The organism is Leucobacter sp. Ag1 (assembly GCF_000980875.1).
GTDB classification, from domain to species: Bacteria; Actinomycetota; Actinomycetes; order Actinomycetales; family Microbacteriaceae; genus Leucobacter; species Leucobacter iarius.
Genome location: NZ_LAYO01000103.1, coordinates 57,552 through 100,608 on the forward strand (window position 1 = coordinate 57,552; position 43,057 = coordinate 100,608).

Here is a 43,057-nt window from a genome sequence, read left to right on the forward strand (position 1 = left end):
GGTGAGCCGCGAGCACGGTGTCCTGCAGCGGATCGAAGGAGTCGAGATCGATCCCGAGCAGTCGGCCTCCCTGTTCGGCGAACCAGCGCACGAACGCGGGGTCGACGCCCGGGCTCTTCGGCATCCAGTCGTTGCCGGGTACCGCGCGATGCCGCAGCAGCAGGCGTTCGACGGGCTCGGCCGAGACGTCCGCGATCCGCGCGCGGATCGCGGACTCCGGCGCGAATCTGAACGGGTCGCCCGAGCGATCGACCAGCTCGGAGACGTCGAGGACCAGGCAGGATCCGATGCAGGCGTCGAGATCGATCGACGCGGCATCGGGGGCGCCCTCGAGCACGTGGGCGGGTGCATCGATGTGCGCACCGACGTGGCCGGTGCTCGTGATGGTCTGCACGGAGACGGAGTCACCCGCGGCGATCGACCAGCGCCGCTGCAGGCGGAACGGGGCGTCGCCGGGCCAGACGGCGGTCGCACCGTCGACTGCGGGGCTGAGGTCGATGATCTGCACGGCTTCCCTCCATCGCGAACGTGCGGTTTCGATCTCAGTCTGTCGAGAACGCGGGATCGGCGCCGATAATCCGGAAATCTTCCAACCTTCGGTGGATCATCCGGATAGGCTTCAGCATGACCCGCCCATCTGGAGGAGCCCGTGAACACTTTCCCGCTCACCGACACCGACCGCGCGATCCTGTCGGAGCTCGCCGCCGACGGTCGCCTGGCCTACACCGAGCTCGCCGCGCGGGTCGGGCTCCCGGTCTCGACCTGCCATGGCAGGGTCCGAGCACTCGAAGCGGCGGGCGTGATCCGCGGCTACCACGCCGAGATCGACCCCGACGTGACCGGGGCGAGCGTCCACGCCCTCATCCTGCTCCGGGTCCTCAGCCACGAGCGCAACCGAATTCCGGCGCTCGCCGAGGAACTCCGCCGGGTGCCCGGGGTGCAGCAGGTCTATCTGATCGGCGGCGATCGGGACTTCGTGCTCCACGTCGCGTGCGCGAGCGTGCCCGCGCTGCGCGATCTGATCGCGCGGCACATCGGATCGAATCCCGCGCTCGCCCAGTCCCAGACACAGATCGTCTTCGACCACTTCCGCGGCCTCAGTCCGGTCTGACCTGCTCAGAGCACGATGCGGCGCGCCCGCACCCCCTCGGGCAGTTCGGTGTGGGTGATCAGGATCGCGGCGCGGTCGTCCGGCAGCGCCCCGAGCAGGTCGGCGAGCAGCGCGTCGGCGACCTCCCGGTCGACTCCCGCCGTCGGCTCGTCGAGGATCACGACCGGGAACTCCGCGAGGATCGCCCGGGCCAGCGCGATGCGCTGCGCCTGGCCTCCCGAGACGAGCGCCCCGCGCTCGCCCACTTCCGCGTCGAGCCCACCGCGCGCACGTGCCCAGTCGCCGAGGCGCACACGATCGAGCACGGCCAGCAGCTCGTCGTCGCTCGCCTCAGGCTTCGCGAACTTGAGGTTCTGCCGGAGATCCGCGTCGAAGAGGTGCGGGGTCTGCTCGCAGAGCCCCACGGCGGCCCGCACCTCCGTCTGAACGAGGTCGCGCGCCTCCCGCCCGCGGATCGCGTACGAGCCGGAGTAGTCGAGGAACCGCACGAGCGCGGCCGCGAGCGTGCTCTTCCCCGCGCCGCTCTCGCCCGACACCACCAGCGTCTCGCCCGGGTGCAGCGCGAAGCTCACCTCGGAGAACGCGGGTCCGGCGGAGCCCGGGTGCGCGGCGGAGAGGTTGCGGACCTCGAGCAGCGGGGCACGCGGATCCGCCGCGGGAACCGCGGAACGATCGCCCGCATCATCGACGGGGATCTCGGCCGGCAGCGGAGTCTCGATCAGCTCGGCGACCCGCTCGGCGCTCGCCAGTGCGGTGCGTCGCGCCACGAACGCCGTCGGTACGAGCGCGAACACCTCGAACACCGCGGCCGGGACCACGACCGCCGCTGCGAACAGGGGGGCGGAGAGCCCCTGCCCGGTCGCCGGCGCGAGCAGCAGGAGGATCGCGATCGAGGCGATCCCGGAAGCGGCCCCGAGCACGGCCGCGCTGAGTCCGGCGGCCCGAGCCCGGCGCAGCTGCACGCGGGACAGCTCGGCCTCGGCCGCGGAGATCCGTTCCCGCTGCCGGTCCAGCGCGCCGAACGCCGCGAGGGCTTCGGCCGCGCGGAAACGCTCCAGCAGCGCGTCCAGCAGGGTCGCGCGCGCGGCGCCCAGTTCGCGATCGCTCTCGGCCGCGATCCTGGAGGACCAGCGGACCGCGAGCACACCCGCCCCCGCGAGCGCCAGGGCGAGGATCAGCGCGGCGAGCGGTGACACGATCGCGACCGCGATCAGGGAGAGACCGATGACGATGCTGCTCGTCACGATCGGCTGACGGACGCGGAGCGGAAGGTCCTGCAGCTGGTCGACGTCGTCGACGAAGGCGCCGAGAACCTCGCCCCGACGCCGATCCTCGATCGCGCCGGGGATCCTGGGGACGAGGCGCTCGTAGGCATGCACGCGGAGATCGGAGAGCTGGGTGAGCGCCGCCCGGTGGCTGGCGAGCCGCTCCGCATAGCGGAACGCGGCCCGGCCGATCGCGAGCGCGCGCACGCCCACGATCGCGAAGGTCAGATGCAGGATGGGGGGCTGCTCCCCCGCACGCACGATCAGCCACATGCTCAGCGCGAGCAGGCCGACCACGCAGGCGTCGGCGAGCACCCCGAGGGCGACCCCGGGTGCGCGCTTCGACCGCTCGGGCAGGGCCAGCGCGATGACCCGCTCGAGCGGAGTCGCATCTCGCTCGAGCGCGACGGAACGGGTCATTCGGCGTCTCCGATCCGGACCACGCGGTCCGCCGAGGCGAGCAGCGCCGCCCGGTGGCTGATGACGAGCACCGCGCGCCCGGCTTCCGCCTCGGCGCGGAGCGCTTTGGCGAGCACGGCCTCGTTCTGCGCATCGAGCGCGGAGCTCGGCTCGTCCAGGACGAGGGCGTGCGCGCCGGTCTCGTCGGCGCGGTAGAGCGCGCGGGCGACGGCGACGCGCTGCGCCTGTCCGCCCGACAGGCCGGAGCCGCCCGCGCCCAGCGGGGTCCGGGCATCGAGATCCCCGAGCCCGACCCGCCCGAGCACGCGCTCCGCACGCTCGTCGTCGATCCGGTCGGCACCGAGCGCGAGGTTCTCGGCGACGGTGCCCTGCAGCAGGTCCGGGCGCTGCCCGCTCCAGGCGATCGCACCGGAGTGCGCGGCCGACCCGGTGCTGGGTTCGAGGAACCCGAGGAGCGTCGCGACGAGGCTCGTCTTGCCGGCGCCGGACGGCCCCGCGAGCGCCACTACTTCGCCCGGTGCGACCTCGAAGCTCACCGGGCCGACGACGGCGCGGTCGCCGCGGTGCACCACGACCTCGTCGAAGCGGATCCCCCGGTGTCCGGGCCCGGGCTCGGCACGGACGTCGGCCGGGGCCCCGCTCGCGCCTCCGGTCGCAGCCGCGTCAGCGCTGCGGGAGCTCGGAGCACCAGGGCCGTCGACGATCGCGAACACGGCGCCGACCGCGGCGAGCCCCTCCGCCGAGGCGTGATAGGCCGCGCCGACCTGTCGGATGGGCGCGAAGGTCTCGGGCAGCAGGAGCAGCACGAAGAGGCCGAGCCCGAGCGGGAATCCACCGCTGACGAGCCGGGTGCCGACGGTGACCGCGACCAGCGCGATCGAGAAGGTGCCCGCAAGATCGAGCACGAAGCCCGAGAGGAAGGTGACGCGCAGGACCTGCATGGTGCGGGAGCGGTACTCGCCGGTCTCGCGCGCGATGCGCTCGCTCTGCCGCGATTCGCGACGGAAGATCTTGAGCGTGGGCAGGCCCTCGACCGCGTCGAGGAACGAGCGCGAGAGCCGGTTCAGCTGCGACCACTGGCGATCCTGCACCCGCTGGGTCGCGAGTCCGATGAGGATCATGAAGATCGGGATGACCGGGAACACCACGAGCACGGTGATCCCGCTCACCGGGTCGGCGAGCAGCACCGTGAGCACGAGGATCGGCGTCGCGCATGCCGCGAGGATCAGCTGCGGCAGGTAGCCCGAGAAGTAGCCGTCCAGCGCGTCGAGGCCGCGTCCGAGGGACACGGCGCGTTCCGCTTCGGACCGGCCGTCCGTCGCCAGAGGCGAACGGGAATCGAGCGCATCGAGCGCGGCGGTGCGGAGCTGGGACTTCGCAAGCACCGCGCCGCGCGCCGCGAGGCGATCCATCGCGAAGCCCGCGCCGGTGCGCACGACCAGCGCGACGCCGGCCGCGAGCAGCAGCATCGGCAGATCGGCGACGGATGACGAGCCCTCGGCGACGCGCCCGCCCGCCGCGCTCGCGGCCCCTCCCGGGATCCCGAGAGCGGGCAACGCGACCGCGGTGATCGCCTGCGCCAGGAACCAGCACCAGGCGACCACCGCGAGCGTGCGGACCACGCCGAGGACCGCTCCGATCGCCAGCACGCTGCGGGCGGCCCGCGCCGTCCGCAGCAGCCGGGGATCGAGTGGTTTCATCTCGGATCAGCCTAGTGGGCGGCTGCCGGGATGTGGGTCCGCGAGATGCGCTTGCGGAACACCCAGTAGGTCCAGCCCTGGTAGGCCAGCACCAGCGGCATGGTGAACACCGCGACCCAGGTCATGAGCTCGAGCGTCTTCTGCGAGCTCGCCGCGTCCGCGATCGACATGGACAGGGCGGGATCGGTGCTCGAGATCATCACGTTCGGGAAGAGCGCGGCGAAGATCGTGAGCAGCGCGAACGCGATCGTGACCGCGTTGCCGGCAAAGGCGATGCCCTCGCGGCCGCGGAGGTTCGCGATCAGGCCCACGATGAACGCCACCGCGGCCACCACGGCCAGCGCGGCGATCAGCACGACGTTCGGGTGGGCCCCGTGCATCAGCACGGTCCAGACGAGGAACGCCGCCGCCGCGACCAGGGTCACGATCCCGACCTTCGTCGCCAGTGCACGAGCCCGGGTGCGCACTTCGCCCTCGGTCTTGAGCGCGATGAACACCAGGCCGTGGGTGAAGCAGAGCAGCGTCAGCGTGACGCCGCCGAGCAGGCCGTAGGGGTTCAGCAGCGTGAGCAACGAGCCGGTGTAGATCCACCCGCCCGTCGAGAGCTCCTCGATGGGCAGCCCCTGCACCAGGTTCGCGAACGCGGTGCCCCAGAGCAGCGGCGGGAGCAGCGAGCCCCAGAAGATGAACTGGTCGAACCAGCGGGTCCACTCCCGGCCCTTGCCCTGGTGGCGGTACTCGAACGAGACGCCGCGCAGGATCAGCGCCACGAGGATCAGCAGCAGCGCCAGGTAGAAGCCCGAGAACATCGTCGAGTACCACTCGGGGAACGCCGCGAAGAGGCAGGCGCCGGCGACGATGAGCCAGGTCTCGTTCAGATCCCAGACGGGGCCGATGGTGTTGATGAGCACGCGGCGGTCGGTGTCGTCCTTGCCGAGGAACGGCAGGGCCATGCCGACGCCGAAGTCGAAGCCGTCGAGCACGAAGTACCCGATGAGCATGACGCCGACGATGAGAAACCAGATGGTGGTGAGTTCCATGATCGTGATCTCCTAATAGACCGTCTGCAGCTTCGACGCGTCGGCATCCGCGTCGTCGTCGCCGTCCGCGGACAGGTCGGGGGTACCGACCTTCGCGGCCTTCGTGATGAGCTTGAACTCGACGACCGCGAGCGAGCCGTAGACCAGTGTGAACACGATGAGCGACACCAGCACCGCCCAGCCGGGCACCCCCGGCGAAACGCCCGACGCGGTGGTCATCACCCCGAACACGAGCCAGGGCTGACGACCCATCTCGGTGAAGATCCAGCCCACGAGGGACGCGACCATCGGAATGGGGGCGGTCCAGATCGCCACGCGCCAGGCCCACGCCGGAACCTCGCGGTTCTTGCGCGTCAGCCAGAGGCCCGCGATCGAGACGAGCGTCGCGAGGCCGCCGAGGCCGATCATCCAGCGGAAGGCCCAGTAGGTCACCCAGACGATCGGCACGAAGGAGCCGTCGGTCGGGCAGGTGAGCAGCGTCGAGTCCGCTCCGCAGAACTGCTGCGTGTACTGCGCCTGCAGGTCGCGGATGCCTTCGACGCTCCCGGTGAAGTTGCCGTTCGACAGGAAGGACAGCAGGTACGGGATGCGGATCGAGAAGATCTCGTGCGCCCCGTCCGGCGTGCCCCAGCTGAAGATCGAGAACGAGGCGTCCGCGCCGGAGCCCGTGTTGTAGAAGGCTTCCGCGGCCGCCATCTTCATCGGCTGGGTCTGCGTCATCACCATGCCGAGCGAGTGCCCGGTCAGACCGACGCCCGCGAAGGCGAGGATGTTCGCCCAGAGGCCGAATCGCAGGCCCGTGCGCATGTCGTCGACGAACTGGTTGCGCTTGAGGTGCCATGCGGCGACGGCGACCATGACGCAGGCGGCGAACATGATCGACGCGAAGATCGTGTGCGGGAACTGGTGGGTGGCCACCGGGTTCAGCAGCACGGCTCCGATGTCGGTGAGCTCGGCACGGCCCTTCTCGGCGTTGATCTCGAAACCGACGGGGTTCTGCATGAACGCGTTGGCGGCGAGGATGAAGTAGGCCGAGAGCATCGTCGCGATCGACGTGAGCCAGATGGAGGCGAGGTGCAGCCCCTTGGGCAGCTTGTCCCAGCCGAAGATCCAGAGACCGATGAAGGTGGCCTCCAGGAAGAAGGCGATGAGGCCCTCCATGGCGAGGGGCGCGCCGAAGATATCGCCGACGAAGCGGGAGTAGTTCGACCAGTTCATGCCGAACTGGAACTCCTGCACGATGCCGGTGACGACGCCCATCGCGAAGTTGATGAGGAAGATCTTGCCGAACAGCTTGGTCAGGCGGAGGTACTTGGCCTTGCCCGTCCGGTACCAGCAGGTCTGCAGGATCGCAACGAGGAACGCAAGGCCGATAGTGAGCGGAACGAAGAGGAAGTGATACAGCGTGGTCAGCCCGAATTGCCATCGGGCCAGCGTGAGCGCATCGAGGAAGTCGTTCATATGACACTCCAGGGTGCGGGCGCGCACTCACTATGGAGCGCACTCCCATAGTGAGTTCCGGCTGGGGATGGTGATTCCCCGCAGAGCTACCGAACGGTGTCCGGTCACTGTCTATTTTCCGCTTCCTGGGGGTTCACTGCAAATACATCTTGACGTCGAACAACACCTGGATCAGGGATTTCTTCACGTCGAGCGACATGTCACCCGGCACCCCCGTCTCTGCCTAGGATGGACTGGTGACTGATCCCGCCATTCCCGATTCCCGGCCGAGACTCGCAGCCCGGACCGAGGACTGGGTGCACTCCCGCCGCGAGAAGCGGGCGAAGGCCCGCGGCAAGCTGCCCGCGGTGATCCCCTACATCGGCTACGGATCGACCGAGTGGGTGCGCGTGCTCGGCCGCGTGCTCTATCTGAAGCCCGCCGCGCACGAGCAGAGCCGCTTCCGATCGGACGTGGCCGAGGTCTCGCGCGTGCGCGGCTGGCGCACCTTCACGAGCCTGCACGTGCCGCACCAGCGGGTGCAGGTGCTGATCGACGGCGAACCGCACGCGGAGGTCGAGGCGGATCGCGGCGGCGTGGTCGACGCGAACGTGCGCGCGGCGCTGTCGCCGGGCTGGCACACCATCGGGCTCCGCATCGCCGACGAGGAGCCCGCCGAGGCGCCCGTCTACATCGTCGACCCCGCGGCCCGCTTCGGCGTCCTCTCGGACGTCGACGACACGATCCTGATCACCGCCCTGCCGAAGCCGCTCGTCGCCGCGTGGAACAGTTTCGTGCTCGACGAGCACGCCCGGTCGGCGACGCCCGGCATGGCCGTGATGCTCGACCACCTGATGGCGGCCCACCCCGGCTCCCCCGTCATCTATCTCTCCACCGGCGCGTGGAACGCGGCACCCGCGCTCAGCCGCTTCATGGCGCGCAACCTCTACCCCATGGGGCCGCTGCTGCTCACCGACTGGGGCCCGACCCACGATCGCTGGTTCCGCAGCGGCAAGGAGCACAAGCGCCGCGAGCTCCGCCGTCTCGCGCGCGAGTTCCCCGAGGTGAAGTGGGTGCTGTTCGGCGACGACGGCCAGCACGACGAGTCGCTCTACCACGAGTTCGCGACCGCGCACCCCGAGAACGTCGCCGCCGTCGCGATCCGGCAGCTCTCGGTCGGCGAGGCCGTACTGGCCGGCGGCCGTTCGAAGGCCCGCCTGCACCGCAGCGTGAGCGGAGTGCCCTGGATCTACGGACCCGACGGCGCCACGCTGCGCGAGGAGCTGCGCAAGCTGGGACTGCTGTGAGCGCCGGCGCCGCGGGCTTCTCGGGATCCGAGCCGCCGCAGACGCGGCAGTGGCGGCGGGCCTCGCGCAACCTCACCGGACGCTTCACCGTCAACGAACGCGCGCCGCTGCTCCAGGTTGCCAAAGCGACGGTCGCCGCGATCCTGACCTGGTTCGTCTGCCTCCTCATCTTCCCCGAGCAGCTGCCGATCTTCGGCGCGATCGCCGCGCTGCTCTGCGTGCAGGAGAGCGTCGACGCCTCGCTCACCCGGGGGATCGAGCGCGTCGTCGGCGTGCTGCTCGGCGTCTCGGTCGCGATCGGCGCGGGCAGCATCTTCGGCGCCCAGTCCTGGCTCTTCATCCTCGCCTTCGTCGTGGCCATGGCGGTCGGCTGGCTGCTCCGCATGAGCAACAGCTCGATGAACCAGATCGCCATCTCGGCGCTCCTCATGATCGCCCTCGGCGGTCTGCACCTCGGCTACGGCGTCGAGCGCCTCGTCGAGACCGCGATCGGCGCGGCGATCGGCGTCATCGTCAACGCGGCGATCGTCGCGCCCGTGCGCACCACCTCGGTCCGGTCGAAGATCAGCGAGCTGACCCTCGATGCGGCCGCAGCACTGCGGCGGCTGGCGGACGCGCTCGCCGAGCCCCGCGACGAGGCCTGGCTGGACGACATGCTCACCCGGGCCCGCACGCTGCAGCAGAAGCGCTCCGACGTGCACGCGCTGCTGCGGCGCGCACGCGAGAGCCTGCGCCTGAACCCGCGCGGACCCCGGCACCGCGAGGCCCTCGCAGCCGACGACGCGCTGTTCGAGCGGCTGCAGCCGATCGTCACGCAGGTCATCGGCATGTCGCGCGCGGTCTACGACCTGTACGATCCCGAACTCGTCGAGGACCCTTCGGTCGCCGGCATGGTCGAGGAGATGCGCCGCGCGGCGCACGACCTCGAGCTGCTCGCGCACCCGGCGGGTGAGAGCGATCCTACGGGCGACGAGACAGAGGCCGAGCCGCTCGCTCTCACGCAGCCGTACACGATCCCGCGCCCGCACCCCGTCCACTGGGTGCTCATCGGATCGCTGATGGAGGATCTGCGCCGCGTGCGCGGCCGTATCACCGGAGACCTTCCGTAGCCGCGGCCCGCGCACGGACACCCGGTCCGCTTCGGAGATACGTTTTCGATATCAGCGGCTGGCTAGGCTGCGGCCATGCCCACTCGGATACCCGCACCTCGCCTCGCTGCGATCCTCCTGGTGCTGTGCACCGGCGGCGCCCTTTCGCTTTCAGGCTGCACCGCCGAAGCAATTGCGGCTCTTGAGCATCCGAACGATGCGCCCTGCGACGAATTCATCATCGCGACTTGGGAGATCGAGTTGGGTTTCGAGGGTTCGGACGCGAGTGAGCCTCGACCGCGCCAGATTCGCCTGGAAACCGCGACGCAGCGGTCCGCGGAGGTCCGGAGGATCGCGAAACGTGCGAGCGGCGAGATCCGCGACCGAATGGACGAGACCGTCGCGGCGCTCCCCGAAGATCCAGCACTGCTCCTGCAGAACGAGCGCACTCCCGCAGTCAGTCTCTTCGTCGATGCGGTGAACCGCACCATCGACGCCTGCGCGGCCTCAGGCTTCGACCCCAGCGTCGGGCGCAAGAAGTCGCAAGAATAGGGCCCGCAGTCGAGCCCCCATTCTTACCCGGTTTCCCTGGAACGGAGAACCGCCTAGTCTGAAGGCATGGGTGCATGGGGCGTGAAGGCGTTGCAGAGCGATGAGGGCCTCGAGCTCCTCTCCGCGATCGAGGGGCTGGCCGCGGAGCGGAGCAGCGTCACCGCGGACGAGCTCGTCGCCGCGGCTCGGAACGAGGGGTTCCTCAGCGACGATCCGGGCGACGACGAGTACCTGTTCGACGTCACCGCGCTCGCGCTCTCCGAGATCCTGACCGGGGACACCGACCAGCTCGCGGATCCGGCGCTCGGCGGCGTCGCGCTCGAAGCGACCGCAGAGGGGACGCGGGTCCTGCTCGCCTGGCTGCACCGGATCCGGGACTCCGATGAGGAGGATCGGGAGTACCTCGAGCTCTGGGTGGGCGACCCGGAGCAGGCCGCCCACCTCGAGAAGACCATCGCGGCGCTCGAAGCACTGAGCTCGGGCTCGGCCCCGGCCTCCTCCTGACTGACCAGAACAGGGCCGGCCCCCTTCCGGGGGCCGGCCCTGTTCATCGCTCACGCAGCCCGGGTCGACGCCCGGGCGCGCAGCGCGCTCAGTCCTGGACCAGTGCGGCCTGGACGTCGATGTTGATGGTGACGTCGGAGCCGAGCAGCAGCCCGCCCTTCTCGAGCGGCGCGTTCCAGGTCAGGCCGAAGTCCTCGCGCTTGACCACGGTGGTGGCGGTGAAGCCGGCCTTGTAGTTGCCGTAGGCGTCCTCGCCGAAGCCGCCGAACTCGAAGGCGAAGGTGACGGGCTTGGTCACGCCGCGCATGGTGAGATCGCCGTCGACGAGGAAATCGCCACCGTCCTCGCGAGCACCGGTCGAGACGAAGCTCAGCTCGGGGTGCTCGTCGGCGAGGAAGAAGTCGCCGGTGCGCAGGTGACCGTCACGGTCCGCCTGGTTGGTGTTGACCGAGGCGACCTCGGCCGTCGCGGAGACGGTCGAATCCAGCGGGTTCTCGCCGGTCTGGAAGGTCGCGTCGAACTTCTCGAACTTGCCCTTGACCTTGCTGATGGCGAGGTGGCGGATCGAGAAGCCGACCTCCGAGTGAGTCGGGTCGATCTTCCAGGTGCCGGTGCGGTAGCCGGGGATCTGATCTGCGGTGATGGTCATGGCGTGCGCCCTCCAACGGTTGATGATTCAAGTACGAGGATCATTCTCTCACGATCCATTCAGTTGAATGCAACTGTTGCGATGAATATTCCCCGAACTCACGGTTTCTTCTCGAAACCGCGAGTCGGCGCGGCGCGATCAGCGCGGACGGCGCTTCGCGCTCGCGCGCGCCTGCTCGACCGTGCGGTCCCCCGCGGCCGCCGCTGCGGTCGGCTCGAACGACCCGTACCGCCGCTCCGCGGCGCGGGCGATCAGGAAATCGCTGATCGCCGGATTCTTCGGCAGCAGCGAGCCGTGCAGGTAGCTGCCGATCACATTGCCGGTCCGCGCACCCTCCACGCCGTCGCTCGGGTTGTTCCCCGCGCCCTGCGTCACCCGCCCGAACGGCACCGACCCCGGACCGAGCGTCGTGACGCCGCTGTGGTTCTCGTACCCGATGATCTCGCCGAACTCGTCGCTCTCGAGCACGATGTTGCCGATCATGCGCGTGTCGTCGCCGCGCGTCTCGACGTCGAGCACGCCGATCCCCACGAGCTCCTCACCCGTGTAGGTGACGAAGCGATGACCGAAGAGCTGGTAGAGCCCGCAGATCATGAGCATCGGAGTGCCGTCCTCCGCGAGCTCGCGGATCCGATCCCGCTTGTCGACGAGGTCGATCGCGACGCGCCCCTGGCCCGAGTCCTGCCCGCCTCCGCCAACCATGATGTCGATCCGGTCGGGTAGCGGGTCCCCAGGATTGATCTCGATGATGCGCGGCTCGAACCCCTGCAGGCGCGCGCGCCGGGCCAGCGAGAGCACATTGCCGCGATCCCCGTAGATGTTCATGTCCCTCGGGTAGAGGGAGACGATGACGAGCTCGCGCGGAGCCGTCCGATCCTGCTGATCCTCGTTCACCAGATCTCCTCCACATCGGTCAGGGTGGCCAGCTCCTTGCGCAGCGCGAGCATCGCCGTGTAAGTGCAGAAGATGCGTCGCGGGCGCCCGGGGGTGCGCTCCCGGAAGCCGGCAAGCGCTGCCGCGAGATCCTCCTGCACCGTGCCGACCGCGACCTCGTCGTGCTCGAGCCGCAGCGCCATGTCCCAGGCGCGCGCGCCCGAGACGGTGTCGACGCCCTCGGACGCGAGCGAGGCGAAGTCCACGTCCCACAGCCACGACATGTCGCGTCCGTCGGCGTACTGGTCGTTGATCGCGATCATGGTGCCGACGCCCTCGGGAGCGAACGAGGCGAGCGCGAGGCGGAACCCCGCAGGGTTCTTCACCAGCACCAGCTCGAGCGGCTGCCCGTCGAGCACCAGCTGCTCACCGCGACCGAACGCCGGACGCACCTCCGAGAGCGCCGAGAGCAGCGCGTCGGGGTCGGCATCGCCGAGCACCATCCGCACGGTCGAGAGCGCCGCCGCGGCGTTGAAGGTGTTGTAGAGGCCCTCGAGCTTGAGCGTCGTCGCCCGATCCTCACCGTCGATGCGGAACACCGCGGAGTGATCGCCGACCTCGACGAGGGTCACGTCGGCGGGTCCTGCGTCGGGCGTCTCGACCTCGGGGGCGTCGTCCGCGGGCGCGCCGGCGTGGAAATCGTCGTCGCTCGGGAACATCGCACGGAGATTCGGGGAGAGCCCGAACTCGCGCACGGCGACCCCCCTGCCGGACTCGGCGACGCGCGCCCCCACCGCGGCGAGCAGCGGATCCTCGCGGTTCACCACGACCCCGTCGGTGGTCGCGTCGGCGATCCGCTGCAGCAGCTTCGCGGTCGCATCGATCTCGCCGAAACGGTCGAGCTGGTCGCGCAGCACGTTGAGCAGCAGCGTGTGCCGCGGCTTCACCTTCGCGATGAAGTGCATGGCGTGGGCCTCGTCGAGCTCGAGCACCGCGATGTCCGCCGCGAGGCGCCCGCCGATCGAGCTCTCCTGCACCGCCGCCGCGACGACGCCGCGCGAGAAGTTCGAACCGGTGCGGTTCGTGAACACCCGCAGGCCCTGGGCCTCCAGGATCTCGACGATCATCTTCGTGGTGGTCGTCTTGCCGTTGGTGCCGCTCACCGCGACCACGCCGTGCGGCAGACGGCCGAGCACGCGGGCGAGATACCCGGGATCGAGCTTTTCGACGACGAGACCGGGGAGCGCGGAGCCTCCGCCGCGCAGCCGGGCGACCTGACGGACCGACTTGCCGATCACGGTCGAGAGGAAGTCACGCATGCACACCAGCGTACTGGGCGCGGGCCTGCGCAGCCGCCCGACGCCGGCCGGTGCCGGGTCGCGGATCGGATCCGGGCCGGTGCCGGCCGGGGTCAGGTCTGACAGCCGGGGCACCAGTAGAGCTTGCGGTTCGCCATCTCCTCCAGTGCGATGTTCGTGCCGCAGCGTTTGCAGGGCGTCCCCTCGAGCTTGTAGACCCAGTGCCGCTCATCGCGCTCGGTCAGCGCACGCTGGTAGGCCTCGCCCTCGAGTCCGTCGATGGTGATCATCTGCCCGACGGTGATCCCGATCTCGAGCAGGTGCGCCCAGTCGTCCCACAGCGCTTCGAGCACCGTGCGGTCGAGCGAATTCGCCGGGGTGTGCGGATCGAGCTCCGCTCGGAACAGCATCTCGGCCCGGTAGACGTTGCCGATCCCCGCGACGACCGACTGGTCCATGAGCACGAGGCCGATCGGGGTCTTCTTCTTCGCGGCCCGCTCGACGAAGCGGTCGCGCTCGCGAGGCGTGTTCGCGTTCGCCGGATCGGGCCCCAGGCGCTGGATCACGGCGTCGGCCTCAGCCGGCGTGAGTACCTCGCAGGCCGTCGGACCGCGGAGATCGGCGCACACGAGATCGTTGAGCAGGCGCACGCGCACCTGGCCGACCGGCTCCGGGGGGAACGCACCGAGCTCGTCGCTCTCGCGGTCGTGTTCGGCCATGCGCACCCGGGTGCGCCGCGGTGCGCCGATCGAGGTCACCGAGTCCTCGCCGTCGCGGTCGACGGGAGCCGCGCCGTCGGGACGGGAGTACTCCCCCGTCTGTCCCAGCTTGGAGTGCCCAGGCGTGACGCCGTGGATCTGGATGCTCGGATCGACGCGCACCGCTCCGGCGAAGTCCCAGGCTCCGTAGATGCCGAGATGGACGCGCAGCCAGTGCGGATCCTCGCCGGGAGCCCCGGCGAACTCGAGGAACATCTGCTTGCCGACGGCACGGGCATCGATCATCTCGCGACCGTCGATGATCGCCGCGCCCGGGGCGAAACGGCCCTGCGGGCTCGAGACCGCCACCGGACCGCCCACGAAGTTCGCGGCGAACTGGCGGGCGATCCGGTGTACGGAGTGTCCTTCGGGCATATCGCTTAGATCGCGTCGACCTGCTTGCCGGCGATGAGGCCGGTGCGCTCGTACTCGCCGAGCTGGCCGATGCGGCGCACGTGGCGCTCGTCGCCGGGGAACGGAGTCGCGATGAACAGGTCGATGAAGCGGATCGCGTCCTCCACCGGGTGCTGGCGCGCACCGATGGAGATCACGTTCGCGTTGTTGTGCTCGCGCGCGAGGCTCGCGGTCGATTCGTTCCAGACCAGCGCGGCGCGGATCCCCTCGACCTTGTTGGCGGCCATCTGCTCGCCGTTGCCCGAACCGCCGAACACCACGCCCAGCGCCTCGACGCCGTCGCGCTGATCGCGAGCGACGCCGACGGCGGCGTTGATGCAGAACGACGGGTAGTCGTCGAGCGCGTCGTACTCGGCGGGACCGTGATCGATCACCTCGTGCCCCTGCTCGCGCAGGTGCTGCTGCAGCTGCTGACTGAATTCGAGTCCGGCGTGGTCGGTCGCAACGTGAATACGCATGACTGCGATCCTATCGGCAGCCCGAGGGGCCGGATTCAGAACTGCGGGCCGGCGGTGCGGCCCCGCTTGAGTTCGTAGAAGCCGGGCACGCTCGCGGCCGCGTGGATGCCGTCCCACAGTCGGAGCGCCGCGTCGCCCGTGGGCGCCGGGGTCACGACCGGACCGAAGAAGGCGACGCCGTCGATCGAGATGATCGGAACGCCCACGTCGGGACCCGCGATCTCGAGCGCGTGCGCGGTGTTGGCGCGCAGCTGCGCGTCCGAGGTCTCGAGGTCGGCCTCGGCCGCGATGCGCTGCGCAGCCTCGCCCGCGATGCCGACCTCCGCGAGCGATTCGGCGACGATCGCCTCGACGTCCTCGCGCTCACCGGGGTGCACCCGCGTTCCGATGGCCGTGTAGAGCGGGCCGACGACCGACTCGCCGGCCTCGCGACGGGCCGCCTCGACCACGCGGCCGAAGCGATGGCCGCGCACGTGGTGCTCGTGGTGCGAGTCGTCGGGATTGTTCTCGTTGATGATGCGCAGGCTGATCGGGTGCCATGCGATGTCGAAGCCGCGCACGCTCGCGACCTCGCTGGCCCAGCGGCTCGTCATCCAGCACCAGGGGCAGATCGGATCGAACCAGAACTCGACGGACGTCGGTGTGTTTCCCATGTGACGATCCTAAGCTGGAGATCTGACATTTCGACGAAGGGGGCGGGGCGCCTGTTCCAGTGGATCACCGATGCCATTCAGGCGTTCGCGATGGCGACCGTCGAGTCCCCCTGGATCCTGCTCGTGGTCCTCATGCTCTGCATCGTGGACGCGGCGTTCCCGCCGGTCCCGAGCGAATCCGTCGTGATCGCGGTGGCCACCGTCGTCGCGAAGGATCACCCCGAGGCGCTGCTGTGGCTCGGCGTGATCGCGGCCGTCGGCGCGTTCACGGGCGACCAGATCGTCTTCCGCATCGGACGCAGGCTCGGTGACAGCCGACCGAAGTGGCTCTCGGGCCGCCGCGTCTCGAAAGCACTCGCCTGGGCGACGCACGCCATCGACCGCAGCGGTCCCATCCTCATCATGACCGGCCGCTTCGTGCCCGTCGGACGCACCGCCGTCAACCTCGCAGCGGGCACCACCGGCTATCCAGTCCGCAAGTTCACGATCGCCGCGGCGTTCGCCGCGGTCTTCTGGTCCGCGTACTCCATCGCCATCGGCGCCGTCTTCGGGCACGTGTTCGGCAACCATCCGCTGCTCGCGCTGGTGCTCGGCATCGCCACCGCGTTCGTCATCGGCCTGCTCGTCGAGATCGTCACCAGCCGCATCAGCGGGCGCAGGCGCGATGCCAAAGCCGCCTCGACGGCCGCACCGACGGATGCGGGCGATGCCGGCACCACCGCGGCACCCGGCTCGCCCGACTCAGCTCGGGATCGGGAAGAGGGCGTCGATCTGCGCTGACTGCTCGGCGCTCGGACGGAACGCCGAGCCCGCCGCGGCGTTCTGCCGCACCTGCTCGATCTGGGTCGCGCCCGCGATCACGCTCGCGATCGGCCGATGTTCGAGCAGCCACCCGAAGGTCGCCTCCAGCATGGTGACGCCCCAGGCCTCGCAGAGATCCCGATAGGCGTCGAGCGCGTCCCAGTCCGCCTGCTCGGCCACGTGCGGGCGCTGCCGCATGATCCGCGAATCGGCCGGGAAGTGATCGCGCGTGAACTTGCCCGTGAGCAGCCCGTTGGCGAGCGGGAAGAAGGGCAGGAGCCCGAGCCCGTTGCGCAGCGCCGCCGGCGTCACCTCGCGATCCGTCTCGCGGTTCACGAGGCTCAGCTCGTTCTGGGCCGAGACGAAGGCCGCGCCGCCGAGCTCGGTCGCGACGCGGGCCGCCTCGTCGATCTGCTCGGCCGAGAAGTTCGAGTGCCCGATCGCACGCACCTTGCCCTCGCGCACGAGCTCGTCGAGCGCCGACAGCGTCTCGGCGATCGGCGTCTCCGTGTCGGGCCAGTGCATCTGGTACAGATCGATCCGGTCGGTGCGAAGACGCGAGAGGGATCCCTCGACCGAGGCTCGGATGAACTCGCGCGATCCGCGCGCCCCGCCGTACGGCGCGCCGGAGTCCGGGTATCCGAATTTGGTCGCGAGCACGATGCCGTCGCGCCGGGCGCCCAGCACGCGGCCCATCATCTCCTCGCTCCGCCCGAACGAGTACCCGTACAGATCGGCGGTGTCGAAGAAGGTGATCCCCGCATCGATCGCGGCCCCGATCACACGGTCGGTCCCGGCTTGATCCTCGGTGGCCGAGCCCGGCCGGCCGAAGTTGTTGCAGCCGAGTCCGACCGCCGAGACGAGCAGGTCCGAGGTTCCGAGCGCACGCGTTTCCGTCATGTCCTCAGCGTAGCCCTCCGGTCGCGCGCCGCCCGGGCGGTCAGGAACCTCACCGAAGACGGACAGGCGGAGCACGGCGGGATGTCGGCGGGTGGGAATAGTCTTGAGTCGATCCGCGGCCCGCACCATCGGCGCCGCGACCCCGTATTCCATCGCACAGAACCACTGCAGCAGAAGGAGCATCGTGCCCGGAGAGAACCTCACCCGCGCCGAGGCGCAGGAGCGCGCCGCCATCGTCACGTCCCGCAGCTACGCCGTCGCGCTCGATCTCGCGACCGGCCCCGAGCTGTTCCGCGCCGAGACCGTGGCGCGCTTCGACGCGACCGAGGGCGCTGCGACGTTCATCGATCTCATCGCCGAGCGCGTGCTGAGCATCGACCTCAACGGCCGCGCCATCGACCCCGCTTCCGCCTTCGCCGATTCGCGCGTGCAGCTCGACGGGCTCGCCGCCGAGAACGTGCTCACCATCGTCTCCGAGCAGCGCTACACGAACACGGGCGAGGGTCTGCACCGCTTCGTGGATCCCGCCGACGGCGAGGCCTACCTCTACACGCAGTTCGAGGTGCCCGACTCCCGGCGCGTGTTCGCGGTGTTCGAGCAGCCCGACCTGAAGGCCACGTTCCAGTTCACCGTCACGGCGCCCGCCCGCTGGAAGATGGTCGGCAACCAGCCGACGCCCGAGCCCGCGGCGGCCGGCGAGCGCGACGGCGAGGCGCTGTCGACCTGGGCGTTCGAGCCGACCCCGGTCATGTCGAGCTACATCACCGCGCTCATCGCCGGCCCCTACCGAGAGGTCCGCTCCGAGCTGACCAGCCGCGACGGCCGCACGATCCCCCTCGGCGTCTTCTGCCGGGAGTCCCTGGCACCGCACCTCGACGCCGACTACGTCTTCGACAAGACGCGCGAGGGCTTCGCCTTCTTCGAGGAGCAGTTCGACTACGCCTACCCGTTCGACAAGTACGATCAGCTCTTCGTCCCCGAGTTCAACGCCGGCGCGATGGAGAACGCGGGCGCCGTGACCTTCACCGAGGCCTACGTGTTCCGCAGCCAGGTCACCGACGCCATGCGCGAGCGCCGGGTCGTCACGATCCTGCACGAGCTCGCCCACATGTGGTTCGGCGACCTCGTCACCATGCGCTGGTGGAACGACCTCTGGCTCAACGAGTCCTTCGCCGAGTACATGTCGACGCTCGCGACCGCCGAGGCGACCGAGTGGAGCGACTGCTGGACCACCTTCGTCGCATCCGAGAAGTCCTGGGCCTACCGTCAGGACCAGCTCCCCTCGACGCACCCAATCGTCGCCCCCATCCGCGACCTGCAAGACGTGCTCGTCAACTTCGATGGCATCACGTACGCCAAGGGCGCGTCCGTGCTCAAGCAGCTCGTCGCCTGGGTCGGCCGGGAACCCTTCATGCAGGGCGTGCACGACTACTTCGTGAAGCACCACCACGGCAACACCGAACTCCCCGACCTGCTGGGCGAGCTCGAGGCCCGTTCCGGACGCGATCTCGCCGGATGGTCGAAGCTGTGGCTCGAGACCGCGGGCGTGAACACGCTGCGTCCCGAGTTCGCGCTCGACGCGGACGGCCGGTACGCCCGGTTCGCGGTCCGGCAGACCGCGATCGACGCGTATCCGACGCTGCGCCCGCACCGCATCGCGGTCGGCCTGTACGACACCGTGGGCGAGGGCGCGCAGGCGGTGGTGCGGCGGGTGCGGCGGATCGAGATCGATATCGATGGCCCGCTGACCGAGGTCCCCGAACTCGTCGGGGTGGTGCAGCCGGATCTGCTGCTGCTCAACGACGACGATCTGAGCTACGCGAAGATCCGTCTCGATGACCGTTCCCTCGCGACGGTCACGGAGGTTCTGGGCGGGGTGGAGGATTCGTTGGCGCGGGCGCTGCTCTGGGGCAGTCTCTGGGACGCGACCCGCGATGCCGAGTTCCCGGCGTCCCGCTTCATCGACCTGGTGCTCGCCCACATCGGCGCCGAAGACGCGTCGACGACGCTCCGCACCCTGCTGAACCAGCTGCTCCTGGCGTCCGAGAGCTACGTCTCCCCCGCCCGGCGCACCGCGACCCTGGAGCGGGTCGCCGATGCGCTCTGGCAGTTGGCGGCCGATGCGGACCCCGCCTCCGACCGGCAGTTCCAGTTCGTCCGCGCCTTCGCGCAGCTCGCCGCGACCCCCGACCAGCTCGATATCGTCCTCGCGCTGCTCGACGGCACCGCTCCGCTCGACGGACTCGACATCGACACCGACCTCGGCTGGGAGCTGCTCATCGCCCTCGCCGCGGGCGGCCGCGCGACCCGCGAGGAGATCGAGGCCGCGCTGGCCGACGACCGCACCGCCACCGGCGAGCAGTCTGCAGCGCACGCGCGAGCGGCACTCCCCACCCCCGACGACAAGGCCGCGGCCTGGGCTTCGGTGTTCGACGCGAGCACGGCGTCCAACCTCATCGTGCGCGCCACGGCGATCGGGTTCACCCGGGCCGCCGACCTCGCCCTGCTCGAGCCGTTCGTCACCCGGTACTTCGACTCGATCTCGGACATCTGGGGCTCGCGCAGCCACGCGATCGCCGAGGAGCTCGTCGAGGGCTTCTTCCCGTCGCCCCTCGCCGACGAGCGCCTGCGCGCGGCGACCGCCGCCTGGCTCGACGCCTCCCCCGGTGCTCCGGCAGCCCTGCGCCGCCTCGTCTCCGAGCACCTGTCGGGCGTCGAGCGGGCGCTCGCGGCGCAGACCGCCGACGCGGAGGTGTAGATGCTGCAGACGGCCGAGAACACCGCGGGCGCGGCGATCCAGGACTTCCTGAAGACCTACGACGTGCCGCTCAACATCGTGCTGATCGTCGTCCTCGCGATCCTCGCGAACTGGATCCTGCGCAAGCTGCTCATGCGCGCGGTCAATCAGATCGTGCGCGGGGTCAAGAAGGCGCAGGACGTCGACACGACCTCGGAGATCCAGGCCGCGCCGTACGTGAACGCGCGGGCCGTGCAGCGCACGCGCACGCTCGGCACCGTCGGCCGAGTGGTCATCACATGGGTGATCGTGCTGACCGCGGTGGTGCTGATCCTCAGCAGCTTGGGGGTCAACCTCACCGCGGTCCTCGCTTCGGCCGGCGTGATCGCGGCGGGCCTCGCCTTCGGCGCGCAGAACATCGTGAAGGACGTGCTCAACGGCATCTTCATGGTGTTCGAGGACCAGCTCGGCATCGGCGACGTGGTCACCATCGGCACGGTCAACGGCACCGTCGAGGACGTCGGGATCCGGGTCACCCGGGTTCGCGCCATGGACGGCACGCTCTGGTTTGTGCGCAACGGAGAGATCCTGACCCTCGGCAACGCCTCGCAGGGCTGGGGTCGGGCGCTCATCGACGTGACCGTCGCCGCCGACCAGGACCTCAGCCACGTCTCCGAGGTGACACTCGAAGCCGCCCGAGCGCTGCTCCACTCCGAGAAGTTCGCCCGCAAGGTCACCGGCGAGCCCGAGATCCTCGGCCTCGAGAGCGTCTTCGGCGACCGCGCCACCCTGCGCCTCGCGGTGCGCACGCGCCCGGAGGCGCAGTGGGAGGTCCAGCGCGGCATCCGCGCCGAGATCCGCCGTCGCTTCGCCGCCGAGGGTATCCAGCTCTCCGATCAGCTCCCCAATCCTCCCGGAGGCGCCAAATGAGCGAACAACCGAGCCTCGCCGGACAGACCGATCCCCCGACGCCGCGCCTCACGCTTCGCTCCGCGGAGCAGGGCGCGGCGGTCACCGACACGGTCTGGGGTCAGATCGGCGGGAGCGAGACCTTCGAGCGCATCGTTCGCACCTTCTACCGCGGGGTGCGAGAGGATCCGGTGCTCGCGCCCATGTACCCGCAGGACGACTGGGACGGCGCCATCCGCAGGCTCCAGCTCTTCCTGGAGCAGTACTGGGGCGGCCCGACCACATACTCCGAGGAGCGCGGACACCCGCGCCTGCGCATGCGGCACGCGCCGTTCCCCGTCACCCCCGATGCGCGCGACCGCTGGCTCGCGCACATGAACGCCGCGCTCGACGAGGCCGCGCTCCCTCCGCTGCACGATGCCGCACTGCGCGACTACGTCGAGCGGGCCGCGTTCGCAATGGTCAACCGCTTCGAGTAACCCGACGGAAGTCACGTTTCGGTCTCGTCTTTTGCGGTCCGCGCCGGTCGGAGGTAGCGTGGCACCCGTCTGGACACGCTCAACGGCGAGAGTGGCCAGACCTCTTCTCGGCCGAACGGTCTCACGATCCGCTCCCTCGCGATCCGCTTCCCTGCGATCGGAAACCGCCGTTCCTGCGTGTCCGGCCTCCAACGGCGGATCCCCGGAGCCTACGATGCATGGACGATGACCTGAGGAGGCGCCATCATGCAGCTCGGACTCCACTTCCGTCTGAACGACGAGAAGGCGGCGCAAGTGCTCGAGGCCGCCGGAGACGATGCGGCGCTGCGCACCGTTCTCGCCGAGCTCGAGGAGAACGAGGCCGAGTTCTCGCGCGCCTGCGAGACCGACAAGGCGTGGGATCCGATCGCCTGCGCGATCGCGCCCGCGGGCGCCGACGACGCCTGGCCCGCGCGCGGCGTGATCGGCGGTGCCCGAGAGCTGCAGGACGACGACGACGAGTCACTGATCACGCACCTGAACCCCGGCGAAGCCGCCGAGGTGGCCGACTATCTCGACGAGCTGAGCGACGATGAGTTCTCGGAGGCGTACCGCGCCATGCCCGAGGAGCTCCGCAACCCCGAGTACGGCGACGACGAGGAAGCGTACGCGCTCGGCTGGCTCGACGAGCTGCGCGCCTTCTTCGCCGCGGCCCGCGCCGAACGCCGGCACGTCATCTTCACCGTCTGGCACTGAACCCGCGGAGCCGCCGGAGCCGCCGGAGCCGCCGTGCGGCGGTGCGCGGTCGATGACACGGAGGCGTCATCGACCGCGCCACGGTCAGCGCGCGGCGAGCACCGTCTCGCGCTGCTCGGGAGACAAGCGCTTGACCGCTTCGCGAATCGTGAGGCCCGAAGCGCGGGACGCACGAGGCAGGATCCAGTCGAAGACCAGCTCCGGACGCTTCCGCGAGGTATCGCGCAGCACCCAGCCGATGGCCTTCCGGATGAAGAACTCGCGCTCCTCCAGCATGCCGTCCGCGTAGCGGCCAAAGCGGTCGAAGTCCCCGCCGCCGGCGCGCAGCGCTTCGAGGTGCGCGAGTAGCACCGAGCGGCGGATCCAGAAGTCCGGATCCGCCGCGCAGCGGTCGAGCGTTCCGACGAGGCCGGGATCGCGCTCGACGAGCGGGCCCAGCACCGATCCCGCGAGCACGTCCACGAGCGCCCAGGTGCGCGATTCCCGGATGAGCCGCTCCAGCAGCGGAACGTCCTCGCTGCCGAGCAGGCCGACCGAGGCGACCAGCACCTCGACCGCTGCGGCCCGGCGCTCGTGCACCGGGACCGCCCAGAGCTCGGCCACCAGCGCAGTCGCATCGCCGCGGTCCAACCCTGCCCCGCGCAGCGCCCGCTTGACGACCGAACGGACCATCGGCACCGGAACCCCGTAATGCTCCAGCTCGCTCTTCAGGTAGGCGCGCTCCTGCTCCGCCCGGCCGGGAACGGATCGTTCGCGCAGTTCCGCGTCGATGCGCGCCGCCAGGTCCTTCGGATCGGTCATGGGGCCATCCTAGGGAGCAGCGGCCGCGTCGCCGGTCTCAGCCGTCGACCGGCCCGCCGCGTCCTCGACCCCCGCGAACGCCGCCGCCGCCGGTCCACCCGAGGAGCAACGCCACCAGCGCGAAGGCCGCGCTGGTCAGCGCAGGACCCGAGGGACCCGCGATGCCGAGCATCGCGCCTCCCGCGATGGGCCCGACGACAGCGCCGAGGTTCAGCGCAGCGGTCGCGAAGGATCCGCCCAGGTTCGGTGCCGATTCCGCGGTGCTGATCGTTCGCGCGACGAGCACGCTCCCGAGGCAGAAGGAGAGCGCACCCAGCGGAAGCACGAGCGTCCACACCGCGACGGAGCTTCGCAGCCCGGCACCCAGGAGCACCCAGCCGACCAGCGCGGCCGGGGCGACGCGACGGACCAGCGCTCCCCAGTGCCGGTCGCCGAGCCGTCCGGCCGCGAGCACTCCGATGCAGGCTCCTGCCCCGAACAGGGCAAGTACCGCGGGAATCGCCGCTGCCGGCATCCCTGCGCCGTCGGTGACCATCGGCGCCAGGTAGGTGAACGTGCAGAACGTCGCCGCGTTCGCGAGCGCGGCGAGGAGGATGAATCGGACCAGCACGGGGCGGCGCAGAGCAGACAGCTCCTCACGCAGCGATGCAACTGCCCGAGGTCCCGCCGCCGCCGGAGCCGCGACGAGGATTCCGCCGAGCGCGGGGAAGCACAGGCCCGCCACGATCCAGAGCGCTGCGCGCCACCCGAAGGCGTCGCCCACCAGGGCACCGGCCGGTACTCCGGCGATCAGCGCGACCGTGGTCCCGCCGAGGATAACCGCCAGCGCGCGGGTCCGCGAGCTCGGGGGAACCGCACGTGCCACGGTCGAGAGCGTCACCGCGAGGAAGCCGGCGTTCGCGAGCGCCGCCACGACACGGGTCACGAGCAGCGTCTCGAAGTCGCCCGCGCACGCACCGACCGCGTGCGCGGCAATGAACAGCAGCAGGAACCCGCTCAGTGTCCAGCGCGGCGGGAGTCGCCGAGCCAGCACGGCCATGGTGGGGGCGCCGACGACCATGCCGAGTGCGAATCCCGAGGTCAGGAGGCCGGCAGCCCCGACGGAAACGCCGAGATCCGGAGCGATCCCGGGCAGCAGGCCCGAGAGCATGAATTCGGAGGTGCCCTGCGCGAACACCGCGAGGGCGAGGAGATATACCAGGAACGGCATGTGAATGAGTGTCTTTCCGAGAGAGGTCGAACGTGGGTTCGTTCGGCGCTCTCGGCAGCGCGAAGCGGGTGCGCACGCATTCCGCGCGGATCAGCGCGCGGAATGCGTGGTGCGGTGTCGGAGGCTCGGGCTACCGATGCGCCGGCAGCCCTGCTCTGTCCGATTCGGGAAGACTCATCTCGTTCAGCTTACGGCCACGGACGCTCCCGCCGTCGCACCACCGTCCTCGCGCGGTGCCCGGGCGAGACCCAGGTCCGCGAGCGCGAGGATCGCTCGCCCGGGATGCTCAGCGATGCGGTTGAGTACGTACAGCCACCACTCGGGCCCGTACACCACGTATTCCCGGGTGACGAAGCCCTCCGCCGCCAGCCCGTCGAGCAGCTCGACGCCGAGTCCCTGCAACGCCTCGAACTCGACGTGCTCGCCGCGCAGCTCCGCACCGAGATCCGTGCGGAGCCCACTGACCAGATCCGCGTCGTGCGTCGCAATGCGCACGGGGTGCCCCGCGCGCACGAGCGCGGCGACAGCGGTCCGATACGCCTGCAGCATCGGCGCCGAGTCGCGCGGGAACGCTACGCCCTCCGGTTCGAGGAACGCGCCCTTCACCACGCGGACCGGGCCCGGGCGACGCGCGACACGTGCGAGATCTCCGGGCGTTCGGTGCAGCCGCACCTGCAGCGTGATGCCGGTCTCAGGGAAATCGTGCGACAGCCGTTCCCAGAGGTCGAGCACCAGGTCGGTCCGGTCGGATCCCTCGGCGGAGATCAGCACCGAGGTACCCGCTTCGCGTGCCGCCTGCGCGATACGGCTCGCGTTCTCCAGTCCGAGCCGGGCCGAGACCAGGGCTCCGATGTGCGAGAGGTCGAAGCAGATGGTCGCCGGTCGCTCTTCCGCGGCGAGACCCGCCGCCAGATCGACCAGGCGCCGCGTCTCGCGCTCGGCCGTGCTGCGGCTCCGCACCGACTCCCCTACGAGCTCGACGCTGCCGAGGTGCCCACGTACGGCATTGGCACCGAGCAGCGCGATCGCGTCCGCCGCGGTATCGCCGGCGATGTATCTGGCGGCGACGCGACGCAGGGCATGCGCAAGATCCGGTATCTCCAGCGCGCGCTGCTTGAGTCGCTCGTCCAACGCGAGCGATCGAAGGGTGTCGGAAGCGGACTGCAGCGTTTCGGGCGAGAGCATCACGAACCGATCCTCGACGAGCCGCGCGCCCCCGTCTTGAACGGGATTGCACGGAGCTACGCCCGATAGCTCCCCGGTGTGCTCGCGACGTGGGAGCGGAATACCCGGTGGAAGTGGCTCTGATCCGCGAAGCCGAGCTCGGCGGCGACACCCGCGAGCGTGCCGCCTTCACGCAGCAGTCTTCGGGCGGCGTTGACCCGATGATCGTGGCGCCAGGAGGTCGGCGTCAGTCCCGTGGTCCGCTTCATGGCACGGATCAGCTGGAATCGACTCATCCCGGCGAGTTCCGCGAGCTCGCCGAGCGCCGGCGCCGTCTCGTCATCGCGGAGCCGCGCGATCACTGCCCGCAACCGCGTGCTCGTCTCCGGGTCGGAGACCGGCGCCTCCCGGTGCAGCGGTACGGCTCGCGCGCATCGGCGCAGACCGTTCCGCAACTCGTCGCCGATGCGAGCCGGATCCGGGACTCCGCCCGCGAACAAGCGTTCGTTGAGCGCATCGAATCGCCGGTGCAGCCCGGGTACCCGGAACACCGAGATGGCTCCGAGCAGCCGCTCCGTCTCCCCTGCCTCCGGGCCAGCCGCGCCGAGCAGCTGCCGGATCCAGGACTGGTCCGCGTGGATCATCTGGTACTCCCAGCGTCCGCCCTCGGGGTTGCAGGCGTGCACGTGCCCTGCGGGGATGCAGAGCACATCGCCCGACCGGAGCTCGACGGCCCGGCCGCTCGCACCGGTGAAGCTCGACTCGCCGGCGTCGATCAGGCCGATCGAGAAGCGGTCGTGCGTGTGCGGCCGGTAGCAGGCGACCTCGCGGCAGGACCGTCGCGATTCCAGCTGCGGAAGCGCTTCGCTGCGCCAGAACTCGGCGGTCACGAGGAGCCCTCGATGCTTCCGAACGCGTCCCGCTCCCGCAGCGCGACTACATGGGCGCGCTGCACGCTCGTGATGGTCTCGAGGAACCGCCGGACCGCTTCGAGCTCTTCCGTCGCGAAGCCCTCGGCGACGACCGCCGTGGACTCCGCGATGTGCGGGTCGATGAGCTCCCAGATCCGCCGGCCCGCGGTCGGGGTGAGCCTGACGATCAGCCGCCGCCCGTCCTCCGGATGGCGGGATCGCGAGACGTACCCGGCGTGCGCCAACCGGTCGAGCATCGTCGTCACGCTCCCCGAGGTGAGCGCCAGGCGATCCGCGATCTCGCGAGGGGTCAGCCCGTCGTCCCCCGAGTCCGCGAGCGCCTCGAGGCAGCGCTGGTCGGTGCGGTTCACCCCGAGGAGCCGAGCGGTCTCGCGGTCGAAATCGTCGACGGTCGATTGATAGTGCTGGATGGCCGGACCGAGCGCCGCGAGAGACTCAGGGATATTGCTTGACAATCAAGCTACCTCCGCTTCATGATTGCTTGAATATCAAGCTATCTCATCTGCGGCCCGGCGTCCACGCCGACGCCCGACTCATGGAGGACCCCATCATGCACGCGCTCATCATCGGCGGCGGCATCGCCGGCCCCGTCCTCGCGGTCGCCCTCAGCCGGGTCGGTATCGACTCGACCGTCTTCGAACGGGGAAGCCGCGACGACGATCGACGAGGCGCCTGGATCACCTTCCAGGCCAACGGCATGGACGCCCTGCGCGCCATCGGAATGGCGGAGTCCGTCGAAGCGCTCGGCTACCCCGTCGATCGCATCGGCTTCGTGAACGGATCCGGGCGCTCGCTGGGCGGCATGCCCATGGCCGCGCGGCGACCCGACGGCCAGGCATCGGTGGTGATGCCGCGTGCCGAGCTGTACCGGGCGCTCTCCGACCGGGCCGCGCAGCAGGGCGTCCGAGTGGAATACGACCGGGAGTTCGTCGGAGCCGAGCGCACCGTGACGGGCGTACGTGCACGATTCGCCGACGGCACGACGGCCGAGGGCGACATCCTGATCGGCGCGGACGGGATCCACTCTCGGGTCCGGCAGACGATCGATCCGGCGGCCGCGCCTCCGCGCTACGTCCCCGTCCTCAACGTCGGCGGCTTCATCCCGGGCCTCGCGGTCGATGCCCCCGACCAGGAATTCGTCATGCAGTTCGGCAGCCGCTGCTTCTTCGCCTGGATGCGGACGCCCGACGGCGGCACGATCTGGTTCGCGAATCCCCCGATGCGCCGTGAGCCGGCCCGGGGTGCGCTCTCCGCGATGAGCGACGCGGAATGGCGCGGGTGGCTTCGCGACCTCATGCGGGGCGACGCCGGACCGTCCGCCGAGATCCTCGAGGCAGCGCCCGCGCCGCTCACCGGATGGGCCACCTACGACATGCCCGTCGTGCGGAACTGGCACGACGGCGCCGGCCGCATGGTGCTGATCGGTGACGCAGCGCACGCGACCGCCCCCGCGGCGGGCCAAGGGGCGGCGATGTCGATCGAGGACGCCGTCGTACTCGCGCAGTGCCTGCGCGATTGCCCGGACACCGGCACCGCCTTCAGCCGTTTCGTCGAGCTGCGCCGAGCCCGCGTGGAACGGATCGTCGAGCACGGTCGCCGGAGCTCGGCGCGGAAGGCGGCGGGGCCGATCGGGCGGCTCGTGCGAGACACGATGATGCCGGTGATCTTCCGTCGCGCGGCGCGCGACGGCGGGGAATCCATGATGTGGTTGCAGGGCCACCACATCGACTTCGACGCGCCGGTCTTCGACCCTTCGGAGGCCACGAAGTGAGACCGTCGGACGGCCGACCGCTCACTGCAGTTCGGCGAAGAGCCGCATCACTTCCGGTCCCATCTCCAGCTGGGTGAGCACGACCCGGAACGAGCCGTCGGGATCCACGAAGAAGTCGGTGCCGAGGCCGCCCGACCAGCCGAAGCGCCCGGCATTCGGCCCCTGCGTCAGGACCGAGACTCCGAAGCCCCAGCCGGTGCCGTCCCAGAATCCGGGGAAGAAACTGTCCTCGGCCTTGATGCGCTCGGGAACCTGATCCGCCCGCATGAGGTCGAGCAGTTCGGGAGCGAGGAACGACCGCCCCTCGTGGCGGCCGCCGTCCGCAAGCATCCGCGCGAACGCCGCGAAATCGGCCGCCGTCGAGACGAGCTCGGAGTGGCTGAGATCGAAGGGAGCCGGAGCGGCCGACAGCCCGCCGGCCGCCGGTTCGACCTCGACCAGCGAACCGTCGGCGACGCGCCGCACGGCCGCGGGCAGCCGATGCGCCTGCTCGCGCGGCACGCTGAATCCGGTGTCGACCATGCCGAGCGGTTCGAAGAGCTCGCGCCGCAGGTGCGCGTCCAGTCCGCCGGTCGCCCGCGACAGGAGGATCCCGAGGATGCCGAAGGAGTGGTGGTACCGCCAGCCCTCCCCCGGGTGGAAGGCGAGCGGCAGCGACGCGATCGCGCGCAGCCAATCCTCCGCGCCGATGGCCAGCGGCTCCTGACCGGCTTCGACCCCCGCCTCCGCCATGGCCGCCCCCAACGGGCATGGCACCGTCATCACCCCGTACCCGGAGGTGTTCGTGAGCAGATGCCGGATGGTGATCGGACGCTCGGCGGGCACCGTGTCGTCGAGTTCCGCGTTCGGCTCGCGCAGCACCCGACGGTCGGCGAGCTCGGGCAGCCACCGCTCCACCGGGTCGTCGAGTCCCAGACGCCCCTGCTGCACCAGCCGCAGCGTCGCGACCGCGAGCACGGACTTCGTCATCGACTGGATGCGCACGATCGCGTCGGCGGGCAGCGCCCCGACCGCCACCGTTTCGAGGACGCCATCGGCGGCACCGTCGACGCCGACGAGTCCGGGGAACACCCCCTCGGCCGCGTGCCGTTCCAATACCGATCGCAGCGATTCCGTCATGCGTCGATTCAAGCGGCAGCGGCAGCCGGTGTCCACCGATCCGGTGCGGTGCACCGGGGATCCTCAGAACAGTCGGCTCCCCCGGACCTCGTCCGGCTCCTCGAGCTCCAGCAGGATCTGCTTCCGTCGCAGCCCGCCGCCGAACCCGGTGAGCTTGCCCCCGGCTCCGACCACGCGATGGCACGGGATCACGATGCTGACGGGGTTGCGCCCCACGGCCTGCCCCACCAGCTGCGACAGCGAACGATCACCGAGGCCGATGGCGATGTCGCCGTAGGTGACCCGCTCGCCGTAGGGGATCTCGCGCAGCCGCGCCCAGATCTGCTCCTGCATCGCATCGCCCGTGGTCACCGCGGGAACGTCGAAGACGCGTCGTTCCCCGGCGAAGTACTCGGCGAGCTCCCGGCCCGCCTGCGCGAACACCGGATCGGATCCGGCACCGACCCGGGAGCCCAGTCCGTCCAGCGGCGGAGTGAAGCGGTACCCCTCGAAGTACAGGCCGGCCAGCGCATCGCCGTCCGCGACCAGGAGGAGCGAGTCCACCTTCGAATCGATCACCGTATGCCGAATACTCATGCGTCGACGCTCCTTCCGCTCGCGCGGGTCCATCTTCTCGCACTGCAGACGTACGGGAGGTGCGGAACGTGAGATCGACTGTGCACCGGACATCGTTGCGAGAGGATTGTCGACGTGAGTCTCACGAAATGTCCTCCCGCACCGTCTGCAGTGCGATGAACACGAAACAGCCGTTCGAAGTCGTGGTCGAGCTCCACAGCACCACCGTGCTGCGCGTCTGCCGGTCGCTGCTCGGGATCCACGACGCCGATGATGCCTGGTCGGAGACCTTTCTCGCGGCGATGCGGGCCTACCCGGACCTGCCCGAGACCGCGAACGTCGAGGCCTGGCTCGTCACCATCGCCCGCCGCAAGTCCATCGACGTGCATCGGGCGAGCAAACGGAATCCGTTGCCCGTCGAGGAACTCCCCGAAGCGCCGACGGGGCTCGGAGTGCCCGGCGCCGAGGACACCGATCTGTGGCGGGCGGTCGGCGGGCTCCCGCCCAAGCAGCGCCAGGCGATCACCCTCCGATATCTGGTCGGGATGCCCTACGCCGAGATCGCCGCGATCCTCGGCGGAACCGTCGAAGCCGCACGCAGAGCGGCCGCCGACGGACTCAAGAACCTCAGAAGAACCTATCCGGGCACGAACACGGAAGGAGCACGATCATGAACGACATCCGAAACGAAGATCGTATCGCCGCCCTGACGGCACCCGTCACCCCCGACAAGCTCGCCGAGCTGCACCGGCGGCTGGAGGCCGCGGCGCAGTCCGAGGGGCTCCTCGACGTCGCCTACCGCATCGTCGACAGCCCCCTCGGCAAGCTGCTGCTCGCCTCCACCCCGCGGGGACTGGTCCGCGTCGCCTTCGCGACCGAGGACCACGACCGAGTGCTGGAGCATCTCGCCGCCAAGGTCAGTCCGCGCGTGCTGCGCGCACCGAAGCGGCTCGACACCGCGGCCCGCGAGCTCGACGAGTACTTCGAGCGCAGGCGGAGGACCTTCGACCTCGCACTCGACCTCTCGCTCTCCAAGGGATTCCGCCAGCTCGTGCAGCAGCACCTGCCCGAGATCGACTACGGGCAGACCCGCAGCTACAAGCAGATGGCTGAGATGGTCGGGAACCCGAAGGCGGTCCGCGCCGTCGGCACCGCCTGCGCCACCAATCCGCTGCCCGTCGTGGTCCCCTGCCACCGCGTGCTCCGCACCGACGGCACGCTCGGCGGATACATCGGCGGGCTCGAGGCCAAGACCGCCCTGCTCGAGATGGAACGGTCGGCATGACCGAGCTCTTCGAGTTCCCCTCCGAGCCGGAGCGCCCGTCGGAACTCGCCGATGGTGCGATCCACGTGCCCGGCTGGCTGACGCTCGAACAGCAGGCATGGATCGTCGGTCGGTTCCGCACCTGGACGGCGGGCCCGGTCCCGATCCGCGCTGCGAAGGTGCGCGGACACGAGATGTCGGTGCGCACCGTCTGCCTCGGCTGGCACTGGCAGCCCTACCGGTACACGCGCGAAGCCACCGATGTGAACGGGCAGCGCGTCCTCCCCTTCCCCGACTGGATGGTCCGGCTCGGGCGACGCGCGCTGCGCGAGGCCGGCTACCCCGACCACCAGGTCTCCGCGTACACCCCGGATACCGCGCTCGCGAACTTCTACGACGAGAGCGCACGGATGGGGATGCACCAGGACCGGGACGAGCAGACGCTCGCCCCCATCGTCTCGCTGTCGATCGGCGACGCCTGCACCTTTCGATTCGGCAACACGGAGCACCGCAACCGGCCCTACACCGACCTGCGGCTCCGTTCCGGCGACCTGTTCGTGTTCGGCGGAGCATCTCGGCTGGCCTACCACGGCGTCACCCGAGTCCACCCGTTCACGGCACCGGACGGCTGCGGACTCGACGGCGCCGACGGACGGAGCGCCGGCCGGATCAACATCACCATGCGCATGACCGGCCTCGACGGCTGAGACGAACGGAGAGACATGATCGGAACGCACGAGGATCCCGGAGTCGTGATCGGCGACGACGGGCTCGCCCGGCCCGCTTGGGCATCCGTCGATCCACTGCTGCGCGAGTACTACGACACCGAGTGGGGCATGCCCGTCACCGACGAACGCGGCGTCTTCGAGCGCGTCTCGCTCGAGGGGTTCCAGGCCGGTCTCTCCTGGGCGACGATCCTGCGCAAGCGTCCCGCGTTCCGCGCCGCCTTCGACGGCTTCGATCCGGATCTGATCGCGGCGTACGACGATCAGGACGTCGAACGCCTCCTCGCCGATGCGGGGATCGTGCGCAACCGGCAGAAGATCCTCGCCGCCATCGGCAACGCGCGCGCCACGATCGCGCTGCGGGAGGACGTGGGCCTGTCGGCGCTGATCTGGTCGTTCCAACCCGACGAGACCCCGCGGCCGCGGCGCTTCGAGGAGATCCCGACGACCTCGCCCGAGTCCGTCGCACTCTCGAAGGAGCTCCGACGCCGCGGCTTCGCCTTCGTCGGACCGACGACGATGTTCGCCCTCATGGAGGCGATCGGGATCATCGACACCCACCTGATCGGTTCCCACCGCCGAGGCAGCTCGGGGGTCTGGCCCGCTCAGTAGCGGCTGGACGCGGCGGTCAGCGCCTCGGCGAAGGAGCGATGCCTGGTCGAGCGATCGCCGTCCTGCAGACCGCTCACCTGCCAGTACTGCCCGGTGCGGACGACCTCGGCGATGCGGGTGCCCCGCATCGAGACGGCGATGTGCGACCTGAGCAGGCGGGTCGCGAGGAAGGTCTCACCGCCCACCTCGAACTCGGCCCCGTTCGGAACGCCGAATCCGCCGGCGATCCGCTCAGGCACGCCGGTACTCGGCGGTGATCGGGCACTCGAACGGATCCCGCGCCGCGAGCCCGACCCTGTTGAGGTAGGCGATCACGATCGCGTAGGACCGCCAGAGCGAGGTCTCCGTGTACGGGACGCCCAGCGTGCGGCAGTGCTCGCGGACGATGGTTCGCGCCCGTGCCAGGTGCGGGCGCGCCATGCTCGGGAACAGGTGGTGCTCCACCTGGTAGTTGAGGCCGCCCATGAGCCAGGTCGCCCACCAGCCGCCCCGGATGTTGCGCGAGGTGCGCACCTGCTTCGTGAAGAAGTCGAGTTTCGCGTCGTGCGCGATCACCGGCATGCCCTTGTGGTTGGGGGCGAACGAGGCGCCCATGTAGACGCCGAACACCGCGAGCTGCACCCCCATGAACGCGCAGGCCATGCCGAACGGGAGCAGGAGGAACACGGGCACGAGGATCAGCGCGAATCGCGCGGCGATGATGCCGATCTCGATCCAGCGTCCCCGCACCGGTTCGCGGCTCGCGAGGTGCCCGAAGCTCTGCCGGTGCAGGTTCAGCCCCTCCAGGGTGAGCAGCGGGAAGAACAGCCAGCCCTGGCGCTTCGTCAGCATGCGGCGGAACCCGCGGGCCTCGACCGCGTCCTCCTCGAGGAAGGAGATCGTGTCGACCTCGATGTCGGGATCCTTGCCGACCCGGTTCGGGTTCGAGTGGTGCCGCGAGTGCTTCGAATCCCACCACGAGTAGCTCATGCCGATCGCACCGGCGAGGATCCGGGCGAGCCGGTCGTTCGCCGGACCCGTCGCCAGGATCTGCCGGTGCGCCGCCTCGTGCGCGAGGAACGCGATCTGGGTGAAGATGATGCCGAGCGCGGCGGCGATGAGCAGCTGGTACCAGGTGTCGCCCAGCAGGATGAAGCCCGTGATCGCCCCGCCCAGAGCGAGCAGCAGCGCGGTTCCGACGGCCAGGTAGAACCACGGGGCGCGGCGCAGGAGCCCGGACTCGCGCACGACCTGGGAGACCCGGGTGTAGGCCTTCGCGATCGGCGGGAAGTCGCCGGCCTTCGCGCGCGTCGGCCGGAGCGGGCCGGGCCCGTCGAGTGTGCGGGGAGCAGTCGATGACACGATCGGCACCTGTCTCGTTATGAACTACCGGTCGCGGCAACTCAGGTGAAGCCACAGGCGGTCGCCGATCGCTTCCCTCACCGTAGCCGACGAACCATGCCGACAGCTGTACATTGCGCAGAACCCTCCGCACCGAACGGCGGACCTGTGGCGGCTAGCCGCCGGACCCGCTCGGGCACTGCTGCAGGACCCAGCTCCGGGCCGCGTCGAGGGCGGATCCGTCTTCCGGATCCGCCGGATGATCGGGTGGGATCGCCCCCTCGAAGAAGGTGCCGTCGCGGTCGCCCATCAGCGCGAAGGACAGCGTGACCTGGGCGCCGTCGGGAAGCAGGAAGCCGCCGTTGACCGTCGTGTATCCGGCGCTCTCCGATCCGAAGGTCGCGGTCCTCGTCTGCCCGGCGAAGGCCAGCAGCACCATCTCGGCCGCGCTCGCCGACCGCGTCGACTGCAGGAGCGCGACCGGTCGCCCCGCCAGTTTGGTCGGCGCGCCCGGGAGCTCCGGGGCGATCACGAGCCCGGGCAGGCCGAGCCGATCGAGTGCGCCGAACCGTCCCGCGAACACGGGCAGGCCGTCCCACCGCCGACCGTCCCAGCTCAGGGAGGTCCCGCTGACGCGGACCGCGCTCGCGCGGCCGTCGCGCGTGCGGAACCGCTCGACCGTGCCGTCGTCGAGCAGCGGGCTCGCCGCGAGGATCATGGCCCAGGGAGATCCTCCGTCGTTCTGCCCCACGTCGACGACCCACCCGCACGCGGAGCGGGCCTGTGCGGAATCGAAGATCTCGCTCGCCGCGCGGAGGTACCGATCCTGGTCATCCGCGTGGACGCTGGAGAAGCCCGGGATCGTCAGGATGCCGAGCCGCCCGTCGTACCGCACGGTCGGGGTCGTGCGGGACCACGGGGCATCGGGCTGTGTCGCGGAGGCGGTCTGCACGGGCGTCGAGAAGTGGCTGTGGCGCCCGCCCGCGGCGCGACTCAGGCGGCTCAGTGCGGCGTAGGTATCGGAAGGAACTTCGGCCGCGCGCAGCACGGGGAGCTCCTCCGCGAGCGCCTCGTCCCACTCAGGCGTGTCGACGTAGTAGCCGACCTGCAACCCGGAGAGCGCCCGGTCGACGTAGGCGCGGACCCCGGAATCGCCGACCGGCGCGGCGGCGATGCTCAGCAGCATCGCACCCCCGACGATCGCGACCGTCATCGATCGCCGGGCGTTCCGCCTCATGCCGACGGCGCTCCGGTGAACTCGATGCTGGCGAGGATCCGTTCGCGCAGCTGCGTCGCCTCGGCGTCGGCGAGGCTCACCGGGGTCTCGATCTGGACCGACCACTGCCGGTCGCCATGGATCCCGCCGACCCAGTAGGAGCGGAGCTCAGCGCCCACCGCCTCGGCCGCCCAAGCCTCGGCCCCGTCGATCGTCCGGTTCTCGAGACGGGTCGGCCGGGGGTCGTACGTCGACACTTCGATGGAGGCTCGCGCGTAGGCGTCGAGATCGTTCTGCACCGACTGCAGTTCGCTCGCGGTGACGGTCGCCGGGTATCCGTCGTCGAGCACCGCCGTCGCGGACGCCGTCAACCGAGTCGAAACGGGGAGCCAGCGAAGGTCCTCGGTGACGCGCAGCGTCAGAACCGGGATCTCGACCGCCGCGCCGCGCGCCGGCTCGACGCTCGGCGCTTGCGACGTCGGCGGAGCCGACTCGCTCGGCGCCGTGCGCGTCGTGGACGGCTTCGGCGCATCCCCCGCATCGGTGCAGCCGGCGACTCCCCCGATCAGCAGGAGCGCGCTCAGCAGGATGCCGGTTCGGGTGTGAAGGTGTCGCACGGGAGCTCCCTCGCTACGGTCGACGACTTTCGAAGGATTCTCTCACGTCCGACGAGACCAGTACGAGGGCTCGTACACGTCGTCGTTCCCGACTCGGAGCTTCCGGCGCGCAACGCTGCGGCCGGAGCGCCAGCGAGGAAGGCCCGGGCGGAACCGACTTCCTGGTCGATCGGAACGCTCGGATCAGGTGTGGTGCCCCCGGCAGGATTCGAACCTGCGACCAACGGATTAGAAGGCCGTTGCTCTATCCACTGAGCTACGGAGGCGGGTACTTCGAGGGTACACGGCGAGACCTTGCGGGCTCGCGAGAAGACCGGACAGCCTCAGAGAGGCGGCCCGGTCTGCGTGCTCGGCCACCGGCCGATCACCCGCGAAGCATTCCGGGGGCCGCGCCGTGCGCGGACCCCGACACGTGCTTACAGCGCGCGGATGTTGGTGGCCTGCGGGCCCTTCTGACCCTGCTCGGTCTCGAACTCGACCTTCTGGTCCTCGACCAGGTCGCGACGGCCGCTGCCCTGGATCGCGCTGAAGTGCGCGAAGACGTCGGCGGAGCCGTCGTCGGGTGCGATGAAGCCGTAGCCCTTTTCGGAGTTGAACCATTTGACGGTGCCAGTGGCCATAACGTCTTTCCTTCGGTTGTTCTGGATCACTCGTGGTGATCCGTGTGACCGCCGCGACGGCGTCGCTGCGGAGCTTCTTATCTTTCCGGATTCTGCCCGGATGTGCCACCTCAAGCCGTACGGATTATCGGTGGGCGTTCTCCCGCCGTTGCCGTCCGGTGACCCGGAGGCCGGACGCGATGAGACGGCGCACGAGTTCGTGACCGCTCACGGAGACAGCGCCCGCGGCGATGAGCCGCGCGTGCGACTCCTCGGGTACATCGTAGTGGTCGAGGTCGAATCCGCGGGCAGGAATGCCGTTCGCCGCGGCGAAATCGTGCAGCTCCTCGACCGAGGCGTCGCTCACGAGGTGGGACCAGAGCCGCCCGTACGCCGGCCAGGCCGGGGGGTCGATCAGCACGGTCATACGTTCGATCCTACGCGCCGCGGAGCGACTAGGCTTGTTCGGTGCCCCGCGATTCGAAGACCCGACTCCCGTTCGAGGTCTGGGCCCTCGTCGCCGGCGGGTTCACGGTCGCGCTCGGCTACGGCGTGGTCGCTCCGACGATCCCGCAGTACGCGCACGCCTTCGGCGTGACGAACCTCGCGGCGTCCGCCATCGTCAGCGCGTTCGCGCTCATGCGCCTCGTCTCCGCCCCGCTGGCGGGCTGGGTCGTGGGCCGCCTCGGCGAACGGCGCACCTATTCGACGGGCATCCTCATCGTCGCCCTCTCGACGGGTGCCTGCGCCCTCGCGAACAGCTATCCGCAGCTCCTGGTGCTGCGCGCCGCCGGCGGTATCGGATCGACGATGTTCACGGTCGCGGCGACGGCGCTGCTCATCAAGGTGAGCCCCGTGCAGGCCCGCGGACGAGTCGCGAGCGTCAACGCCGCCGGGTTCCTGCTCGGCACGCTGCTGGGCCCCGTGCTCGGCGCGCTGGTCGCGGGCTTCGGCCTGCGCGCCCCCTTCGTCTTCTACTTCGCCACGCTCGTGATCGCCGCCGCCGTGGTCTGGTTCGCGCTCCGTCGATCCACGATCGTCGGGCGGCACGACGGCGCCGACGCCGAGCCCCCGCTCCGCTTCGGCGAGGCACTGCGGATCCCGAGCTACCGGACGCTCCTCGCCTCCGTGTTCGCGTTCGGCTGGTCGTCTTTCGGCGTGCGCGTCTCGGTGGTCCCGCTGCTCATCGCCGCGACGTTCCCGGGGCAGCCCGCGCTCGCCGGCTGGGTGCTCGCGGCGTACGCGGCGGGCAATGCGATCCTGATCTTCCCCTCCGGCCGGTGGAACGACCGGTTCGGACGCCGCCCGCTGCTCATCACCGGCATGGCGGTCACCGCCCTCGGGTACGCGGCGCTGCCGGCCGCGCAGTCGATCTGGGTGACGCTCGGGATCATGCTGGTCGCGGGCGCGGGATCCGCGCTCGTGAACCCGGGGCAGCAGGCCGTCCTGGCCGATGTCGTCGGCAAGCGGCGCGGCGGCGGCGTGGTCGCCGGGTACTCGATGGCGAGCGACCTGGGCGGCGTCCTGGGCCCCCTCGTCGCGGGCGCGATCGTCGATGCGGCGGGCTTCGGCTGGGCCTTCGCGGTCACCGCCGCACTGCTCGCGCTCGCCGCCCTCGCCTGGTCGTTCACCCCCGTCGCCGGGAGTTCGACCGCTCGTGACCGGAACGTCAGCAGCACCGGGTAGGCTGCGGCCATGCAGGCCTCCTCGACTCCCCACGCTGCGCCCGTTCCCGCCGTCTCCGCTCCCGGCGACACCGACGGCGAACCGCGCGTCGCCGTCGTCTCGGGCGCCGGCTCCCCCGACGGCATCGGTTTCGCCGTCGCCCGCCGGCTCGTGCAGTCCGGGTACCGCGTCGTCGTCGGCGCCACCACCGACCGCATCGAGCAGCGCGCGGCGGAGCTCCGGGCGCTGATCGCGCCCCGCCCGACCCCGCGACGCGCGCGTCAGACCGACCTCGGGCGCGCGAGCACCCCCGTCGCGATCGGCGTCGTGGCCGACCTCACCGAGGCCGAGGGCGCGCAGCGCATGGTCGACGCGGCGATCGAGACCTACGGTCGCATCGACGCGGTCGTGAACAACGCGGGCATGACCTCGGTCTCCGATCCTCAGGATCCCCAGTCGATCGACGGGCTCGACCTGGCCGGCTGGGAGCACGCGCTGACGCGCAACCTCACGACGGCCTACCTGCTCACCCGGGCCGCGATCCCGCACCTCGCGGCAGCGCCGCACGGGCGCATCGTCACCGTCTCATCGGTGTCGGGGCCCCTGCTCGCCTACCGCGGCGACGTGGGCTATCACGCAGCCAAGGCCGGCCTCGTCGGACTCACCCGCTCGCTCGCGGTCGACCTCGCCTCCAGCGGCACCACGTCGAACGCCGTTGCTCCGGGCTGGATCCGCACGGGCTCCGCGACGGAGCACGAGAACCGCATGGGCGACGCGACACCGCTCGGCCGCTCGGGCACCCCAGACGAGGTCGCGGCCGTCGTGGAGTTCCTCGCGTCACCGGGTGCGTCGTACGTCACGGGCCAGGTGCTCGTCGTCGACGGCGGCAACGCCATTCAGGACGAGAAGGGGCTCTAGCCCTCGAGGTCGTCGATGCCCGGGGTCCAGCTCAGTCCTGGGCGACCCCAGCCGTTCTTGCGGAGCGCCTTCTGCGCACCCTTGCTCTCGGGGTGCAGCAGGCGGTCGACGTAGAGCAGGCCGTTCAGGTGGTCGAACTCGTGCTGCAGAATCCGCGCGAACCAGCCGCTGGCCTCGATCTCGAACGGCTTGCCGTCGATGTCCTGAGCGCGCAGCAGCGCGCGCGGTGATCGACGCAGCGCGAAGCGCTCCCCCGGGAACGACAGGCAGCCCTCGATCTCGTCGTCGCCGGGCAGTCCCGGCTCGAGCGGTGCGATCCACAGCTCGGGGTTGATCGCGACACCCTGCTCGGGAGCCTCGTCCTGATCGTCGTACATCCAGACGAAGAGGCGCTTGCCGACTCCCACCTGGGGGCCCGCGAGGCCGACTCCCGGCGCGGCGACGGTGGTCTCGTACATGTCATCGACCAGGGTGCGCAGCGACGCATCGAACTCGGTGATGGGCTCTGCGGGGCGGTGCAGCACGGGCTCGCCGCTGATCAGGATGGGAAGAACTGCCATGGATCCAAGCCTATCGACGCGCGCGCTCGGGACTGTGCGAGAATGGACGTCGGTGTTTTTGCACCGCGTTCAACAACATCGACAGGATCCCCGCGCATGCGTCCCGCTCCCTCACGCCTCGTCACGACGGCCCTCGCCGCCATCGCCGTCACCGCACTGACCCTCCCGCTCGCAGCGTGCAGCGGATCCGGCACGGCCGCCGCGCCGCGCTCCGGCCCCGCCGACACGCTCGTCTACGCCACCGGCGATGCCGAGCCCACGTGCCTCGACCCGCACGTCGGCGGCAACTTCCCGCAGGCGCTGCTCGGTTCGCAGGTGCTCGAATCGCTCGTCGGCCTCGACGAGAAGCGCGAGATCGTGCCCTGGCTCGCCGAGAAGTGGCAGCAGAGCCCCGACGGCCTCACTTGGGACTTCACCCTCAAGCCCGGACTGACCTTCACCGACGGCACTCCGGTCGACGCCGCCGCCGTCAAGGCGAACATCGAGCACCTCCAGGATCCGAAGACCGCGTCGTCCACCGGCTACCTGGCCGTGCAGCAGGTGAAGCGCGTGGAGGTCGTCTCCCCCACGGTCGCGCGGTTCCACCTCGTACGCCCCGACGCCGCGCTCCTCGAGTCCCTCGCGCAGCCCTGGGTCGCGATCGAATCGCCGAAGGGGATCGCGCGCGGCCAGGAGGCGAACTGCCTCGCCCCCGTGGGCACCGGTCCGTTCACCGTCGCCAAGTGGAGCAAGCAGGATCGCGTCGAGCTGACCCGCAACCCCGACTACCGCTCCGCCCCGCAGGGCACCGAACCGCCCCCGAAGGACGCGGTGCAGAAGGTCACCTGGCGCTTCATCCCCGACGCGACCTCGCGCTACGCGGCGCTGCAGAGCGGCGAGGTCGACGTGATCGACAACCCGCTCCCCGACCAGATCTCGCAGGTCGAGAAGGGCGGCGCCATCGCGCACCTGAACGCGCCGCGCCCCGGGGCCAGCAACCGCATCGAGCTGAACACCGGCCAGGCCCCCTTCGACGACGAACGCGTGCGCAAGGCGTTCATCGCATCCGTGAACGTGAACGCCGCCGTCGAGTCCCTCTTCGACGGCACCGCCGAGCGCTCCGCCAGCGCGCTGTCGAGCGTCGAGCCCCTCGCCCTGCAGTCGAAGAGCGCGTATGTGTACAACCCCCGCGTCGCGAAGGATCTGCTCGACGAGGCCGGCTGGACGAAGCGCGACGCCGACGGCGTTCGCACCAAGGACGGCAAGCGCCTCGAGGTCCGGTTCCCCGTCAGCACCGACCAGTCGGTGCCCGCCGAGCAGGCGCTGTTCCAGCAGCTGCAGGCCGGCGCGAAGGAGGCCGGCTTCGACGTCAAGATCTCGCTGCTCGACCTGTCGAGCTGGTACGGCGCGCTCGGTGCCCACGAGTACGAACTGGTCAGCGCGCCCTACACCAAGATCGGCCCGGACGTGCTGCGGTTCCTCTACCACAGCGACGCTACGGTGCCCGCTCCGAGCGGCTACTTCGCGAACCACGCGATGATCAAGGATCCGGAACTCGACCGCCAGCTCGGCATCATCGGCACCGACAGCGATCCGACGCAGCGCGCGGCGGCGGCCAAGGCCGCGCAGGAGCGCATCGCGCAGCTCTCGATCATCCTGCCGCTCTACGACCAGCAGAACCACTTCCTCTACCGCTCCGACCTGCGCGGCTTCCGCGCGCTGCCGACGGTCAGCACCCCCGTGCTCGCCGACGCCGTCGTGGGCGCGAAGTAGCGGGGATACGATTCCCCGGTGAGCACGAGCGCGGCGCGACCGCCGCATCCGACCCTCCGCCGAGCCGCGATCGCGCTCGGCGGAGCGATCGCCGTGCTCTTCACCGTCGCGACCCTCGCGTTCCTGGCGCTCCAGCTGCTGCCCGGCGACTCCGCCGAAGCCGCCGTCGGCGGCCCCGGCAGCCAGGCCAGCGCGGAGGCGCTGTCCGCCGCTCGCGCGCAGTACGGCCTGGATCGCCCGATCGTCGTCCAGTACCTGGACTTCCTCGGCCGGCTGCTCCGAGGCGACCTCGGCACGTCGTACGCGCAGAAGATCCCGGTGACCGATGTGCTGGCGCACGCGCTGCCCCCGACGCTCGCGCTGGCCGCGACGGCGCTCCTGGGCGCCTGGGTGCTCGCGTTCCTGAGCCTGCTCATCGCGAGCGGCCGGTCCCGCGTCGCGCGCGCCACCGCCTCCGCGCTCGATCTCGTCGCGGCGGCGATGCCGAACTTCTGGCTCGCGAGCCTGCTCGTGCTGCTCTTCGCCGGCACCCTCGGATGGCTCCCGGCGGTGAGCACGGGCGGCCCGTCCGGCCTCGTGCTCCCCGCGCTCGCGCTGGCGATCCCGACGGCGGGCTTCATCGCGCAAGTGTGCCGCAGCGGTATCGACGACGCCCGCTCGGCGCCCTTCATCGACAGCGCCCGCGCTCGCGGCGAGACGCAGCTCGGCCTGCGCTTCCGCCACGTGCTCCGCCACGGGATCGTCCCCGGCCTCACGCTGACGGGGTGGGCGCTCGGCTCGCTGCTCGGCGGGGCGGCGGTGATCGAGGTGATCTTCGCCCGGCCCGGACTCGGACGCACCCTCGTCAGCGCGGTGCTCGCCCGCGACGTCCCGGTGGTCCTCGGCGGCGTGCTGGTCAGCGCGCTCGCCTACGTGGTCGTGACCCTGGTCACGGATCTGCTGGTCGCGCGCCTCGATCCGCGCACCGAGGGCCGGATCGAGGCGATGGCCCGTGTCTGAGTTCCGCCGTCCGCGCGCGAGCGCAGTCGAGATCGCGGCCGGGATCGTCGCCGCCGTGCTGCTCCTCGCCGTCGCGGTCCCCGATCTGCTCGCCCCGCACGATCCCCTCGCCATCGCACCGGATCAGGCGTTCCTCCCGCCCGGCGGCGCGCATCCCCTCGGCACCGACGAGTCCGGCCGCGACATCCTCAGCCGCGTGATCTTCGGAGCTCGGGACTCGCTGCTCATCGGTCTCGCCGCCACCGCGGCCGGCCTCGGCCTCGGCCTGGTGCTCGGCGGCCTCGCCGGGGGCAGCGCGAGGCGCGGCCTGGCCCCGCTGCGCTTCGCCGCCGATCGGATCATCGAAGCGCTCTTCTCGTTCCCGGGACTGCTACTCGCGCTCCTCATCATCGCGATCCGCGGCCCAGGAGTCTCCTCGGTCGTGATCGCGGTCGCCCTCGGTACCGCCCCCGGGTACGCGCGGATGGTCCGTGGCGGCATCCGCTCCGCCATCGGATCCGCCCCCGTCGAGGCGGCCCGGTCGCAGGGCGATCGCGCGCTGCGCGTCTGGTCGACGCTCATCCTCCCCGAGGCGATGCGTCCCGTCATCGTGCTGGCGGCGCTCGGCATCGGCCACGCCGTGATCCTCTCGGCCGCGCTCGGCTTCCTGGGCCTCGGCAGCCCGCCGCCCGCGCCCGAGTGGGGCTCGATGCTCAACGCCGGGCGCCCCTATCTCGTGCGCGCCTGGTGGCTGACCGTGTTCCCCGGCGCCTGCATCATGCTCACCGGACTCGCGGCGACCGTGCTCGGCCGCGCGCTCGACCGCCGCGGGGGGTTCCGATGACCGCTCGCGACGCCGAGGTCCTGGCCGCGATCACCGATCTCACCGTCCGCTTCCCCTCGCAGGATCGCGCCGCCGTCGACCGGGTCTCGCTCGAGGTCCGCTCCGGCGAGGTCGTCGCGCTCGTCGGCGAGTCCGGATCCGGCAAGTCGCTGACCGGCCGCGCACTGCTCGACCTGCTGCCGCCGCTCGCGCGGGCGTCCTGGAGCGCGCGCCGGATCGCGGGCACCGCGGGGCCCGCGGTCGCGGCTCCCGAACGCGATGCGAGCGCTTGGGCCCGCCTCCGCGGTTCGGCGGCGGCGCTCGTGCCCCAGGACGCGCTCGGCGCGCTCGATCCGCTGCGCCGC

The 43,057-nt window shown here is 70.5% G+C and carries 47 protein-coding genes and 1 tRNA gene (1 of these 48 running past the window's edge); 21 read left to right on the forward strand and 27 right to left on the reverse strand.

The features are described 5' to 3' along the window. Positions 1 to 508 carry the 5' portion of a cyclase family protein gene (locus XM48_RS11565; protein WP_046455973.1) on the reverse strand. It extends 146 nt beyond the left edge of the window, so the window shows 508 of its 654 coding nt (coding positions 1-508); it begins with the start codon at positions 506 to 508; the stop codon falls past the left edge of the window. A 141-nt stretch (positions 509 to 649) separates the two neighbouring features. Between XM48_RS11565 and XM48_RS11570 the strand changes: the two genes are divergently transcribed. Then, positions 650 to 1,111: an Lrp/AsnC family transcriptional regulator gene (locus tag XM48_RS11570; RefSeq protein ID WP_052961477.1), complete on the forward strand. Its 462-nt coding sequence runs from the start codon at positions 650 to 652 to the stop codon at positions 1,109 to 1,111. Positions 1,112 to 1,116: 5 nt separating this feature from the next. Here XM48_RS11570 and cydC read toward each other — a convergent pair whose 3' ends face one another. The 4 genes from cydC to XM48_RS11590 are packed head-to-tail and all read right to left on the reverse strand — an operon-like array spanning position 1,117 to position 6,997. Beyond that, complete coding sequence (cydC, locus tag XM48_RS11575) at positions 1,117 to 2,796, reverse strand: thiol reductant ABC exporter subunit CydC (protein WP_046455975.1); 1,680 nt, start codon at positions 2,794 to 2,796, stop codon at positions 1,117 to 1,119. After that, entirely contained in the window at positions 2,793 to 4,496 is a 1,704-nt protein-coding gene (gene cydD / locus XM48_RS11580) for a thiol reductant ABC exporter subunit CydD (protein WP_046455976.1), read from the reverse strand. Before cydD ends, cydC begins: the two co-directional genes overlap by 4 nt. Before the next feature lie 11 nt (positions 4,497 to 4,507). Then, positions 4,508 to 5,536, reverse strand: a complete 1,029-nt coding sequence (cydB, locus tag XM48_RS11585) for a cytochrome d ubiquinol oxidase subunit II (protein WP_046455977.1) — start codon at positions 5,534 to 5,536, stop codon at positions 4,508 to 4,510. Positions 5,537 to 5,548: 12 nt separating this feature from the next. Continuing rightward, positions 5,549 to 6,997 carry a cytochrome ubiquinol oxidase subunit I gene (locus XM48_RS11590; RefSeq protein ID WP_046455978.1) on the reverse strand — a complete coding sequence of 483 codons (1,449 nt, stop codon included), beginning with the start codon at positions 6,995 to 6,997 and terminating at the stop codon, positions 5,549 to 5,551. 236 nt (positions 6,998 to 7,233) lie between these two features. On the opposite strand from XM48_RS11590, the gene XM48_RS11595 reads away from it, so the two are divergent. From XM48_RS11595 to XM48_RS11605, 4 genes are all read left to right on the forward strand, one after another. Next, a complete protein-coding gene (locus XM48_RS11595) occupies positions 7,234 to 8,283 on the forward strand; it encodes an App1 family protein (protein ID WP_046455979.1) in 1,050 nt (349 codons plus the stop codon). Then, a complete protein-coding gene (locus XM48_RS11600; protein ID WP_052961478.1) occupies positions 8,280 to 9,392 on the forward strand; it encodes an aromatic acid exporter family protein in 1,113 nt (370 codons plus the stop codon). The genes XM48_RS11595 and XM48_RS11600 overlap by 4 nt, the downstream gene beginning before the upstream one ends. A 75-nt stretch (positions 9,393 to 9,467) precedes the next feature. Then, a complete protein-coding gene (locus XM48_RS17975) occupies positions 9,468 to 9,923 on the forward strand; it encodes a hypothetical protein (protein WP_156175050.1) in 456 nt (151 codons plus the stop codon). Between the two features lie 66 nt (positions 9,924 to 9,989). Further along, positions 9,990 to 10,427, forward strand: a complete 438-nt coding sequence (locus XM48_RS11605; RefSeq protein WP_046455980.1) for a hypothetical protein — start codon at positions 9,990 to 9,992, stop codon at positions 10,425 to 10,427. An 88-nt stretch (positions 10,428 to 10,515) separates the two neighbouring features. Here the strand turns inward: XM48_RS11605 and XM48_RS11610 are convergent, their stop codons facing one another. From XM48_RS11610 to XM48_RS11635, 6 genes are all read right to left on the reverse strand, one after another. Continuing rightward, positions 10,516 to 11,076, reverse strand: coding sequence for a YceI family protein (locus XM48_RS11610; protein ID WP_046455981.1), 561 nt, complete (start codon positions 11,074 to 11,076; stop codon positions 10,516 to 10,518). Positions 11,077 to 11,214: 138 nt separating this feature from the next. After that, a complete protein-coding gene (locus XM48_RS11615) occupies positions 11,215 to 11,973 on the reverse strand; it encodes a type 1 glutamine amidotransferase (protein WP_046456022.1) in 759 nt (252 codons plus the stop codon). Next, a complete protein-coding gene (locus tag XM48_RS11620; protein WP_046456023.1) occupies positions 11,967 to 13,268 on the reverse strand; it encodes a Mur ligase family protein in 1,302 nt (433 codons plus the stop codon). Before XM48_RS11620 ends, XM48_RS11615 begins: the two co-directional genes overlap by 7 nt. 92 nt (positions 13,269 to 13,360) lie before the next feature. Beyond that, complete coding sequence (locus XM48_RS11625; protein ID WP_046455982.1) at positions 13,361 to 14,380, reverse strand: Fpg/Nei family DNA glycosylase; 1,020 nt, start codon at positions 14,378 to 14,380, stop codon at positions 13,361 to 13,363. A 5-nt stretch (positions 14,381 to 14,385) separates the two neighbouring features. Then, complete coding sequence (locus XM48_RS11630) at positions 14,386 to 14,877, reverse strand: ribose-5-phosphate isomerase (RefSeq protein WP_046455983.1); 492 nt, start codon at positions 14,875 to 14,877, stop codon at positions 14,386 to 14,388. Positions 14,878 to 14,912: 35 nt separating this feature from the next. Beyond that, positions 14,913 to 15,530, reverse strand: a complete 618-nt coding sequence (locus tag XM48_RS11635; RefSeq protein WP_046455984.1) for a DsbA family protein — start codon at positions 15,528 to 15,530, stop codon at positions 14,913 to 14,915. Between the two features lie 90 nt (positions 15,531 to 15,620). Here XM48_RS11635 and XM48_RS11640 point away from each other — a divergent pair, with 90 nt between their 5' ends. After that, positions 15,621 to 16,310, forward strand: coding sequence for a DedA family protein (locus tag XM48_RS11640; protein ID WP_052961479.1), 690 nt, complete (start codon positions 15,621 to 15,623; stop codon positions 16,308 to 16,310). Here the strand turns inward: XM48_RS11640 and XM48_RS11645 are convergent. Next, positions 16,272 to 17,231 carry an aldo/keto reductase gene (locus tag XM48_RS11645; RefSeq protein ID WP_046456025.1) on the reverse strand — a complete coding sequence of 320 codons (960 nt, stop codon included), beginning with the start codon at positions 17,229 to 17,231 and terminating at the stop codon, positions 16,272 to 16,274. The two genes, XM48_RS11640 and XM48_RS11645, sit on opposite strands and share 39 nt — an antisense overlap. 184 nt (positions 17,232 to 17,415) lie before the next feature. Between XM48_RS11645 and pepN the strand changes: the two genes are divergently transcribed. From pepN to XM48_RS11665, 4 genes are all read left to right on the forward strand, one after another. Further along, entirely contained in the window at positions 17,416 to 19,989 is a 2,574-nt protein-coding gene (gene pepN / locus XM48_RS11650) for an aminopeptidase N (protein ID WP_046455985.1), read from the forward strand. Next, positions 19,990 to 20,898: a mechanosensitive ion channel family protein gene (locus XM48_RS11655; protein ID WP_046455986.1), complete on the forward strand. Its 909-nt coding sequence runs from the start codon at positions 19,990 to 19,992 to the stop codon at positions 20,896 to 20,898. It abuts the gene before it with no gap. After that, complete coding sequence (locus XM48_RS11660; protein WP_084821148.1) at positions 20,895 to 21,356, forward strand: globin; 462 nt, start codon at positions 20,895 to 20,897, stop codon at positions 21,354 to 21,356. The genes XM48_RS11655 and XM48_RS11660 overlap by 4 nt, the downstream gene beginning before the upstream one ends. Positions 21,357 to 21,602: 246 nt before the next feature. Next, entirely contained in the window at positions 21,603 to 22,091 is a 489-nt protein-coding gene (locus XM48_RS11665) for a DUF1877 family protein (protein WP_046455987.1), read from the forward strand. A gap of 84 nt (positions 22,092 to 22,175) precedes the next feature. Here XM48_RS11665 and XM48_RS11670 read toward each other — a convergent pair whose 3' ends face one another. The 5 genes from XM48_RS11670 to XM48_RS11690 all read right to left on the reverse strand — a co-directional run bounded on the left by XM48_RS11670 (position 22,176) and on the right by XM48_RS11690 (position 26,653). Continuing rightward, positions 22,176 to 22,892 carry a DNA alkylation repair protein gene (locus XM48_RS11670; RefSeq protein ID WP_046455988.1) on the reverse strand — a complete coding sequence of 239 codons (717 nt, stop codon included), beginning with the start codon at positions 22,890 to 22,892 and terminating at the stop codon, positions 22,176 to 22,178. 37 nt (positions 22,893 to 22,929) lie between these two features. Beyond that, positions 22,930 to 24,102: a Cmx/CmrA family chloramphenicol efflux MFS transporter gene (locus tag XM48_RS11675; RefSeq protein WP_046455989.1), complete on the reverse strand. Its 1,173-nt coding sequence runs from the start codon at positions 24,100 to 24,102 to the stop codon at positions 22,930 to 22,932. A 183-nt stretch (positions 24,103 to 24,285) separates the two neighbouring features. Then, a complete protein-coding gene (locus XM48_RS11680; protein WP_046456027.1) occupies positions 24,286 to 25,287 on the reverse strand; it encodes a proline dehydrogenase family protein in 1,002 nt (333 codons plus the stop codon). Between the two features lie 56 nt (positions 25,288 to 25,343). Further along, positions 25,344 to 26,156 carry an AraC family transcriptional regulator gene (locus tag XM48_RS11685; protein ID WP_046455990.1) on the reverse strand — a complete coding sequence of 271 codons (813 nt, stop codon included), beginning with the start codon at positions 26,154 to 26,156 and terminating at the stop codon, positions 25,344 to 25,346. Then, positions 26,153 to 26,653, reverse strand: coding sequence for a MarR family winged helix-turn-helix transcriptional regulator (locus tag XM48_RS11690; protein ID WP_046455991.1), 501 nt, complete (start codon positions 26,651 to 26,653; stop codon positions 26,153 to 26,155). The genes XM48_RS11685 and XM48_RS11690 overlap by 4 nt, the downstream gene beginning before the upstream one ends. 26 nt (positions 26,654 to 26,679) lie before the next feature. Here XM48_RS11690 and XM48_RS11695 point away from each other — a divergent pair, with 26 nt between their 5' ends. Next, the gene (locus XM48_RS11695) at positions 26,680 to 27,969 is read left to right on the forward strand and encodes an NAD(P)/FAD-dependent oxidoreductase (protein WP_197074198.1); all 1,290 of its coding nucleotides are present in this window, start codon (positions 26,680 to 26,682) and stop codon (positions 27,967 to 27,969) included. A gap of 21 nt (positions 27,970 to 27,990) precedes the next feature. Here XM48_RS11695 and XM48_RS11700 read toward each other — a convergent pair whose 3' ends face one another. Further along, positions 27,991 to 29,088, reverse strand: a complete 1,098-nt coding sequence (locus tag XM48_RS11700; RefSeq protein WP_052961480.1) for a serine hydrolase — start codon at positions 29,086 to 29,088, stop codon at positions 27,991 to 27,993. 63 nt (positions 29,089 to 29,151) lie between these two features. Continuing rightward, the gene (locus tag XM48_RS11705) at positions 29,152 to 29,664 is read right to left on the reverse strand and encodes a methylated-DNA--[protein]-cysteine S-methyltransferase (RefSeq protein WP_046455993.1); all 513 of its coding nucleotides are present in this window, start codon (positions 29,662 to 29,664) and stop codon (positions 29,152 to 29,154) included. A gap of 128 nt (positions 29,665 to 29,792) precedes the next feature. Between XM48_RS11705 and XM48_RS11710 the strand changes: the two genes are divergently transcribed. From XM48_RS11710 to XM48_RS11725, 4 genes are read left to right on the forward strand one after another with little or no spacing between them, the layout of a single operon-like run. Beyond that, the gene (locus tag XM48_RS11710) at positions 29,793 to 30,317 is read left to right on the forward strand and encodes an RNA polymerase sigma factor (RefSeq protein ID WP_231580875.1); all 525 of its coding nucleotides are present in this window, start codon (positions 29,793 to 29,795) and stop codon (positions 30,315 to 30,317) included. Further along, entirely contained in the window at positions 30,314 to 30,928 is a 615-nt protein-coding gene (locus tag XM48_RS11715) for a methylated-DNA--[protein]-cysteine S-methyltransferase (protein ID WP_046455994.1), read from the forward strand. Before XM48_RS11710 ends, XM48_RS11715 begins: the two co-directional genes overlap by 4 nt. After that, complete coding sequence (locus tag XM48_RS11720; RefSeq protein WP_046455995.1) at positions 30,925 to 31,614, forward strand: alpha-ketoglutarate-dependent dioxygenase AlkB; 690 nt, start codon at positions 30,925 to 30,927, stop codon at positions 31,612 to 31,614. Before XM48_RS11715 ends, XM48_RS11720 begins: the two co-directional genes overlap by 4 nt. 15 nt (positions 31,615 to 31,629) lie before the next feature. Next, positions 31,630 to 32,244 carry a DNA-3-methyladenine glycosylase I gene (locus tag XM48_RS11725; RefSeq protein WP_046455996.1) on the forward strand — a complete coding sequence of 205 codons (615 nt, stop codon included), beginning with the start codon at positions 31,630 to 31,632 and terminating at the stop codon, positions 32,242 to 32,244. Here the strand turns inward: XM48_RS11725 and XM48_RS11730 are convergent. The 7 genes from XM48_RS11730 to XM48_RS11760 all read right to left on the reverse strand — a co-directional run bounded on the left by XM48_RS11730 (position 32,238) and on the right by XM48_RS11760 (position 36,423). Beyond that, positions 32,238 to 32,483, reverse strand: a complete 246-nt coding sequence (locus XM48_RS11730; RefSeq protein ID WP_046455997.1) for a hypothetical protein — start codon at positions 32,481 to 32,483, stop codon at positions 32,238 to 32,240. The two genes, XM48_RS11725 and XM48_RS11730, sit on opposite strands and share 7 nt — an antisense overlap. Next, entirely contained in the window at positions 32,476 to 33,585 is a 1,110-nt protein-coding gene (locus XM48_RS11735) for a fatty acid desaturase (RefSeq protein WP_197074199.1), read from the reverse strand. Before XM48_RS11735 ends, XM48_RS11730 begins: the two co-directional genes overlap by 8 nt. A 154-nt stretch (positions 33,586 to 33,739) precedes the next feature. Next, positions 33,740 to 34,801 (reverse strand): S41 family peptidase, encoded by a 1,062-nt coding sequence (locus XM48_RS11740; RefSeq protein WP_084821149.1) that lies wholly within the window; start codon positions 34,799 to 34,801, stop codon positions 33,740 to 33,742. After that, a complete protein-coding gene (locus tag XM48_RS11745) occupies positions 34,798 to 35,397 on the reverse strand; it encodes a hypothetical protein (protein ID WP_046455999.1) in 600 nt (199 codons plus the stop codon). Before XM48_RS11745 ends, XM48_RS11740 begins: the two co-directional genes overlap by 4 nt. 190 nt (positions 35,398 to 35,587) lie before the next feature. Then, positions 35,588 to 35,663: transfer RNA gene (locus XM48_RS11750), tRNA-Arg, on the reverse strand. A 150-nt stretch (positions 35,664 to 35,813) separates the two neighbouring features. After that, a complete protein-coding gene (locus tag XM48_RS11755; protein ID WP_046456000.1) occupies positions 35,814 to 36,017 on the reverse strand; it encodes a cold-shock protein in 204 nt (67 codons plus the stop codon). A gap of 124 nt (positions 36,018 to 36,141) precedes the next feature. Then, positions 36,142 to 36,423, reverse strand: coding sequence for a DUF4031 domain-containing protein (locus tag XM48_RS11760; protein WP_046456001.1), 282 nt, complete (start codon positions 36,421 to 36,423; stop codon positions 36,142 to 36,144). 41 nt (positions 36,424 to 36,464) lie between these two features. On the opposite strand from XM48_RS11760, the gene XM48_RS11765 reads away from it, so the two are divergent. Both XM48_RS11765 and XM48_RS11770 read left to right on the forward strand, forming a co-directional pair. After that, complete coding sequence (locus XM48_RS11765) at positions 36,465 to 37,682, forward strand: MFS transporter (protein WP_046456002.1); 1,218 nt, start codon at positions 36,465 to 36,467, stop codon at positions 37,680 to 37,682. A gap of 9 nt (positions 37,683 to 37,691) precedes the next feature. Beyond that, positions 37,692 to 38,579 carry an SDR family NAD(P)-dependent oxidoreductase gene (locus XM48_RS11770; protein ID WP_052961481.1) on the forward strand — a complete coding sequence of 296 codons (888 nt, stop codon included), beginning with the start codon at positions 37,692 to 37,694 and terminating at the stop codon, positions 38,577 to 38,579. Here XM48_RS11770 and def read toward each other — a convergent pair. Then, positions 38,576 to 39,139, reverse strand: a complete 564-nt coding sequence (def, locus tag XM48_RS11775) for a peptide deformylase (protein ID WP_046456003.1) — start codon at positions 39,137 to 39,139, stop codon at positions 38,576 to 38,578. The genes XM48_RS11770 and def overlap by 4 nt on opposite strands. Positions 39,140 to 39,235: 96 nt before the next feature. Here def and XM48_RS11780 point away from each other — a divergent pair, with 96 nt between their 5' ends. From XM48_RS11780 to XM48_RS11795, 4 genes are all read left to right on the forward strand, one after another. Next, positions 39,236 to 40,891 carry an ABC transporter substrate-binding protein gene (locus XM48_RS11780; protein WP_046456004.1) on the forward strand — a complete coding sequence of 552 codons (1,656 nt, stop codon included), beginning with the start codon at positions 39,236 to 39,238 and terminating at the stop codon, positions 40,889 to 40,891. An 18-nt stretch (positions 40,892 to 40,909) separates the two neighbouring features. Further along, positions 40,910 to 41,890 (forward strand): ABC transporter permease, encoded by a 981-nt coding sequence (locus XM48_RS11785; RefSeq protein ID WP_046456005.1) that lies wholly within the window; start codon positions 40,910 to 40,912, stop codon positions 41,888 to 41,890. Continuing rightward, on the forward strand, positions 41,883 to 42,713 hold the full coding sequence (locus XM48_RS11790; protein WP_046456006.1) for an ABC transporter permease: 831 nt from the start codon (positions 41,883 to 41,885) through the stop codon (positions 42,711 to 42,713). The genes XM48_RS11785 and XM48_RS11790 overlap by 8 nt, the downstream gene beginning before the upstream one ends. Further along, positions 42,710 to 43,057, forward strand: a 348-nt coding sequence (locus tag XM48_RS11795) for an ATP-binding cassette domain-containing protein (protein ID WP_046456007.1), incomplete at its 3' end; no start/stop codon positions are given. The genes XM48_RS11790 and XM48_RS11795, both read left to right, overlap by 4 nt.

What these genes read in the sequence shown, in the direction of transcription:
- XM48_RS11605 (WP_046455980.1), top strand. Translation starts at nt 9,990, where the DNA reads ATGGGTGCATGGGGCGTGAAGGCGTTGCAGAGCGATGAGGGCCTCGAG.
- XM48_RS11715 (WP_046455994.1), top strand. Translation starts at nt 30,314, where the DNA reads ATGAACGACATCCGAAACGAAGATCGTATCGCCGCCCTGACGGCACCC.
- XM48_RS11755 (WP_046456000.1), bottom strand. Translation starts at nt 36,017, where the DNA reads ATGGCCACTGGCACCGTCAAATGGTTCAACTCCGAAAAGGGCTACGGC.
- def (WP_046456003.1), bottom strand. Translation starts at nt 39,139, where the DNA reads ATGGCAGTTCTTCCCATCCTGATCAGCGGCGAGCCCGTGCTGCACCGC.
- XM48_RS11770 (WP_052961481.1), top strand. Translation starts at nt 37,692, where the DNA reads ATGCAGGCCTCCTCGACTCCCCACGCTGCGCCCGTTCCCGCCGTCTCC.
- XM48_RS11720 (WP_046455995.1), top strand. Translation starts at nt 30,925, where the DNA reads ATGACCGAGCTCTTCGAGTTCCCCTCCGAGCCGGAGCGCCCGTCGGAA.
- XM48_RS11740 (WP_084821149.1), bottom strand. Translation starts at nt 34,801, where the DNA reads ATGAGGCGGAACGCCCGGCGATCGATGACGGTCGCGATCGTCGGGGGT.
- XM48_RS11640 (WP_052961479.1), top strand. Translation starts at nt 15,621, where the DNA reads ATGGCGACCGTCGAGTCCCCCTGGATCCTGCTCGTGGTCCTCATGCTC.
- XM48_RS11670 (WP_046455988.1), bottom strand. Translation starts at nt 22,892, where the DNA reads ATGACCGATCCGAAGGACCTGGCGGCGCGCATCGACGCGGAACTGCGC.
- XM48_RS11620 (WP_046456023.1), bottom strand. Translation starts at nt 13,268, where the DNA reads ATGCGTGACTTCCTCTCGACCGTGATCGGCAAGTCGGTCCGTCAGGTC.
- XM48_RS11760 (WP_046456001.1), bottom strand. Translation starts at nt 36,423, where the DNA reads ATGACCGTGCTGATCGACCCCCCGGCCTGGCCGGCGTACGGGCGGCTC.
- XM48_RS11665 (WP_046455987.1), top strand. Translation starts at nt 21,603, where the DNA reads ATGCAGCTCGGACTCCACTTCCGTCTGAACGACGAGAAGGCGGCGCAA.
- cydB (WP_046455977.1), bottom strand. Translation starts at nt 5,536, where the DNA reads ATGGAACTCACCACCATCTGGTTTCTCATCGTCGGCGTCATGCTCATC.
- XM48_RS17975 (WP_156175050.1), top strand. Translation starts at nt 9,468, where the DNA reads ATGCCCACTCGGATACCCGCACCTCGCCTCGCTGCGATCCTCCTGGTG.
- XM48_RS11610 (WP_046455981.1), bottom strand. Translation starts at nt 11,076, where the DNA reads ATGACCATCACCGCAGATCAGATCCCCGGCTACCGCACCGGCACCTGG.
- XM48_RS11680 (WP_046456027.1), bottom strand. Translation starts at nt 25,287, where the DNA reads ATGCTCTCGCCCGAAACGCTGCAGTCCGCTTCCGACACCCTTCGATCG.
- XM48_RS11780 (WP_046456004.1), top strand. Translation starts at nt 39,236, where the DNA reads ATGCGTCCCGCTCCCTCACGCCTCGTCACGACGGCCCTCGCCGCCATC.
- XM48_RS11725 (WP_046455996.1), top strand. Translation starts at nt 31,630, where the DNA reads ATGATCGGAACGCACGAGGATCCCGGAGTCGTGATCGGCGACGACGGG.
- XM48_RS11705 (WP_046455993.1), bottom strand. Translation starts at nt 29,664, where the DNA reads ATGAGTATTCGGCATACGGTGATCGATTCGAAGGTGGACTCGCTCCTC.
- cydC (WP_046455975.1), bottom strand. Translation starts at nt 2,796, where the DNA reads ATGACCCGTTCCGTCGCGCTCGAGCGAGATGCGACTCCGCTCGAGCGG.
- XM48_RS11645 (WP_046456025.1), bottom strand. Translation starts at nt 17,231, where the DNA reads ATGACGGAAACGCGTGCGCTCGGAACCTCGGACCTGCTCGTCTCGGCG.
- XM48_RS11625 (WP_046455982.1), bottom strand. Translation starts at nt 14,380, where the DNA reads ATGCCCGAAGGACACTCCGTACACCGGATCGCCCGCCAGTTCGCCGCG.
- cydD (WP_046455976.1), bottom strand. Translation starts at nt 4,496, where the DNA reads ATGAAACCACTCGATCCCCGGCTGCTGCGGACGGCGCGGGCCGCCCGC.
- XM48_RS11660 (WP_084821148.1), top strand. Translation starts at nt 20,895, where the DNA reads ATGAGCGAACAACCGAGCCTCGCCGGACAGACCGATCCCCCGACGCCG.
- XM48_RS11710 (WP_231580875.1), top strand. Translation starts at nt 29,793, where the DNA reads ATGTCCTCCCGCACCGTCTGCAGTGCGATGAACACGAAACAGCCGTTC.
- XM48_RS11700 (WP_052961480.1), bottom strand. Translation starts at nt 29,088, where the DNA reads ATGACGGAATCGCTGCGATCGGTATTGGAACGGCACGCGGCCGAGGGG.
- XM48_RS11655 (WP_046455986.1), top strand. Translation starts at nt 19,990, where the DNA reads ATGCTGCAGACGGCCGAGAACACCGCGGGCGCGGCGATCCAGGACTTC.
- XM48_RS11590 (WP_046455978.1), bottom strand. Translation starts at nt 6,997, where the DNA reads ATGAACGACTTCCTCGATGCGCTCACGCTGGCCCGATGGCAATTCGGG.
- XM48_RS11630 (WP_046455983.1), bottom strand. Translation starts at nt 14,877, where the DNA reads ATGCGTATTCACGTTGCGACCGACCACGCCGGACTCGAATTCAGTCAG.
- XM48_RS11635 (WP_046455984.1), bottom strand. Translation starts at nt 15,530, where the DNA reads ATGGGAAACACACCGACGTCCGTCGAGTTCTGGTTCGATCCGATCTGC.
- XM48_RS11675 (WP_046455989.1), bottom strand. Translation starts at nt 24,102, where the DNA reads ATGCCGTTCCTGGTATATCTCCTCGCCCTCGCGGTGTTCGCGCAGGGC.